Below are 56497 nucleotides of genomic sequence, written 5' to 3' on the forward strand. Positions count from 1 at the left end.
CCGGTATTGCCACCGCAGCTATGGACTCGGTTCCCATGGTGGCGATCACCGGGAATGTGTCCACCAATCTGCTTGGGAAGGACAGTTTTCAGGAAGTGGATATCGCCGGGATAACCATGCCCGTGGTTAAGCACAATTGGATAGTAAAGGATGTAAACGCCCTTGCAGAAACGGTGCGGGAGGCTTTTATCGTAGCACAGTCCGGCAGGCCGGGTCCGGTGCTTATCGATATCCCAAAGGATATTACCGCCGCGCCGGGAGAATGGATTCCCCTGAGAGCCAACGGGAAGGGGCCGATAAAAAATATCGAGTCCATCTCTGCGAATAGGCTGGCGGCGGGTATCACTTCTGAAGGAGAAGATAATGTTCTGAGCGCACGGGCCCGCCGGCTGGTAACAAGAAACCGGCGTCCTACTTTTACTGATGAGGATATAGATAGGGCAGTATCGCTGCTCCGGGAAGCCAGGCGGCCGATGATCTACGCCGGGGGAGGGGTAATTATCTCCGACGCCTCCGGGGAGCTCCTCCAGCTTGTGGAGCGGCTTAATGCTCCGGTGGCCTTAAGCCTCATGGGGGTAGGGGCCTTCCCCAGGGAGCACCGGCTTTATACGGGGCTCATCGGTATGCACGGAACCGTGGCCTCCAACAAGGCGGTGCAGAAGTCGGATCTTCTTATCGCTGTGGGGGCCCGCTTTTCCGACCGGGTTACCAGCAGTGCGGATCATTTTGCCAAGGGCGCAAAGGTTCTCCATTTTGATATTGATCCGGCCGAGGTAAACAAAAATGTAGAGGCCCATGCGTGGGTTGTGGGGGACATAAAAAAAATAATAACAAAACTGTTGAAGGATCTTCCTCAGCATATAAAAACCGATTGGGAAGGGAATATAGAAAAGTGGAAGGAAAAAATACCAAAGGCGCATCATAGCGGCAGCAGTATCCTTCACCCCCGGTTTATCATTGAGGAAACCGCCAAACGTCTGGGCCACGACGCCATTGTTGCCACCGACGTGGGGCAGCACCAGATTTGGACCGCCCAGTTCTATCCTTTTACCCAGCCCCGATCCTTCCTTACATCCGGAGGGCTTGGAACCATGGGCTTCGGCCTGGGAGCCGCCATTGGCGCAAAGGTGGCCAACCCTAAGCGGCCAACGGTGTTGTTCACCGGAGACGGTTCTTTCAGGATGAATTGCGGGGAGCTGGCAACCATCGGCAGTTATCATATTCCTATCCTCATTGTTATTATTAATAACACCGTACTTGGAATGGTCCGGCAATGGCAGACCCTTTTTTATGAGGAGCGGTATTCCGAGACTACCTTGGACAGGCCGCCGGATTTTGTAAAACTTGCGGATGCCTACGGGCTTAGGGGGTACCGTGCGGAAAACGAAAAGACCTTTGTTGAAGCCCTTGATTTTGCTATGAAGGATCTTAGTTCCGGGTGCGGCGCTTTGATAGATGCCCGCATTAATAGGGATGAAAAGGTTCTCCCCATGGTACCCGGCGGTAAGCCGATCGATGAGCAGATTTTGATATGAAGCCTATGCAAAAAATCGGATGTTTTATATGTTTCGTCCTGATACTGTTCCCGGGCTGTTCCGCACCGATTCCGTCCCGGTCTGAGTTTGTATTAGGTACGGTCTGTTCCATCAGCCTTTATGACCGCGGAAGGCAAAGTGTGTACCGGAAAATATTTGATCGCCTGCGGGAAATAGAAAATCTGATGAGCGCTAATATAGAGGATTCGGATCTGGGGCGGATTAACCGTGCCGCCGGTATTGAAGCTGTGGCGGCGCATCCGGATACCATTATGGTACTCAAACGTGCTATCCGCTTTGCGGAACTATCGGGCGGCGCCTTTGATCCCAGCATAGGTCCATTAGTAAAGCTGTGGGGCATTGGCTCTGACGCCGGGCGGATTCCTGAGGAACATGAAATAGCCGGGGTCCTCCCCCTGGTTAATTGGAAGGATATTGTTATTGACGAAGCCGCCTCCACAGTGTTTCTTAAGCAGCCGGGTATGGGCCTTGATCTGGGGGCTATTGCCAAGGGCTATGCTGCGGATGAAGCGGTAAGGATCATTCGGGCGGCCGGGATAAAACGGGCGCTCATCGACCTTGGGGGGAACATCCTCGCTTATGGCTCTAAGCGGGACCGCCGCCCTTGGCGGGTGGGGATTCAGAATCCCGTGGAGGGGAGGGGCGCCTATTTCGGTATAGCGGAGGTCGAAAACAAAACCGTGGTAACATCCGGCGTCTATGAGCGATTTTTCGAGTCCGATGGTAAGCGCTATCACCACATCCTTTCCACCCGGGACGGGTATCCGGTAGACCAGGGTCTCCTTTCGGTAACAATTATCGGCCATAGTTCTATGGACGCCGACGCCCTTTCCACGTCCCTCTTTGCCCTGGGTTATGAAAGGGGCAGTATCCTCCTGGAATCTCTGGATGATAATACGGTGGCCATCTTTGTTTTTGCGGATCTGAGCGTCCGGGGCACATCCGGAGCTTTTGAACAGTTTACCCTGACCGATGAGGATTTTAAGATAATGAGTAAGATTTTAAGATAAATGGTAGAAATTTGTGTATAATGGAGATATCTTTAATAGGTTCACTTGGAGGGAAGGATATGAAAAAAGGTAAGTGCCTGGGGTTATTCATCTCCCTTTTGCTTATTACCATGCTTGCGGCCTGTTCCGGACGGAATTCGGGAACTAAAACCGACGGGACCGGGGATATTACGGTGGTCTTTGTGCCAAAGGTTACGGGTAACGCTTTTTTTGAGTCCGCTAACGAGGGCGCCCAGAACTATGCCGCCAAAAACGGTTTTAAAATAAAATACGATGGGAGTCCCGAGGCGCTTATTGAAAAGCAGATTGCCATAATTGAGCAGGCCATTGCAGAGAAGGCCCGGGCCCTCTCTGTTTCCTCCCTGGACGCCAAAGCCCTGGATGGGGTGATGAAAAAAGCCATGGCCGCGGGCATCAAGGTAACAACCTGGGATTCGGATGTATCCGGCGACGCCCGTCAGATCATGGTTTCCCAGGGGACCCCGGATCAGCTGGGGAAAATGCTGGTGGAAATGGGGGCGAAAAGCCTGAACGGGCGGGGAATCAACCTGGACGGCCCGGTGTCCTATGTTTGGCATTATTCCCAGGCGACGGTAACGGATCAAAATTCCTGGCAGGCCGCGGGGGAACGGTACATCCGCGCCGCCTACCCAAGTTGGCAGAATGTAAACCCCGATAACTATTATAGTGGGCAGGACCCGGAAAAGGCCATCACCGTTGGGGAGGAGATCCTGAAAACTCACCCTGGCATCGATCTGATCATTTGTAACGATTCTACCTCCCTGCCGGGACAGGCCCAGGCAGCGAAAAACCTTGGTTTTAACGCAGGGAGTATAACTATCACCGGCTTTGCTTCACCAAACTCCATGCGGGCTTACTGCAAGGAAGGTATTCTGGAGCGATGGGGTCTTTGGGATTGTCAGATCCAGGGCGCCCTGGGCTGTTACTTAGCCTACTATCTGGCAACGGGAAAACAGCTGCGGGTGGGTGACCGGGTGGACGTGCCGGATATTGGTATCGTTGAGGTGATGCCTAATACGGTTCTGGATAGCGCGGCCTATACATCCGCAGATTCCGGGGTAGTACTCCTGCCGGCGCGTACGGAATTTACCATCAATAATGTAGATAACTATGATTTTTAGTTCTTCTGTCAGGGAGCTATGCTTCAATTTGTTTGTAAGCCTTCTCCTCGTTCTGGGTTTATCCGCCTGTTCAATAGGCAAACCCGGCGGAGACAAACTTCCGGATGGATATTTCACTGCGGCGGCTGCAGAATTTGACGCTCATGGTTGGAAGGAGTTCATCACAATTTATATTGATAATAACCGGATAGTAACCGTGGAGTACAATGCAAAGAACGCCAGTGGTTTTCTCAAGTCCTGGGATATGGAATACATGCGTCAGATGAACGCCGTAACGGGGAACTATCCCACCAAATACACCAGGGGGTATGCACAGGCCCTGCTAAACCGGCAGGACCCGAATAAAATTGATGCCATCGCCGGGGCTACGGATTCCTATAAATCCTTTAAGATTCTGGCCAGGGCAGTTATAGATCAGGCAAGGGCGGGGGATAAAAAAGTTGCCCAGGTCGAATTATCCGGCCGGTAGGGATAGGGGAATGAAACAGGAAAAAAGCATTACCACCAACATAGCCTTAACTGCGGTACTGGTAGTTATTATCCTTACCGTGAGCCTTGTATTAGTTATGGTCTATTTTATGAATTCTCTCACCGATACGATTCTGATCCGTGTGCTGCAAACCACCGCTAAAACGGCGGCGGAAAGCGTTGAGGGGAATCTGCATAACATGGCGGATCGCTTTTTTATGATCCGCAGTAACGCTATATTTTCCGAACAGTTTTCTTCCCGGCGTTCTGCGTTGGACCATGCCGCATCGGGCATTGAATTTGTATGGCTTGGTCTCTACCGGCCCGACGGCGTTCTCCAGGAGGGAAGTGAGAATTCTCCCCGCAGTATCTCCGGCCGGGCAATTTTTGATAAGATCCGTGAAACCCAGAACCTGGTAATTGATGATACATCCGTGGGCGCCAACGGCCTGGAAATCTCCATGGGCATTCCCCTCAACGGGGAGGTTGCGCCCTGGTATCTGGTGGGGAGTTACCGCTACGACGTTCTTGGGGATGTGCTGAACAATATTAATATCAATGCCCGGGGCGCCGCATTTATTATTAACGAAGAGGGAAATTTGGTTGCCCACCGGGATCTGGGCCGGGTCTTTAGCAAGGAACATATAACCCGCAGCCTTGGTTACGGTCAGGCAGTACAGGAAATTGTAGATCTGATGAAGCAGGGCCAGACCGGATCTGCCAGTATCGCCGGGGCCAATGAACGGATCTTCATAAGCTACGCCCCCATTAGGGGAACCCTTTGGTCCCTGGGCATCGAAGCTCCCCGTTTAGATTTTATAGCGCCCCTCAGGGTGGCAGTTATTGTAAGTGTTATCTTTTTGTTGGCGGCCATCGTTTTTTTCATCATAGTCTACAACGCCGCCCTCAGGCATATACTCACGACACCCCTTCGGCTTATTACGGAAAACGCCCGGGACCTTGCCCTGGGAAAATTTGACAATACCCTGCCCAAGGAAATTACCAAGCGGACCGACGAAATAGGCCGCCTGGGTTCCACCTTTATTTCTATGACCAAAACCATCCACTCGGCGATCCACGACATCCGCGGCCTTGCGGATACAGCCCGGGCGGGCTTTATGAATGACCGGGCGGACCCTTCCTCCTACCAGGGGGATTACCATCTCATCATCTCCGGAATAAATTCGATGCTGGACATCTTCTGCTCCCACCTCAACGCCATGCCCAATGCTCTGGCTTTGTTCGATGGTGAACGCAGATGTATCTACCTCAATCAAACCATGGAGGACATACTTAACCACCATCACTTCGATAAGAATGATCCCGCCCTGCTTTCCGCCATACTTGTAGCCGGCAAGGAGACCGGAACGGAATTTCTGGAAGCCCTGGCTTTTTCTCTCTTTACGGCGGGTACAAAAGTCGGGGATACCAGCCATGCCGAACTGGTCATCACCGACAGTGTTGGTGATGAACTGAGTTATAACATGACCCTGAGGCGCATCGGCAACGATCATGGCGCCGGGACGGACGCGCAATTCGGCTGTGTGATGATGATCCTTAGCGATGTTACCATGCTTGCCCGGGCGCGGATTGAAGCGGAGGCGGCCAGCAGCGCCAAGAGCAACTTCCTGGCTAACATGAGCCACGAAATGCGCACCCCCATGAATGCTATCATCGGCATGACATCCCTGGCAAAATCGTCCAACGAAATTGAGCGGAAAGATTATTGCCTCAATAAGATTGAAGGGGCCTCCATTCATCTCCTGGGGGTTATCAACGACGTTCTTGATATGTCTAAAATTGAAGCGAATAAATTTGATCTTTCTTATACGGATTTTAATTTTGAAAAAATGATCCAACGTGTAGTAAATGTAATCAATGCTAAAGTTGACGAGAGGCATCAGGACTTCAACGTACGCATGGACCCGAATATACCCCCATCGCTTATCGGAGATGCGCAGCGGTTAGCCCAGGTAATTACAAACCTTCTTTCCAACGCCGTAAAATTTACCCCGGAAGGGGGAACCATTAAACTTATCGCCTCCTTTATCAAGGAAGAGCAGGAAACCTGCACCATAAAGATTGAGGTAATCGATTCGGGGATAGGCATCAGCGAGGAACAGAAGGCCAAGCTCTTCGGCTCTTTCCAGCAGGCCGATTCAAGCATATCCCGGCGTTTTGGCGGAACCGGCCTGGGGCTTGCCATATCAAAACGGATCGTGGAGATGATGGGGGGCGGCATCTGGGTACATTCCAAGCCCGGTGAGGGTTCCACCTTCGGCTTTACATTCCAGGTTAAGCGGGGTGAGGAAATCCGGCAAAGCCTGTTGAAGGACGGAGTAAACCGGAACAACCTCCGCATCCTGGCGGTGGATGACGATCCGGATATCCGGGAGTCTTTTTCAGAATTTCTGCGTCAGTTTTCGCTTAAGGGGGATACCGCCGCCGGCGGAGAGGAGGCCATGGCTCTGATAGAGAAAAACGGCCCCTACGATCTGTACTTTGTGGATTGGAAGATGCCCGGTCTGGACGGCATCGAACTTTCCCGCCGGATCACGGCGGAAAATCCGGAAACATCGTCTCATAAGTCGGTAGTAATAATGATTTCCGCAGCGGAATGGACCTCCACTGAGGGGGAGGCGAAAAAAGCAGGGGTGGATCGTTTCCTTTCAAAGCCTCTGTTTCCTTCCACGGTTGCGGATATTATAAACGATTGTCTGGGCCAGGACAACGAGCATGTGGGTGAAAATTCCGCCATGGCGGATAGCTTCAAGGGATTCCGCCTCCTTTTGGCGGAGGATATTGATATCAACCGGGAGATCGTGATGGCCCTGCTGGAGCCGACGGAGCTTGAAATTGATTGCGCGGAAAATGGCGCCGAAGCCGTTGATATGTTCAAAAAAAATGCGGATAGCTACGATATGATATTTATGGATATCCAGATGCCCGAAATGGACGGCTACGAAGCTACCCGCCGTATCCGTGCCATGGATGAGGGCAGGGCAAAAAGTATTCCCATCGTGGCAATGACCGCGAATGTGTTCCGCCAGGATATCGAAAGATGCCTTGCCGCCGGTATGAACGATCATGTGGGAAAGCCCCTGGACTTTGACGAAGTATTAGCAAAACTGCGAAAATATCTACCTCAAGGATCTTCCGGCAAAGTCCTATGAAGCAGAAACAACCCTACACAATTATTCACGAAGACGATCATATTACGGCGGTAAACAAGGCTGCGGGTATTGCCGTAAGCGGAGATCGCTGGGACGAGTCCCGGGAACGGCTGGACAAACTGCTCGGAAGTTTTTATACGGGACCCATATTTATTGTACACCGCCTTGACCGGGACACATCGGGGATCATCGTCTTTGCCCGGGACGAAGACACCCACCGGTTTCTCTCCAAGGCCTTCGAATCCCGGGATGTGGAGAAAACCTACTGCGCCATAGTTCACGGACGGCCTCTGTGGGCGGAAACGGACTGTGATCTTGCGCTGGCTCCGGATGGAGACAAGCTGCACCGGACGGTTGTCGATAAACACCATGGGAAAAAATCCTTTACCCATTTCCGCCTTCTCCTTGCCGCCGGCGCCTATTCTGTTGTGGAAGCCCGCCCTGCCACCGGCCGTACCCATCAAATCCGGGTTCACCTGGCCAGCCTGGGCCATCCCGTGGTCTGCGACCCCCTCTACGGTTCCCGCAACAGCCCTAAGCCGGTATACCTATCGGGGTTCAAAAAAGGCTGGCGCGGCGACCCTCTGGACGAAAAGCCCCTCCTGGACCGCCTGGGCCTTCACGCCGCCGCTCTGAGCCTCCCGTACCCGCCCGGTGAAGACAACAAGCTCACCCTGCAGGCGCCGCTGCCCCGGGACATGGCGGCGTTGATTAAGCAGATGGAAAAAGCGGCGGGAACATCGATGAACCCCATAAATATTTATCCATAAAGAAAAAAGACTTGCCTTATGGAGACAACGAGGCGTATACAGGCCTATGCAGTTGGGTTTCTTTATACGTTTTTAATGTTTTCAACATATTCTATTGCAGTATTTACATCTTCCAAATTTGTTTCCATTTTATGCGGATATCGTATATCATTTGCAAACCTATTTAAGAAATTACATTTCGTTTTTATATTTTCAAAATTTTTATCCTTCTCAATACAAATACTATTCAGATAAACCAGATTATGAGTCCGTTCAGGTACAATATCATTGAAAATCAAAAAGCCCTTTAAATATTTTTCAACCGCTTGTGCACAAAGATAACAGATAATTTCATTATGCCTTCTAACAGATCCGTTCAATATATTTGCTGAGTCAAAATCATCATCAGCCATTATAAACCATTCGTTCACGTCCTTAATGTTCATAATAAATCATTTTCCCTTTTTGATAAATTGTTTTTTCAAGAATGTTTTCTTTTATCCTTTCATTAAAAATAGTTTCCCTGTTTAATAATAGATCAATAAAAAATATTTTTTTATCGCCTAAATCGCCTATTATTTTTGCATAAATTTCAGATATATTAACAATATTATCAGGTATTACAATATAAATATCAACATCACTCTTTTCTGTTGGCATTCCATACGCATAGGATCCAAAAAGATATATATATTTTGCCGGTACAAATTTGAGGACAGATTCTTTAATTACATTTGTCATTTCTACAATATTAGCCATAAGACTTACCTATTATTTTGGTATAATCCAAGAATTTATCTATGTCAAGTGTATGATTCTTCATATTTGATAATTATTTTGAGAAAAAATAGTTACTCTTTCTAAGGTTTATTTCTACCAACAAATTGTCCATTCCCTAATAAAAAGTCTATTACCTTCTATCGTTGCGCCTTGGCGACATCACAGATCCGCCGGGCCATTTTTTCCAGTGATACCTGCTCCTGCACATGCCCCAGTTCAAAGGCCACCCGGGGCATACCGTAGACCACCGCCGATGTTTCATCCTGGCCCAGGGTCATTCCGCCTTCCTTGTAGATGGTCCCTAACTGCGCCGCGCCGTCCCGGCCCATGCCGGTCATGATTACCCCCAGGGCGTGGTTTTGATATACCAACGCTACCGATGCGAAGAGCACATCCGCAGAGGGACGGTGTCCGCTTACCAGGGGCGCGTCGGAAAGGTGGGCAACTACTGCGCCGTTACGGCGTTCAACTTCCAGGTGCTTATTTCCCTGGGCAATGAGGATGCGTCCGGGGAGTATGGCGTCCCCATCTTCGGCTTCCTTTACATCCAGGGGACAGAGCCGGTCGAGACTCTTGGCGAATTCGTTGGTAAAGCCCTGGGGCATATGCTGGACCACTACAATGGGTACCTTGAGGTCCTTATCCAGGTTTGCAAAAACTATCCGCAGGGCATCGGGCCCGCCGGTGGAGATGCCTATGGCGACAATTTCTGTCTTTGCGGGTTTGCGTACCGGAACCAGCGGCTTAGCTGAGCCGGAGACCCCCAGGATGGAGCTTATCGAGCCGGGTTTGGCGCTGGTCAGGGGGGTAATGGTTTTCGCGGTGAAGTCAATGGCGGGGACCACCTTCCTGCCCTGGCTGCGCCGGTATTGGCCGCCATAGCCCAGGAGCATCCCCACCAGGGTATCCTTTACGGTGTGGATATCTTCGGAAACCGAGCCCGAAGGTTTCTGGATAAAGTCACTGGCCCCGAGTGAGAGGGCCTCCATGGTGATCTCAGCGCCCCGGGCGGCAATGGAGGAAAGAATGACCACCGGGATGGTGATCCCCAATTTTTTCCGCTCCTTGAGGAATTCGATGCCGTTCATTTCCGGCATTTCCAGGTCCAGAACAATAATATCCGGATTAACCCGGGGTATTTTTTGCAGGGCGAAGACCCCGTTCATGGCTTTTTCGGCGATGACCAGCCCCGGTGTGGCCTCAATCATCCTGCCAATGAGGTTACGCATCAGCGCCGAATCATCAACAATTAATACCGCAACATCTTCAGCCACAATCTACTCCTATAAAAAGGCCCGCATCGTCCCTAGATCCATTTCCTGTATAGGGTTGCCCACTGGGTCTTTACAAATTCAAATTTGGTATTCATCCCAAAGAGGGATTCCGAATGACCGATAAAGAGGAAGGCCTTGGATGCCATGGAATCCCAGAACCGGTTTACAACCCCGGCTTGGGTAACCTCATCAAAATAGATGATTACGTTCCGGCAGAATATGATGTCCAAATTGCGCTGACCCGAATCGTTTTTTAGATTGTGATAGTCAAAACGTATTTTAGACATGATTTCCGCCTTGACCTTATAGCCCCCGGCAACCTTGTCAAAATACTTTTTCAGGTAATTTTCGGGGATGCCCTCTATCCGGCTGTCGGCGTAAAACCCTTCCTTACCGGTCATGAGGCATTTTAGGCTGATATCGCTGGCGACTATCTCAAATTTCCAGGGCGGCGGCAGGATTTCAGTTAAAAGCATGGCGATAGTATAGGGTTCTTCTCCGGTAGAACAGCCGGCGCTCCAGATTTTGATGGTAGTATTCCCCGTAGCCTTTTTTATATTCATCAATTCCGGGATAACATGATGTTCCAGGGCGTCAAAATGGGCTTGATTGCGGAAGAACCGGGTTAGATTGGTGGTAACCGAGTCGAGAAAGCCCTTGAGTGCTTCCTTATCCTTGGAAATGGTACTGAAATAGGACGTCAAAGTTACCCCAGGAGCATTCCTGAGCCGTTCTTTGAGCCTACCTTCCAAGATTGAGCGGTTTGTTTTCGTAAAGTTGATACCGCTCTCATTATAAATAAGATCACGATACCGCTCAAAATCGGCATCCGTTAAAACAACCTCATCTGCCATATACATTATAGTAAGGGTTGTATGAAATAGTGTCAATTATTCATTTAGTAATATACGAGAAAACTGCCTAGTATCTTTATTGATGGCGGGGATTTTAGCGGCAGCGTTGACTAATGCGTACCGCATCGGGATAATAGTTTTACATGAATAAGTATATTTTTGTCACCGGAGGCGTGTGTTCAAGCCTTGGGAAGGGGGTTGCGGCCTCCTCCCTTGGAGCCTTGCTTGAAGGACGGGGGCTTAATGTCCGGATGATCAAGTGCGATCCCTATATCAACGTGGACGCCGGGACCATGAGCCCCTACCAGCACGGGGAAGTCTATGTAACCGACGACGGCGGGGAGACGGACCTGGATCTGGGGAATTACGCCCGTTTTACCTCCGGGCCCCTTTCCCGGGCCAATTCCATCACCACCGGTCAAGTTTATGAGTCGGTGATCCGCAAGGAGCGGGAAGGCCGCTACCTGGGGCGCTGTGTTCAGGTTATCCCCCATATCACCGACGAGATAAAGAGCCGGATTTTGGCGGTTTCCAAGGAAGACGCCGATACTGATGTGGTAATCGTGGAGATCGGCGGTACCGTGGGGGATATTGAGTCCATCCCTTTTCTGGAAGCAGCCCGGCAGCTTATTCATGAAATGGGCCGGGCCAACGCCCTTTCGGTACATCTTACCCTGATCCCCGAGGTGGGGGAGGGGGAACTGAAGACCAAACCCACGCAGCACTCCGTAAAGGCCATGCAGGAGCAGGGGATTCAGCCGGAGGTGCTGATCTGCCGGGCGCCGGTATTGCTGGACGAGGCCACCCGCAGGAAGATAGCTCTTTTTACCAACGTAGAAAGCGATGCGGTATTTACTTCCTATAATGTGGACACTACAATTTATGAGGTACCCCTGATCTTTTTCGATCAGAAGCTGGATCAGGTGGTGCTCAAGAAGCTGGGGGTCGAAAGCAGGCACGCCAACCTGAAACCCTGGTACTCCATGATGGAGCGTTTTGAGGCCCGGAGCGGAAAGGTCCGGATCGGTATTGTGGGCAAGTACATGGACCTCCACGATTCCTATAAGTCGGTGTTTGAAGCCCTATTCCATGCGGGCCTGGAGAACCGGATTGAGGTGGAACTGGTTAAGATAGACTCCTCTCTATTAGAAGAAAGCGAGGATGCCGATGCACTTTTGGGTCCCTCCGCAGCAGGAGGGGGGGTAGACGGCATACTGGTACCCGGGGGCTTTGGCCAGCGGGGTATTAACGGCATGGTTAAGGCCGCCGCTTGGGCCCGGACCCACAAGCTTCCCTACTTCGGTATATGCCTGGGGATGCAGATCATGGTGATAGACTGGGCGCGGAATGTCCTGGGCTGGGAAGATGCGGATTCCACGGAATTCAACCAGGATACTAAGCATCCGGTGGTGAGCCTTCTGGAGGATCAGGTGGATGTAAAGAACTACGGCGGTACCATGCGGCTTGGGAAATGGGCGTCCGTACCGGAACCTAATTCCAAGTTTTTCGAGGCCTACAAGGAGAAGATCGTCTCCGAACGCCATCGGCACCGCTATGAGTTTGCCAACAACTTCCGCAAGGCGATGATCGATTCGGGGCTCGCGCTTACGGGCTTTACCGAAGACAAGAGCTTGGTTGAAGCGGTTGAGTGGTCGGATCACCCCTGGGGCCTGGGTGTCCAGTTTCATCCGGAGTTTAAGTCCAAGCCCACCGCTGCCAGCCCACTGTTCCGGGATTTTATTGCCGCGGTGAAAAAAGTTAAAGAGACCAAAGAATGAAGAATAGCCGCAGAGGACACAGAGGGAAGAACGCAGAGGACACAGAGGGAAGAAAAGAAAAAAAGGGGGAGCGGCACACCCGTTTTACTGCGTTCTCTTCTTTCTGTATTTTTATTCTTCTTGTCTCCTGTACCTTCGATTATGGTGACGAAGTCTCCGAAAATGAGGATCTTCCGGATATTGTCATGGGGAACGTGGAGTATGTCCGGGTTCGGGATGGGGATCCGGTGGTGCGTTTTCGCGCTCAATTAGCGGAACGATACGAAAACCGGCAAACCATGGAACTGCAAAATTTTTCCTTTGAACAGTTTTATGCCCATGGGGATGAGATAAATGCCACCGGTAGGGCGGGGAACGCATTGGTGGAGCTTGAGTCGGGGAATATACAGCTGGGGAATAGTATTATTATTTCAGTGGATTCCGAAGATATCACCATAGAAACGGAAAATCTTTCCTGGGAGGATGAAAAACGGATCCTCGCCGGCAGGGATGAGGATACGGTGGTGGATATACAGCGCTCCGATGGTACCCTTTTTTCCGGCCGGGGCTTCACTGCCGATGCCCGGAGCAGAACCTGGGTATTTAACGGCGGGGTAGAAGGAATCTATATCGATACAGAAGACGATGATGACGAGGAAGCCGAAGCCGAGGAAGTCTCAGAAGAGCTTGGAGAGGAAGTTCCCGCAGAACTGATGGAAGAGGGCGGCGATACTGCCGGAGAGATCCTGTGAGTATAAAACTTGTTACTCTGGCCCTGGTTACAGCGGCAATCATCCTTCCTGTGGGGGCCGATACTTTTTCCTTTAAGGCTGACCGTATGTCCGGGGGCCGGGCTGCGGGGAAAGAGATTACCATGCTTACGGGAAACGCCGAAGTACGATCCGACAATCTGGTCCTCAAGGCCAACCGGATAGAGCTTCAGGGGGATGATAATCAATTTGTTGACTGTTCCGGCGATGTCTGGGGCATGGAGGAGGAAAAGAACATCCTCTTTCAGACCGATCGCCTGCGCTACGACCGGAAACTCAAAATAGCCCGGCTGGAGGGCAATTCCACCCTGGAGGATAAGGAGAACGAGATCGTCGCCAAAGGCCGCTTTATCGAGTATGATGACAAAAAGGAGATTTCGGTATTCCAAATCTCTGTACGGCTCTTTAAGGATGAACTGGTATGCCGGTCTGAATATGCGGTGTATCGCCGGCAGGCAAAATTACTGGATCTTACGGGATTCCCCGTGGTCTTTAAGAAAAGTGATGAATTCAGAGCCGATAGGATCCGGGTAGACCTTGATACGGATGATGTGACCATGGAAGGTTCTGTTTCCGGCTCGATTAAGGAAAAAGAAAAAGAGAAAACCGAAGAACCGGCGCCGGTATCGGGTGAGGAATAGCGCCCCATGGGTACCGAAACCGCACATGTTTTAAACGTTACGGATCTTCATAAAAAATTCGGCGCCAAGGAAGTGGTCCGGGGGGTCAACTTTTCCATGCATAACGGAGAAGTGGCGGGGTTGCTGGGGCCGAACGGCGCCGGAAAGACCACCATATTTTATATGATCGTGGGTTTCTATAAACCTACCAAGGGAACCGTAACGTTAAATGGGGATGATATTACCGAAAAACCCATGTACCGCCGGGCCCGCTTGGGAGTTGCCTACCTTCCCCAGGAGGCCTCCATCTTTCGCAAGCTCACGGTGGAGCAGAATATCAGGGCCATCCTGGAAAGCCGTAAGGATATCAATAGGGAACAAAAGAAAGCCCGCTTGGAAGCCCTGCTGGATGAGTTCGGCATTGCCCGTATTCGTTCCCAGTTTGGTTATACCCTTTCCGGCGGCGAACGGCGGCGTACCGAAATCGCCCGGGCCCTGGCGACGGAGCCTAAGTTTCTGCTCCTGGACGAACCCTTCGCGGGTATCGATCCTATAGCGGTTTACGAAATCAAGCAGATAATCCGCCGTCTGGCGGAAAAGGGTATAGGGATCCTCATTACGGACCACAATGTCCGGGACACCCTGGAAATAACCACCGAGGCCTTTATCATAGCCGATGGTACCATAGTTGCCCAGGGGGACCGGGAAGTGATTCTGGCCAATGAGATGGTACGGGAAGTCTACCTGGGCAGCGAATTCAAAATGTAACGCCGGTCAACCTTGACAGACGGTAAAACTAGGGACACAATCAATTATTCTAATTCTGCATGTATCAAGAGAGGTTGTTATGGATCAGAATTACCCTGAAGTAAAACTTGGATTAATCGCAGTATCCAGGGATTGTTTTGTGCGTTCCCTTTCCGAGAATCGTCGGAAAGCCCTTGTCGAAGCCTGTGTAAAACGCGGCATTTCGGTATACGAAGCGAAAACCACCGTTGAAAATGAAAAGGATGTCCTTAAGGCGGTGGATGAAGTAAAAAATTCCGGTTGTAATGCCCTTATCGTATTTTTGGGGAATTTTGGCCCTGAAACTCCGGAAACCCTCATTGCCCGGTTTTTCTCCGGGCCGGTGATGTACGCCGCCGCCGCTGAAGATACCGGTAAAGACCTTACCAATGGCCGGGGCGACGCCTACTGCGGAATGCTCAACTGTTCCTACAACCTGGGGCTGCGGAAGCTCAAGGCGGTGATTCCCGAATATCCCGTGGGTACGCCGGATGATATCGCCCTTATGGCGGCGGATTTTGTTCCCGTTGCCCGGGCCCTCCTGGGCCTTGCTTCCCTGAAGATCATCAGTTTTGGCCCCCGGCCCCAGGATTTCTTTGCCTGTAACGCTCCCATCAAGGGGCTCTACGATATTGGGGTGGAGATCGAAGAAAATTCCGAGCTTGACCTTCTGGTAGCCTACCGGGCGCATAAGGACGATGCGCGCATACCCACCGTGGTCAAGTCCATGGCGGATGAGCTTGGCGCGGGCAACCGGTATCCGGATATACTTCCCCGGCTTGCCCAGTTTGAGCTTACCCTGCTGGACTGGGCGGAGGAGCACCGGGGTTCCCGGAGCTATGTATCCTTCGCTAATAAATGCTGGCCCGCTTTCCCCACGGAATTTGGTTTTGAGCCCTGTTATGTCAATTCCCGGCTGACCGCCCGGGGTATCCCCGTGAGCTGCGAGGTAGATATCTACGGTTCCCTCAGCGAATACATAGGCGCCTGCATCAGCCATGATGCGGTTACCCTGCTGGATATCAACAATACCGTCCCCCGGGATCTGTATGAAGGGGCTATTAAGGGGAAGTATCCCTACGGGCTCAACGATGTGTTCATGGGCTTCCACTGCGGTAATACTCCCCGCTGTAAGCTCCGGAACGAAGACAATACCGCCCTTAAGTTCCAGCTGATCCAGAACCGGCTGCTGGAAAAGGGCGGGGAACCCGACGTTACCAGAGGGACCCTGGAGGGGGACATCGCCGCGGGGGATATCACCTTCTACCGGCTGCACGCCAACGCCGACGGCGCTCTTCAGGCCTATATAGCCCAGGGGGAGGTCCTTCCACCGGCTACCAATTCCTTTGGCGGCATCGGCGTATTCGCTATCCCCGATATGGGACGGTTTTTCCGCCATGTACTCATCGAAAAACGCTTCCCCCACCATGGGGCGGTGGCTTTTGGCAGGTACGGCAAGGCCCTTTTCACGGTTTTTGACTATCTTGGGGTACCGGAGATACACTATAACCAGCCCAAAGGGTTGTTATATCCCCGGGAAAACCCCTTCGCCTAAAACCGGTAACGGGTCTTTTCACGATTTTTACCTTCCCCTTGACAAATTCGGTCTTCCGGGTGTATCATAAGGCGTACTTTAATACTCATCGGTAAGGGGTCAACAATGCCTTGGATAATTTGGCTTATCCTCCCTCTTGCCGGGTTAACCTTAGGCTGGACTATAAGATGGCTGTATGCCAGATTTCAACTTACGGCATCGGAGCAACGCGCCGAACGTATAAAACAGGATGCGATAAAGGAAGCTGACGCTAAAAAGAAGGAGATTCTTCTTGAAGCAAAAGAACAAGTTATCCGCGATCGGAACCAGCAGGAAAGGGAGACTCGGGAACGCAGGGGTGAACTGCAGCGATACGAAAAACGTGTCTTGCAGAAAGAAGAAACTGTAGATAAGAAGACAGCTCAGATAGAGAAAACCGAACAGCTTCTGGCTGATATGGAACAGTCCCTACAAGTCCGGGGCGAAGCTCTGGAGAAGGAAGAAGAGCGGTACCGGGCGGAACTGGAACGAATTTCCGGGCTTACCGTGGACGAAGCGAAGGCCCTCATCATCCGGGATATGGAAAATGAGGCCAGGCATGATGCCCAGGGGCTTATCAACAAGATTGAGCAGGAGGCCAACCTTTCCGCGGAAAAGAAAGCCCGGGATGTGTTAGTTGCCGCTATTCAACGGCTGGCTACGGATGTTACCGGCGAGGTGACTGTAGCCACCGTCACCCTTCCCAACGACGAGATGAAGGGCCGGATCATAGGGCGGGAAGGGCGGAACATCCGTACCCTGGAAACCCTGACCGGGGTAGATATCATCATCGATGATACTCCGGAAGCGGTGGTTATTTCCTGTTTTGACCCGGTACGCCGGGAAATTGCTAAAATTGCCCTGGAACGGCTCATCACCGACGGACGGATCCATCCTGCCCGTATTGAAGAAATTGTTACCAAGGTTACCAAGGATATATCCCAGAAGATCTTCGAAGAGGGCGAGAAGGTGCTTTTCGACCTGGGGATCCACAATATCAACCAGGAAGCTATCCGCGCCCTGGGGCGGCTCTATTTCCGCACCAGCTACGGCCAGAATGTACTCTCCCACTCCAAGGAAGTGGCGGTTATTGCGGGCATCTTAGCCGCGGAGATCGGCGCCAACCGGGAACTGGCCAAGCGGGGGGCGCTGCTCCACGATATCGGTAAGGGGATTGAGAGCGATTCGGACCTGAACCACGCGGAGATCGGCATGGACATGGCCCGGAAGATGGGGGAGGACCCGCGGATTATCAACGCCGTAGGGAGCCACCACAACGATATAGAACCATCCTGCATCGAATCGGTGCTGGTCCAGATTGCCGACGCAATTTCTGCGGCCCGGCCCGGCGCCCGGCGGGAAACCCTGGACAATTACGTTAAGCGGCTGGAAAACCTGGAAAATATCGCCACGGGCTTTACCGGGGTGGAAAAGGCCTTTGCCATACAGGCAGGGCGGGAACTGCGGATCATCGTCAACAACGAGGCGGTGAACGACGAGCAGTCCAGGGATCTGGCTAAACAGATTGCCAAGAAGATTGAAAACGATCTGCGTTATCCCGGAAGGATACGGGTAACGATTATCCGGGAAACCAGGATCACCGAATACGCAAGATAGGACTTAATCTCCATTTAGTACCGAAGATACTAAATGGAGATTAATTGAATCCTCCTCGAAAATTTCCGTAAAAAGAATAAATTTTCCCGAAATACTAAAGCATATTTCCCTCTCATGTCATCTCCACTATAAGGAGTATGAAAATGAGTATAAATACTGATTCCAGTAAGACCATCGAAGAGACCAGCGGGAAAAAACGGGTCCAGCTTACCCCCGAAGACAAGCCCCTGGACATTACCCGCGATCCGGTTTTTAAGGCCGTGCTGACCCGTGAAACCCCAGCCTCCCGCCATGCCCTGCGCTTCCTCGTCTCGGCTGCCATAAACCAGCAGGTAACTGTTATTTCCGTTATCGTCAACGAGCCCCCGGTCAACGATATCCGGAATCGCCAGATCCGTTACGATATTTCCGTCAGATTTAACAACGGTAATTTAGGCAATATCGAGATGACCGTGCACCCCAATACGAATAAGCACCTACGGCAGGAGTTTTTTCTTGCCCGGCTCTTTACCACCCAGAATATCAAGGGCACGGATTACGACTACACCGACCTCCGTCCCGCCTACCAAATTTCCTTCCTGGGAACGAACTTCTATGAGGACAATGCTCTGGTCCACCGGTTCGAATATTATGACAAGGAAAATAACTTGTCATTCAACGGCCTGACCTCTATAATTGATATAGAACTGATAAAAGCGGAACAGTTCCTGACAAAACCGGTTTCTGAAATGACGCCTATAGAACGGTGGTCGGTATTTTTCCGGTATGTCCAGGACCCAATGCGGCGGAATTTGATCAACGAAATACTAAATTACGATGAAGGAGTAGCCATGGTGACAACGGAACTCTTAACGGTAAGCGAAGACGATATAATGCGGGCGCGGCTCGAGAGCGAGCTCAAGAACGAGCTGGATTGGCAGGACGGTATTGTAAGCGCGAAACGGGCCGGATATAAGCAAGCTGCGATAGAATATGACGGGATACTCCGGAAAAAAGATACAGAAATCCGGAAAAAAGACGAGGAAATCCAGGCTTTGGAACAAGCAGAACAGGAACGACAGCGGCAAGCGGTCAAAAACCTGCGGGGCTTAGGTCTAAGCGATGAACAAATCGCCGCAGCTCTTAATCTTTGTTTGGTTGCCGGGTAGAGTTTAGCTTAGAGGGCGAAGTATCTTCCTTCTGAGAGGAGATCTGAGATTCAATACAGATGTTCCTGTAGCCAATGATGAATTAATTCTGCGATAACATCGCTGTTTTTCTCCAGCATCATCATATGACCGTTACCATGGATGCCCTTTTCCGCAAGAGGTACAAAATCAACGGATACTCCCGCCTGTTTGAGGAATGCCGCAGTCAGATGATCAAACGGAGAATGATAGGAGGCTTCGCCGGTGATTAAAATCACCGGGATACCCTCAAGATTTACTAACTTGCCCGCCGGTTCCGGTTGAAGCCATGCTGTGGTATCATTCACATCCGGAGGGCAGAACTTATCTTCCCTGCGCCATTCCGGCATCCGCAGTTCAGGGTGATAAGCCAGGGGAATATCCGCGATGCCATAGGGACGCTGTTTGCCGCTGGAAATACTTATGCCTCCGAAAGGAGGACCCGAAGGTTCCAGGGCGGCTATTGCCTTTACGTGTTCAGGGTATAAATCCGCAATTGCCCAGCCATAGGGTCCGGCCATGGAATGGGTGATTAGCACCGCCGGCCCTGTACGTTTTAGCAGAGCTGCGCCTGCATCCTGTACCAGTTTCTGTTGATAAGCCGGCGTTACATATTCAACCTGGGCGGAACAAAGTTCATCGTAGTTTTTATCATAACCCCGCTCATCCCGTTCTTCCGCCCCAGGCCACTGGGTGTGCAGACCGGCGGCAGGCCAATCGCCCTTATGGTCCGCAAAATAACAATGGGTCAAATCCGCCGACATACGGATCAGCGGACCATCCATATCTGGGTGATAGGCGGATCTGCCCCGGGCCGGTACATCCACTACAAAAACTGTATATCCCATGCGGAGAAATACATCAAGCCAGCCCATACGCCCATCCGGGGTCCCCATCCAGTTAACGCCGGTTTGGCCCCCGCCGTGGAACAGAATAAGCGGATACGGCTCGCTGCTTACAGAAGGGATATAAACTTCTACATACATTTGGCCATATTTAAAATGGCGGATACTATCATCTTCGTGGTACTTTCCACCGGTATAAAAGAAGCCCCGCGCACCAAGATGTTTCTGGCTATATACGGGAATATCGCCAGGCAGATGATACGGGGCTATCTGCATTAATTAAGCCTTCTTCTTTTTAAAGATCGACATGATAAAATCACCAAAGAAAGTCCAAATAAGAATGGCCAGGATAACGATAAATACAATAAGGGTAAAAGGATCCCCGATGAAAATCGCGTAAGAACCTCTGGAAATCTGCAGCGCCCGATGAAAGTTGTTCTCCGCAATGGGACCAAGAACCATACCAAGGATAAGGCATTGTATGGGCCATTTATTTTTAAAGAGAACATACCCAATCAGACCAAAAATCATGGTGATTACTATGTCCAGCACTTCCTTCCGGACTGCAAAGGCGCCGGCAAAACAGAGTATCAGGACTACAGATACCAGCAAGGCGTTAGGGGTCTTGGTAACCAGTGCAAACTGTTTAGCCAACACGGATCCTAAGATGAAGAAGACAACCTGCGCGAATATCATTCCCAAGAAGACGGTGTAAACCAGGGTGCCGCCGGAAGAGAAGAAGGAAAGGCCCGGCCGCAGTCCGTGAAGCGAAAGCGCCGCAAGGAAAATGGCCGAGGTAGCGCCGCCGGGGATGCCGAGTGAAAGAGCGGGTATCAATTCTCCGCTGACACAGGCGTTACAGGCGGCTTGAGGAGCAATTACTCCGCGCACATTTCCTGTCCCGAAGGTTTTCGCCTCCTCTTCGCCGGCTAATTTCTGTTCAACTATGTAGCCCATAAAGCTCGCAATAGAAATGCCGATTCCGGGCATAATGCCTACCAATACTCCCAATATGCTGGAACGTACAGTGGTGAACCAGTGTTTTACGTTTGTCAGGAGTCCTTCAACAAGGCCATTTCCCAGTTTATAATCCCCGGAGATCGTACTGTTATCTTCGGACATCATTATTACCTGGGACATGGCAAACAAGCCAATGGTGGCGGACACAAAGGGGATGCCATCCATGAGAAAGTCGCTGCCAAAGTTAAAACGGCGGGAGCCGGTTATAACATCCGTTCCTATGGTAGTTATGATGAGGCCGAGGCAGCCGAGGATCAAACCCTTAGCGGTATCACCCTTGCCCACGGTGGCTACCAGGGAGAGGCCCAGAAGGGCCATCATGAAGAACTGGGCCGGACCGATGAGGAGTGCAATGTTTGACAGTTTAGGAGCAATGAAGATAAGCGAAAATACTCCGATTAGCCCGCCAACCAGGGAGGCGCCCGCAAGGGCTCCGAGGGCATAAGATGCCCTTCCCTTCTTTGTCAACGGGTAACCATCAAAGGTCAGGGCCACCGCTCCGGGACCTCCGGGAACATTTATCAGGATCGATGTTATGCCTTCACCGTAGGCGGTGGAGGCATAAACCGCGGAAAGCAGAATCAGTGCCGAATCCGCAGGCAGTCCAAAGGTAAATGGCAGGAAAAGAGCGCAGGCAAAGGTGGGACCCAAGCCCGGAAGTATCCCGATTACCAATCCCGCAACGGACCCGAAGATAAGGTAAAAAAGGTTAATTAGAGAAAAAAGATTTGCAAATGCTTGACCAATAAATTCCATATTCATTTAGGTTTCTCCTTTTCTATCCGAACATTTGAAATACAAGTCCGACTGGCAAAGAAATATGAAAAAGATAGGTAAAGGAAAAGTAAATTGCCAGGGAACTGATAATTGCCACCGGTATGACGACAATATATTTCTTGTAGTGGAGGATGGATGGTATTACCAGCATTATTATTATAGATGAAACCGCAAAGCCCAGAATAAGGAATAGTATAAAATATACAACCGCCACAATCAGGGTAATATAAATGGGCAACCCCTTCTTCCCGCCGGACTTGGTCATTTCTTTCCAGTCTTTTTCTTTTTTCTCTGCGGATTCATCACCGGCGGCTTTTTTAGCAAGGGCTTTTTCTTTAAAAAGGCCAAGAATAAAAACCAGGGCGCAAAGTATAATACCCGAAGTACAGACGAGCTTAGGCATCAGGCCCGCCGTTCTTGTGAGCCCTAAACTCTGCTGTAATATAATGCCAAAAAACAAAACCAATACAATTAAAAAAATTCTATCGACTAAAAACTGTTTCTGTTTCATGGAAGCTCCTTCATTAACAAGTCCGTAGTAAGCGCCGTGGCACAAGCCACGGCGTAGTAAGATACAACGGTCTTTTACTTGGACAGGGCCTGAATATCCGGCGCTACAATGATCGCTTGTTTATAGATATTACCTGCCAGGTTTTTAAAATCCGCCGGACCTAAATAGACCACCGATGAACCAAGGGATTCCGACTGGGCAATAAATTCAGGATTTTTGCAGACCCGCTCACCGGCCGCGGCCAGGAATTTTACGGTTTCCGCATCCATTCCCGGAGGCGCGATGAGGCCGACGCATACATCCATCACGGCGTTTGGATAACCCATTTCTTTAGCGGTAGGAGCATCGGGGAAAGCGGGATGCCGATCAGCGCCAACCACCGCTATAACCCGTATCCTCTTTTCATCACTAAGCTGTTTCAGGGCTACCACATTTCCAACCCCGCAGTCCGTATGGTTCCCCGCAACCGCCACTGCAGCTTCACTGCCGCCGTCGAAAGAAACGTACTCGAATTTTATGCCGGCAGCTTTTTCAAGGAGGATAAGGGCCATATGCCCGTTTGTGCCAATCCCTGATCCTGCGCAGGTAAGTTCCTTAGCCTTAGCCGCCGAAACCAGATCGTTGATGGTCTGATAGGGCGAATTATAGGGTACGAAAATGCCGTTGTAATCCGCGCCGGTAATGGTGTTGATGTAGGTGTATTCCAGGGATTTGAATTCACCGCCCTTGGTGAGTTCCCCCAGAACCGCCGATGGGAAGGGAGTAATTTCCAGGGTTGTTCCGTCGGGCTTTGCCTTAAAGGTTGTATTATGGGATCTGTTACCGCCGCCGCCTTCCAGATTTTCAATAATAACCGTAGCTTCTACTTCCCTTGAAAAGTAGGTTTGAAAGGTACGGGCCACAATATCCGTACTGCTTCCAGCCCTGTGGGGAATATTAATGGCAATGGTTTTCCCCTTTACGGGATTAACCGCCGCTGCCGGCGCCGCTGTCCCTCCGGTACTTCCGGTATTCTTGTTTTTCCCGCCGCAGGCAATTAAACCTACAACAGCCGCTAATAAAACCGCGAGCTTCAGCACATTCTGAAACTTTTTCATAAACCGATCTCCTCCTCGCATTATCTGCGAAAAAACATTATTTAGCTGCAAGAGCTTTTATATCGTCAACTACAATTAATGCCTGGCCGTAAATTGTTTCTCCCAAGGCTTTAAATTCTGCTGGGCCGAGATAAGAAACCGTTGAACCGATGGATTTAGCTTGGGCGACAAATTCAGGGTTGGTACAAACTACTTTAGAAGCATCCGCTATGAACTGTACCAGGGCGGGATCCATTTTCGGCGGAGCAATAAGCCCCATACATACATTCATCACTGAATTATCATATCCTAATTCCTTTGCCGTTGGGGCATCCGGAAATTCGGGCTGCCTCTCAGATCCAAACACTGACAATACGCGTATCTTTTTATCCTCCGCAAGCTGTTTGCACACCACTACATTTCCCATACCGCAATCCGTATGCCGCCCTGCCACTGCAACCGCCACCTCGCTTCCTCCGTCAAAGGTGACATATTCGAATTTTATGCCCGCCGCCTTTTCAAAGAGGATAAGATTCATATGACTGTTAGTGCCGATTCCCGGGCCGGCGCAGATTATATCCTTTGTTTTTGCCGCAGCGATCAGATCTTCCAAGGTCTTGTAGGGGGAATCATAGGGTACAAATATATTATTGTAGTCTCCCCCGGCGATGGTATTGATATAGGAATATTCCAGGGACTTAAATTCGCCACCCTTGGTAAGTTCTCCCAGAGCGATTGATGGAAAAAGGCTTATCTCAAGGGTTAAGCCGTCCGGAGCGGCCTTGTAAGTTGCATTATGCGACTTATTACCGCCGCCGCCTTCAAGGTTTTCAATAATTACCGTGGCGCCCAATTCCTTTGCAAAATAGGGCTGAAATGTACGGGCCACTATATCCGTCGTACTTCCCGCTTTATGGGGAATATTGATAGTTATAGTTTTCCCTTTAAGGGAAATCACACCGCCTGAACTAGTGTCTGCGGCAGTTTTTTTACTTCCACCGCAGGCAATAAAGCTCAGAATTACCAACGATAAAACCGTCTTACAAAAAACAGATAGAAACTTTTTCATACACGATCTCCTTAAAAAAATTAATTAAGATAATCCTCAATACGCAGTTTGTTCAGCATATCAATGGGTACTTCACAAACTTCAGGGAAGGGTTCTCCGAAGGGCTTGGTGGCGTCAATGCCCATCTTCGCCGTTACCGGCCGTTTTGAATCCACCGTAGGATCAAGGCTTGCTCCTCTGGCGCCGGGGATGATGAAAGTGCTTTTGTCCGGTTGTGTCCTGGTTGCCACGGCCCACAAAACTTCACTGTCATTAAATATGTCCACATCCTCATCAACTGCTATCACATACTTAATATGCTGGTCGCAGACAAATGCCGCCATAATCGCGTCTCTGGCTTCGCCGGCTACTTGCTGTTTTAACGAGAAGTAACAAATGTACCGTCCGACGCCTGCGGGGGTCATGTGTACCGCTTGTATTCCCGGGGCAACCTGGCGGACTTTGTCAAAGATAACCGCTTCCTTGGGTATGGCGCCGATAAGAAAATGTTCCGCATGGCCTACGAAGAGGGATTGGAAGTAGGCGTCCTTCCGCATAGTAATGGCAGTGATACGGGTAAGAGGATCTTCGTGGGAAAAAATCTGCCCTCCCCGTATATCCTTGTAATACCGGGTATGCTCTCCCAGGGGACCTTCCACCGCTTTTTTATCGTGCAGCACATACCCCTCTATGACTATTTCCGCATCCGCGGGGACCAGAAAGTCCTCTCCCAGAGTTTCGGAGGGAACCAGCCGTAATGCTTCTCCCATGGCGCCGGAAATTATCTCGTACTCATCGGTACCATAACCGCCTTCCCACTGGCTGCCCAGGAAAAAGGACGGATGGTGGCCTATCACTATGGCAAAGGGCGCCTCTATTCCTTCGTTTATGTACTCCCGGATTATCATGCCTGAATGATGATGTGGTTCCGCATGAACAGCGGTGGTACGCGGCCCCTGCACATGAAAACGAATCATGGCTGCGTTGAAATTACCGGTCTTGCGGCTCTTGGTAATCATGGAGCCGCCGGATATAAATGGTCCGCCGTCCTTTAAGTGATGGGTCGGTATGGGCATCTTATACAGATCGACGTCATCACCCAGCAGCACCCGTTCTTTAACCGGCGCCGCATTTTTATGGACCAGTTCAGGCTTCCGGGACCCTGCATAAAGTTCCTTAAGCCTGAGGGAAAGCTCATTCTTAAATTTTGCGGGATCAAGGCCCGCCGCTATGGCGAGTTTCCGCCGGGATGAAAAGGCGTTCATCACCAGGGGCATAGAACTTGGTTTTTGATACAGATCCAATGGATTTTCAAAGAGGGCCATGGGTTTTCTGCCCTCCATCTCCAGCTTTCGGAGCAGCGTGGTTGCTTCAAATTTTGGATCGACCTGTTTCTTAATCCTGACGAATTCGTCGCCACCGTATTTCTCCATTTCCTTCAAAAATATTCTAAAATCCTTAGGCATCTTTTCCTCCTCAAAAAAAAATTATTTTCCTGTCTCTATGTATTCTTTTTTATAGTGCGCCACCGCGCCGTGTTCCAAAATTGTACGAATAAGGTTGCCCGGAGCAGTAAAGTTAAGCTTTTTGCCCGTATCAGTATTGATCACGATCCCCTTATCAATATCTATTTCCAGGGTATCCCCATCCGACACAAAAGAAGAAATACCTTCCACAGAAAAAGCGGGGAGGCAGTTGTTTATCGCATTACGGTAGAAGGTCCTGGCCAAATGGTCACTGAGAACCGCTCCTATTCCCGCATATTTTAAGGCAGTAGCCGCCTGCTCCCTGGCCGACCCGCATCCAAAATTAGATTCCGCCACTATGATGTCACCCTTTGTTATTTTTTTTGCGAACTCCGGGTCCGCGTCTTCCATTACATGCTTGGCCACTTCATCATGCTGAAAATAGACCATATATCTGGCCGGATAAATCACTTCGGTATCAATGTTTTTGCCGAATTTATGCACCTTTCCGCGTATCATTTAAGACGCCTCCTTTGGGCTATACCTTCGGGGATCCACGATTTCTCCGTGTATGGCTGCCAACGCAACCGTCATCGGAGAAGCGAGGTAAATATTTGCCTCTACTGAACCCATCCTCCCCAGAAAATTGCGGTTACTTGATGAAATACAATTCTCTCCGGAAGCAAGCAATCCAAGATGCCCACCAAGACAAATGCCGCATCCGGGATTGGTCAAAAGGGCTCCCGCCTCAATGAAGGTTTCCCAAAGTCCTTCTTTTATTGCCTGTTCCATCACCTCTACCGATGCGGGTGTGATAATCATCCGTACCCCATCGGCAACTTTTCTCCCCTTCATGGCGGATGCGGCAATGCGAAGATCTTCGATACGTCCGTTGGTACAGGATCCAAGAAAAGCCTGATCAATTTTCGTGCCCGTATAATTCGCAACCGGCGCGCCATTCTGCGGATTATGGGGAAGGCTGAGCATGGGCGGAATATTCCCCAAATCAACGGATACTGTCTTTTCATAAACAGCATCCCTGTCGGGAAGGACAAAATCATGACGTTTACCGGTAACTTTTTGCAGATAAGCGGCGGTGATTTCATCGGGAACTACGAAGCAGGCTTTTACACCCATCTCGTATGCCAGGTTGCAGATACAGATACGATCATCCATTGAAAGTTCCGCCGTCCCGGGCCCGCAAAATTCGGCGGCATAGTATATGATACTGTTATCTTCAAATTCATGGAGAATATGGAGGATAAGATCCTTTGCATAGACCCCTTTATTAAAGTGCCCTCCAAGAACAAATTGTATTGTTTTGGGTATCTCAAACCACAAATGCCCGCAGGCCATTGCAATGGCCACATCGGTAACACCGAAGCCCGCCCCGAATGCGCCGAGGGCGCCGTAGCTAGTGGCATGGGCATCCGGAGCGGCCACGATCTGGCCGGGTAATATGTATCCCTTTTCTATCATCACCTGGTGGCATATACCGCCGCGCCCCTGTCCGTAGTAGGCCAATCCGTTCTTTTTTGCAAACTCCTCGGTGATCCGCAGATTCTCCGCCGCCTGTACCGTAGGGGCGGGCACAAAATGATCCGGTATCACCACGCAGGTTACCCCGGGATGTATTTTGCCGCCGGATAATTCTTCAAGGGGCTTCCGCACTCCGGGGACACCGATATCATGCAGCATTACTGCATCTACCGCAGCTTCAACCACATCCCCCGGCGAAACCGATTTGATTCCCGATTTAGCGGACAGTATTTTTTCCGCCATAGTCATAATAATGCCTCCTTTATCCGGTGGGCAGCTTCGCTTACCCCTATGGAAAGATCAAAATTGTCCTTTACCGCACGCTCAAGCCGGAGAGATCCCGCTGTATATCCCGAATTTGCAAGAATCTGCGCCCCGCAGAGTAAATAGGGATAGAAGAAACGGGTCAACTGTTTTTCCTCCGGGGGGATTATATGACTGACCGGCATGTATACAGCGGCATCATCGGATATATTACAAGCTGCGCAGAGATTTCCGCAGAGGGCGCTTCCAACATCGGAGAGTATATCCCCAAAAAGATTGGTGGTCAGGATAATATCGTAGTTCTCAGGATGTAGAACCAGTCCATTGGCCGTATTATCAACGTAGTCATCGCCGGCTGTTATCGAAGGATACTCGGCGGCGGTTTCGTAGAAACAGTCCAGGAAGAGCTTGCAGGTTAAATGCAGCACATTGCTCTTGTGGGCTGCGGTGATAGATTTTCGGTTATTCCTGAGGGCATATTCAAAGGCGTATTTCGCTATCCTAAGGCAGGCAGCCCGGCTTACAACCCTGACAGATAAGGCGACATCCCGGGTTGGCATGAACTCCGGGGTTCCCAGATAACTATTTCTGTCCGCAAGAAAACCCTCGGTACTTTCCCGGATAAATACGATATCAAAATTCTTCGCCCCCTCCAGTGATTTTACCGGCCTTATATCCGCATAAAGAGAAAGCGCTTTCCTCAGTTTACCCACCGGAGACCCCAGGGATATTCCGGTTTTGTCTATGAGGCCCAGCAAGGCGGCGTCGTTTTGTTTTATGGCCTCAATTGCATCCGGCGGCAGCACATCCCCGGATTCACGGTGGGCGGCTTTACCGAATTTAGCTTCGGTAAAGGACACCCTCCCGCCGGTGAGGCTATCTAAAATTCCGCTCAGGGCATCGAATATTTCCCTGACCCGGGAGTCATCAATAATAAAGGCCAGCCTGATCTTATTGTCTGTCATATCGAATAGTAGTCCTCGGTTACCAAATCCGGGTGAGCCATAGCCATTGCTTCAAAGTGTTCCCGTTCATTCTCACGCTCATGCATAGAGATAGCCCCGGCGGAGCAGACCTGGCTGCAGAGAGAACAGCCGGCGCATCGTTTTTTCACAATCCCTGCGCATTTAGCCACCGAGATTGCATCGTACCAGCAGCTTTTCTTGCAGCGGCCGCATCCCACGCACCTTGAAGGATCAACCTTGGCGTAAAGGGATTTAACATCCTTGGCGAGCTGGGTATTAGTATAGATCTTGCGCATGGCAATTTCTTTTATATCCTCAACACCCTTATAACTCTTACGGGCAAAATAGCTTTCCATCCCTTCAATTAGTTTCTTTACATAATCAAGCCCGCGGATCATCACCGGAGAACAGTACTGTACCGCGTCAGACCCGGCCATTAGAAATTCAATGCCGTCCTGCCAGGTTATAGCGCCCCGGCCGCCCATTACCGCCAGCTTGGAGCATTCCTGTTTAACCTCCGCCGCGAAGCGCATGGCCATGGCCTTAAAGGCTCCTGCAGTACCGGGACCGGGGCCGTAAATTTCGGGCAGCCCGGTCTCGATATCAACCCGGAGCATCTTATTATTGGCGAACATGGTTACACCATCTGCGCCGGCATTCTCAAAAAGTTTGGCCATTTCCACAAATCCGGAACCATCCGGACTTAGTTTTACAAACACCGGTATCTTGACCAGCTGCTTTATCGCCTCAACTATTTTGGCCCCCTCTTCGGGGTGTTTGGTATAATAAATGCCAACCCGATTATCATCGGGGCTTTTTGCCAGCCCCTCGGGCGGGAAGGGGCAGCAGAAATTAATTTCCAGGGCATGGCAGCCCGCAGCTTCATAGGCCGTAGCTATTTGGGTCCATTCATCGGTGAAGCGGGCGGAATAACTGCCAATCAATTTGCAATTCTTGGAATGCGCATAAGGGGCGGCTTGTTCAATGATTTTTACAAAATTCATTGGTGTAAAGGAGGAATTGTGTTCCCGATGCAACCAGAAATAATCATCCGGTTCATAGTAGTGATCCGAAGGATCGGTCTTATAACCCACCAGCTTGTACAGCGGCCGGGGGAAATGCTGGAGGTACCATACGGTGGAGGCGGTCTTGGTAACCACCGCCCCAAAACCGGCGTCGACGCATCGTTTTATATGTTCCACGGTTCCCGCCAGGGGACCGCCTCCGGCAACGATAGGATTCTTCAAGGTTAAAGACGCAAGCTTGGTACTTAAAACATTGGTATTTTGAAGATCAGTTTCCATATTATCCTTCCTATTTTTTGGTTTGCAGGCTGTGATAACCCACAGATTCACGGGCGGCCTTCAAGCTTGCCCCGGAACGGACAGCGGCTTCTATACGGCCTTCTTTTTCCGCAATACTTTCGGCAATCCCTATTAACTTTTCCTCAAGCTCCGCAGGTACGCAGATAACCCCCGTATCATCTGCAATGATGATATCTCCGGGCTTTACCTGTACCCCGCTTATGGAAACAGGTTTGCCTGTATAATCCACAAATACCCGATCTTTGCCCGTGACCATATAGCAGCCCTTGGAATATAAGGGATAACCAAGCTTCCGCACCGTAGGAATATCACGGCAGACCCCGTCAATAACGGTTCCCGCCACCTTATTCCTGTCCGCCACAATGGTCATCAGATCTCCCCATACGGTACAGTAATCCCGTCCGCCGTTGTCGATCACCACCACATCTCCGGCTGCTATATCGTCAAGGTAATCACCTACGGTCCCCTTCACTTCCCCGCAGGGAGTATAGTGAACCGTAAAGGCCCGGCCGCAGATCACGGTCCCCGGGTTTACCGGTTTCAACCCGAGCAGACCGCAGGGCTTGCCTATTGAATCCATGGCATCGGATACGCTTGTGGTATCAAGTTTTGAAAATCGTTCAACTATGCTTTTGTCCATATTAAATTCCCCGTATTTCCTTTATTTTCTTATCAAACCCGTAAATCTCCAAGGTAGTCTTACCACCCTTAATTTCCCGGGTTATAATATCTTCCTTGTCTGAAATGGCCTGAGCCTTTCCCAGTACTTCCTGAGCCTTTTCTTTCGCGATAACCACCACGCCATCCCGGTCCCCCACTATCATATCCCCGGGATTTACCTGTACCCCGCCGCATACAATAGGTGTATTCAGATCCGTAAGAACGTTCTTCAAGGTTCCGCCGGGGTTAAGGCCCCTGCAGAAAAGTGGGAACCCCAGGGCCTCAATGTCGGCGCCATCCCGTACCGTACCGTCAATAACAATACCCGCAAGGTTTTGCATCATACAGGCGGTGACCACAATTTCTCCAATAGGGCCGGCCCTGGTGTATCCCTTCATATCAATGACCAGGACCGATCCGGCGGGGGCGGCATAGATAGCTTCATGGATAGCGATATTATCCCCGGGCATACAGGGTACGGTAAAAGCAGGTCCCGCCAGCTTCGATTTTGGATCGATGGGTTTGATATGGTAATCCATATTGCCGCTCTTGCCATTAGCATCACAGACATTGCCGGTTGGCAGTTTTAAAAATCCTTCAATTAGTTTTTTTGCTTCCATTTATTCATCCTCACTTGGTCAGCATTTTTTCGTAGTTATAGGCGGTATCTACTTCAAGCATACTTTTCCCGCTTCGAATATCCCGCACCATGTCCTCTTCTTTCTGAAACAGTTCTTCCGCCTTAGCGATAACTTCATCCACCCTTTCCGCCGGAACAATAACAACCCCGCTGCGGTCCGCCAGTACATAATCCCCCGGGCGCACCTGTATGCCGCAGAACTGGATCATTATATTAGTGGCCTCTTCCATGATCCGTCCTCGGGCAGTAGCAGTAACGGCGCCGCGGGCATAAACAGAAAAGCCTATTTCCACATAGTCATCTATATCACGGCAGGCGCCGTCGATGACCACCCCGGCCAGGCCCTTACAGGAAGCGCCGTTCGCCAGGATACCGCCAAAACAGGAAGTATCGATCCTGCCGCCGTTATCAATGACAATGATATCGCCCTTCTCCGCAGCCTCAATGGCCTTAACACCAAGATGGGTCTTGCCTTTTGTAAGTCCCGCTGCGGTCAGTTTAACCGTCACGGCCCGGCCGGCTATCTTTTTTACCCCTTCGTACATCGGCTTTACTCCGAATGCGCCGTTTTTAAGGCTAAAAACATCCAGGGCGTCTGAGACATTGGTGGTGGACAGCCGCTGCAACCTTTCTATTAAAGTACTCATCACGAAGCCTCTCCTCTGGTAATGGTGATAACCCCGTTATCCGCATCGACTTCCACAAAGTCATCGTCCTTGATGGTGCTTATGGGGTCCTGTTCCAATCTGTCCAGAACGGGAATTTCCGCAATAATGCAGCCCACGGCGGTTACCTGCTCTATCTTGCGGTTGATCATTGCGCAGGGGCCGACCCCGTTAGAGGCGGCTTCATAAATAAGATAGGACCCCCCAGTAGAGCCCTTGCCTGTGGGGAATACCAGCACCTTTCCGGCTATGGATTTGCCGTAGAGGGGATGCCCAACTTCGGTGATAATCCCGGTTTTGACATCAACTCCGCCCAAATAGCAGATGGGCTCATCAGTTACCAAGGCTTTACCTGAAGCCTTGCCACGCACTACCTGGCGTCCTTTTATTTCAAATTTCACAGGGTTCCTCCTTTTTGTAACTTGTACACAATCTTGTATACTGATTGCATACAATTTGGTATATTATATTGCATACACATTGTATACAATTTTAGTTAAATTTTTCCGCTTACCGCAGCGTTCAAACATTTTTCCAGATCACCATAATAAGTCGGAATTGCGATCTGTCCGGGTCCATAATGGGCCAGCTTGGCCGAGTTAGTCACCATGGATTTGAGACCGTTAGCTTTGATCAGATCCTGCATAGGCGAAAGGATGGGACAGGTATCCAGTACTATCTTTCCCCCCGCTTCTTTAATGATATCCAGGTATCCGCTCCGCTGGGCTATGGCTTTAATTGCCACGGAAACCATGATCCAGAAATGGATACCAGATTTAACCTTCTTACCCTTCATAAATCCGGCTATTTCCTCCAGTTCCTCCATAGATGCATGGGGACAGCCTATGGCTACTAAAGAAATATCCTCCCCATGGTGCTTATTCAGCTTTTCTCTGGTTTCGTTCAGTGCCTTCTGATCAAAGACCATTTCACTTTGCGCTTTACCCCCCAGGAAGGCCGCGTCTAAGGTAGGCGCTTCGGGGGTTAACCCTACAATATGGAACAGGGCCACCGAACCTGAGGAAGCCAGGGCGGCGCTGAGCATCTTTAACTGATCCACCGAGGCTTCGGAGATACCCGTAAAAACCGGAACTCCGCTTTCCACGATCTTGCCCGTCCAGTAACCAAGGCTGCCGAAGTCGGTACTTGTTTTAAGCGGCGTGTCCACATGGATCAGGAACTGTCCGGCACGGTTTTCATCAAGGTGATACCCATAATCTGCAGCTAAGCCGGTGATTGCAGACGCCAAAGCCGAGGGGCCGCCCTCCCGGTTGGTCCGCGCGCCTACCACGGAGTTGATAAAGGCGATGGCCGAAGATTCACCCCAGGCTATATGCTGTCCTTTACGGGGCAGACTGCCGCCCAGATAGGGGGTACAGGAATGGAGGGCCGTAGCGCCCATCTTCTGGTAAGCGCCGGTAAGCCGGCACTGCAGATCGTAGGTGGCCCGTTTATACCCCAGGGATTCCCATGACTCCATGTCTAAGGCTCCCGTATTAAGGGTGGTGGGGACCCGAAATACACCGGTCTCGGCCATCTTCTCCACGAATTTTACCCCCGCTTCGCCGGATACGACCACGGATGAACCCGGCATATGCACACTGGAAATGGGGATCAGCCTTTCAGCGCCGTAGATTTTGCCTAGTTGGACAATGATCTCCATGGCCTTCTGTAGTGGAAATCCGTTTTTACCGTCATACCAAGCCTGCTGTTCTTCAGTAAGATACATTTTACATCTCCTTTTTCGAATAAATTTTACTGTAATCAATAAAACATATACTTTTCACAAACACTTATTACGCTCTCCCTGACATTATTAATATGGGTTTCCAAAGCCTTCTCCGCCTTTCCCAGATCATGCTCCTTGATCATTTGTAGTATTTCCGTATGCTCTTGCCGGGAATATTTAAGACGATCAGGCTTCATGGCCGCAATAGAGCGAAACCGTTCAATCTGGGAGTTCAGGTTCTCCAAAAAACGGACCAAACGGCGGTTTCCGCTATTGTGGGTAATCAAATCGTGGAGATGACGGTCCGCATTATAGAACTGCTCCGGCGAACAATTATCGTTTAGGTCCCTGAATATCTTTTCCGTAACCGCTATCTCTTCCCCGGTGATCTTATCTATGGCTGTCCGTAAGGCCAGAAGTTCCAGAGCCACCCGGAGATCAAATATTTCCTTTAAGTCCCCATTGTTCAATTCCGCTACATAATAACCACGGACCGGATGGGAACTGATCATCCCTTCCGCTTCCAATAGCTTCATGGCTTCCCGGACCGGGGTACGACTTATTTCAAGTTTATTGGAAATAGTCTGTTCCACCAGAGCCGAGCCGGGCGCCAGTTCATGCTGTAAAATAGCTTTGCGGAGATAGTTATATGCCGTTTCCTGACGTGTTACCTTCATATCCTCAACCAGTAAGAAATCGGAACAGGATTGTATACAATATGTATTCAATAGGTATATCATGGCCTTTATGATTCTGTCAACAAAAAAAATCAAAAAAAGAGTATAATAGGGGGATATTATGAAACGATACTTACTGTGTATAACCGGTGCGAGCGGCGTCATTTATGGACTTCGAACCCTGAGGGCTCTGATTGAGGGGGGGCATGAAATTCACTGCATCGTATCCCCCTGGGGGGAACGGGTGATCGAAACCGAAACCCGGCGGAACTTCAATTCCTGGGCGGAGGAATTGGGTCTGGGGCGGGAATATATTTATTCCCCGGACGATCTTGCGGCTCCTCCGGCCAGCGGCTCCTTTAAGCTGGACGGTACCCTGATTGTTCCCTGTTCCATGAGTTCCATAGGAACCATAGCGGCGGGCATTTCCCGTAACCTGATACACCGGGCGGCCTTGACGGCCCTTAAGGAAGCGCGGCCTCTGGTACTGACCCCCCGGGAGACTCCCCTTTCCTTGATCGATCTGCGGAATCTTACCGCTTTGGCCGAAGCCGGAGCCGCGATTGTCCCGGCGGCGCCGGCTTTTTACCGGGAGCCAAAAACCATAGAGGATTTGACGGATTTTATGGCGGGGAAAATACTCGATCGCCTGGGACTGGAGCATACCCTGTTTAAACGCTGGGGAACCTAACGGACATACCGGCGGGCGCCTTTCGTCTCTTCCGTCTTCTGGATTCTTCCATTAAAAGTATGTATACTTTAGTGGAAAAAAGTGGAGTTTTGGGGTTATCATGGAATTTTCGTTTTTTAAATGGTTTACATCACTGTTTACCGGTGGGAATGATCCCGCACGGGCCAAGAAACGGCTGTTGAAACGGATGGCCAAGAGTTTGGCCGCTAATAAGTACGGGAAGTTCTACCGGCTAAAGACTGAAGAGGCGTCCCCCGAACTGGCCCAGTTCTTTTTTGATGTTTATAAGATCACCGCTACGGCCCAGCCTTTTCTTCAGAATGCGGCCCAGTCAACCCAATTGAAGGTGGCGGTGATCTACAATTTCCTGGATAAGCGGCAGCGGGATATACTGGAGCAGCTTTCCCCGGAAAACATTGAGCTCAGGGCCCAGACAACGCCCCCAAAGGAACTTTACCGCCAGATGCAGGGTGAATTCGACAGCCTGGCATCGGGCTTTGATACGGAGCTGATCCGTTCCATTGACGCATGTTACAGCCTAATCATGATCTTGGCCAAATTTGTCAATTACGATTTTTATTTTCTGCTGAAAAAATTCGACAGCCAGTTAGGTGAACGCAGCTTTAGTAAGAAACCGCTGTTCAATCCCGTCCGGGGCATAGGGGTTTCTGATGAAATTAAAGATTTCCTTGAACTTTCAGGCGGCCTTGATCCGGACCGGAATTGGGATGATGTCCTGAGGATACTGGGTGAGTGCAAAGGGGTGGAGGTACTTAATCAAAAACTCTGGAACAGCCTGCTGCTCCGGATACGGGATGTTAAACGTTCGGGTATCCTGGAAATGATGATCCGGTTTATCGATACGGACCCGCACTGGGGATGGGAGCCCAATGTTCCCAAGGCGGATATCACCGCCGCCTACCTGGAAACGATCCGGATCGAAATTTTTGAGCATCTTACCCGGATCACCACCGCTAAACGGGATGCCCTGATTATTGAGTGCGCCAAGGCGGTTTTTGGGGACCATGAAGTGAACCGGCTCAAGAACTATACCGAGCGGGGCGGTGAAATTTACAAGAAAAAAAATTTTGCCGGTTTTATCTATGCCCGGGGGCTCAATTATTTAGTAGTTTTTCTCCTGGATGAAAAGCCGCAGTTTCAGTATTTCTACGATCTTATCCTGATCCGCGGTCAGTGGGTGTCCCCCGTTTTGTCCATGCCCTTGTCGGAATCGGTGCGGTTGCTCTTAAGCTTTCCCGACAGGATTAACCATCTGGACGAATCCCTTTCCGACTTTGGCATGTACGGCAACAAACTTAAAAATTCGCTCATGAGGGTTGAAAAGGAAAAAAGCCAGACACGGGTTATCAGTACAAACTTGGAAACCCTGAACGGCGATGCGAAGCAGATCATCAACGATGCTATTTTCAACCTCTCTGTTTTAGCAGACGGCTTCGCGGGAATTCTTGATGATTACCGGAAAAATCCATCGGCACTTATTTTGAACTGGGAAGAATTGGATTCTTTTTCCGTTGACCCCCTGGAAGACCGGATCTCCGGAATATATAGCAAGCTGGGTAATATGCTGCAATTGCTGCGGCTCTTTGTTCAGACTTCCAACGAGTCCGAGTAGGCGCTCTGGATTAAGCGGCGTTTAGCGTTTATACTATCCCTATGCCGGTATTAAAACTTGTCATGATTGGCGATGTGGTGGGAGAAAGCGGGATTGCTGTCCTGGAAAAGCTGCTGCCTGCCCTTATCGAGAAAGAGGGCGTGGATTTTGTGGTGGTCAACGGGGAAAACGCCGCCGCCGGCTTCGGCATAACCGAAGCGGAGAAAACGCGTATTCTCAATGCCGGGGCGGACCTGATCACCACCGGGAACCATGTCTGGGAGAAGCGGGAATTCTGGCCGGTCCTGGACCAGGATGAACGGATCCTCCGGCCGGCGAATTATCCCGGGAAGCCGGCGGGCCGGGGCTGGAGGGTGATCAGAAAAAATGATGTCCCCTGGCTGGTGATAAATCTCCAGGGCCGTGAACAGATGACCCCCATAGACTGTCCTTTTAAAGCCTTTGATTCGATTATTGACAGTCAGGGGGCTTTGGTTACCGAATTCCTTCCCCTGTTGACCACCGAGGGTCTAACGCCGGACATTTTGCAGAAATTCGGGGCGGTGGTGGTGGTTGATTTCCACGCGGAATCCACAAAGGAAAAGGAAGCCCTGGGCTTTTACCTGGATGGCAGGGCCAGTGTTGTGGCGGGTACCCATACCCATGTGCAAACCGCGGACGAGCGGGTACTAAAGCAGGGAACCGCCTACATCACCGACCTGGGGATGACCGGCGTAACAGGCGGAGTTATCGGCATGGACACCAAGGTTTGCCTGGACCGTGCCCGGACCCAGGTACTGTACCGCATGAACTGCGCCGATCCTTCCCCCGGACAGGCGCCGGAACTTCAGGGTATACTTGCAGAGATTGACCGTGAAACAGGCAAAGCAATTTCGATCCGTCGGCTCCGGGACTCTTGAGACCAGTAGGTATCGACTAGAATGAATTCCGGCTCAGGGGGCTTCCTATATTGATTCCTTCTCCAAGAAAATTTACAACGTTGCCTTCAATGAGGATTTGCACATCGGAGATGTTGGGGAATTCCGTGGCGGTCCAGACGATCTGCCAGAGCTGACCCATATAACCCTCCACACCATTGGTGCCAAACTGAAACTCCTCACTAAAATTAATATACGCAGTGGATCCCCGCACTTCGGCCCGAAGAAGTTTGGTACCCGGGGGAATCAGGGATCTGAGATCCCGGCGCTGTTCTTCCGCCGTGGGGCCCTGGAGGAGGAGCCGGAGTGTATCCGTCAGGGGAGAAGCGGATTTTACAGAGCGGGTAACCGCTTTCCGCAGGAGGGCGCCGTCCCCATCGACCTGGATGAAGTAGAGGGTCTGATTCCGGCTTGGCACGGTGGGGCTTACGGGCGGTGCGGCAGGCTTGGGTTCCGGAACGGCTTGAGGGGTCTGTTCCACCGTATCGGCGGCAGGGGGTTCTTCCGTTGGAACTAGCTCCGGGGCAGCCGGAAGTTTCGGGGCAGCCGGAAGTTCCGTAACATCGGTTTTCGGGGATTTTTCTTCGGTTTCAGTTTTATTGAAGAGACGCTCAAGGAGGCCTGTTTTTTCCACGCTGGACCGGATAAGCTGCAGGTTCACAAAAAAAAGGCTGATCACAATAATAAAAAAAAGGGTCCAGAATACAAAGGACGCGCTTTTTTTGGGCGGAGGCGGAGAATTGGTTTTTCTGTTTTTTGGGGCTGCCACAATTCAATAATAGAGGAAATGATTCCCGGGGTCAATGAGACTAATTCATCTCAGGATCAACCACGGAACTCACGGACGACACGGACAAAGACGATAATGTACTATGAAAGAACTCCATGAGTCGACCCTGCGTATTCTGGCGGCCATTAGGGCGGTACCAGAAGGCCGGGTTTCCAGTTACCGGGATATTGCCCTGGCGGCGGGACTGCCCAACGGCGCCCGGCAGGTAGCCCGGATACTCCATTCCATGGCCCGGGGGGAAAATCTCCCCTGGCACCGGATCATCAAAGCCGATGGCCGCATCGCCCTGAGCGAAGGAAACGGCCGGGAGATCCAGATAGGCCTGCTCCGCTCCGAGGGGGTGAGGGTGAGCAAGGCCGGGGTGGTGGATATGGGACGCTACGGTATTCAGCGCAGCTTGTAGCTCAGTATGGCTGCGGCCCGGTAGAAGGTCAGGAGGGGGGTTTCGGTTTTGAGATGCCGGTCCTGGTAAAACACATCCTTGGCCAGGTCATCCTCATGGCCCTCAGTATAACTGCGGCGGGTATAGAGCTGGACTATCAGGGCGACGCTGAATTTTTCGGTGATAGTAAAATTAAAGAGGGGCCCGAAGGTCCAGCGGCCCAAATCGTCCCCCCAATCTTTTCGGTGCGGGGTGTCGTAGAGGTAGAGCTCCATCTCCGCCATGAGACCCACGGTATTGAGGAAGATCGGCATCTGATAGCCCAGAAGGTAATTGCCGTAGTAGTTTAAGCCGTTACGGTTCTGGCCGTCGTCGTTTTCAAAATACCAGGAATCGCTGCTTGATGAGGCCGCGGTATTGCCCTTGTAGCGGGCCTCGTGGTAGGTGCGGAACACCACATGGTTCCAGTCGCCCGGAACCAGGGCGGCCAGATCGAACTGGAAAACAGCCCCGCCATAGGCGCTCCAGAGGAGGCCGTCAAAAGGGCTGCCAATGACTTCGGGCTTTGTGGTATCGCCTACCCGGCGGTTAATCCCTATGCCGTAAATATCGTTACCAAAAAGCTTAATATTCCAGCCCGAACCGGCTTTGGCCCCCGCCACGGCCTGGAGAAAAGCGATGGGAGTAAACACCGCCTCAGCGGTTCCGTTTACCGAAACCGGGGAAAGCTCGGCGCTAAGGGCCAGGCTGAGATTGTTGCCCTCCGTAAGGGGACCTTCGCCCCGCAGCAAGGGGAAGATAAAATTCTGGGTAATTCCCACTTTGATCTCCGGCCTGGTTGATGTCTGAAGCGTTAAGCCCGTAGTACTCCGGCTCTCCGAATCCGCATTGAGGGGAAGGGCCGCAAGCAGGAGAACCGGGATAAAAAGGGATATGAGCCGCTTTTTCATCATTTTACCGCTTCAAAACCCGCCTGGATGGCCGCCACGTTCATGGGCACAAACTTGTGCTTATCCGCGGAGAAAAAGTTTTTCAGGATGGGCTCTATCTCGTTAATGGAAAGCGCCCCGGTAAGCTTGGCCATGACGCCCAGGGCTACCATATTGGCGATACGGCTGTGGCCGATTTTTTCCGCTATACCCTGGAGGTCGATGCTGGTTACCTTGAGGTCCGTACGCTTCGGCGCCTCCTTAACCAAGGATGAATTGATCAGCAGTATGCCCCCTTGTTTGAGGACTCCCTCGCAAAGGGGAAGAGATTCCGGGTTCATCACCAGGGCGGAATCGGGGACGGTGACCAAGGGGCTGGCGATTTCTTCATCCGAAACGATCACCCCGGCTCTTGCGATACCGCCCCGTTTTTCCGCGCCGTAGAAGGGGAAGAAGGTGACGTTTTTTCCTTCTTTCATGGCGCAGTACACCCAGATCTGTCCCAGGGAGACAATACCCTGGCCGCCGAAACCGGCGAATAATGATTTTTCGGTCATTTGGCGCCTCCTTTGGCGTCCAGGGTGTTCTTAACTTCACCCAGGGGGTAAAAGGGGATCATGTTTTCTTCCAGCCATTCCATTGCCGGTATGGGTTCCAGGCCCCAGTTGGTGGGACAGGGGGAGAGGACCTCAACCATGGTAAATCCTACCCCCGCAAGCTGGGCCTCCAGAGCCTTGCGGATATATTGTTTGGTTTTCCGGGTGTTGGCGGGGGTATTCACCGCGCCGCGGGCTATGTAACGGGTCCCCTCAAGCTGGGCTAAAAGTTCCGAGACTTTTATGGGGTAGCCCATACCCGCAGCGTCCGGGTCCCGGCCCAGGGGGGCGGTGGCGGCCTTCTGACCTATCAGGGTGGTGGGGGCCATCTGCCCGCCGGTCATGCCGTAAATAGCGTTGTTAACAAAAATGGTGGTGAACTTTTCCGCCCGGTTTGCGGCGTGGATCATCTCCGCAGTGCCGATGGCGGCCATGTCGCCGTCCCCCTGGTAACAGATAACCAGATGATCCGGCAGGACCCGCTTGATACCCGTGGCAGCCGCGGGGGTACGTCCGTGGGCCGGCTGTACCGTATCGAAGTCAAAGTACAGATCCGCCCAGATAGCGCAGCCCACAGGATTGGTGATGATGGTCCGGTCCCGCAGGCCCATCTCGTCCACCAGTTCGGTGATGATACGGTGGATAACCCCGTGGCCGCAGCCGGCGCAATATTTTGTAGAAATGTTGTATAAACTTTTAGGATGTCCGTAGAGCTGTTTCATGATGCCCCCCCCAGTATCGCCTTTACTTTTTCGAAGACCTCTTCCTCCGTGGGGATAACCCCGCCGGAGTGGGCCAGTAGATGCACCGGAGCCCGGGGCGCCGATGGGTCCGCCTCATAAACCGAAAGCTTCACATCTTCTATCAACTGGCCTTCGCTCATCTCTACGGTGAGCAGGGGCTTGCCCGTGGAAGCCACTTTGGCCAGAGCCTTGTAGGGGAAAGGCCAAAGGGTAATAGGCCGGAACAGTCCTACTTTAATCCCCTCCTTTTCGGCAAGCTTCTTGGCGCCCAGGGCGATCCGGGCGGAGGTTCCGTAGGCAACCAGGGTAATATCCGGCCCCTCGCCGGTAAATTCGTTGCAGGCAGTACGGTAGCCCACCGCTTCAAAACGAAGTTCCTTTGCCTTTATTTCTTCATAACGGATCAGGCGTTTTTTATTCCGCGCTTCCAGCTCCGCCGGGTCCAGGAAGATCGAGGTGATATGCACCGCAGGTCCGCCGGCCCCACCTTCCCGCTCCGGTAGATGCCCGGCGGTCCAGTTCCGCTTGGGTAGATCCTTCAGGGAACGATCCGGGGGCAGAACCACCCCCTCCATCATCTGGCCGATCATACCATCCGCCAGGACGATAACGGGGATGCGGTATTGATCCGCTAAATCAAAGGCCAGATAAGTCAGATCCGCACATTCCTGGACGCTTTTGGGGGCCAGTACGATGTTGTAGTAATCCCCATGGCCGCCGCCCCGGGTGGACTGGAAGTAATCGCTCTGGGCGGGGGCTATGGAACCCAACCCCGGGCCGCCCCGGACCACGTTAGCCAGCACCAGGGGGATATCCGCCCCGGCGGCATAGGACATGCCTTCCTGCTTTAAGCTGACGCCTGGGCTGGAAGAGCTGGTCATAGCCCGGGCTCCGGCGGTGGAAGCGCCGTAGACCATATTAATCGCCGCGACCTCACTTTCCGCCTGGATAAAAATCCGGTTCTTTTCGAGCATATTTTTTGCCATATAGGCGGCAATCTCGCTCTGGGGGGTAATGGGGTAGCCGAAATAGGCGGTACACCCCGCCCGGATTGCCGCTTCGGCAATGGCGTCATTCCCCTTCATTAGTTGAATGCCCTCGTCGCTCATGCGGATACCCCCTCTAAATCGAAAATCTCGATGCATACATCGGGACAAACCTCAAAACAATTCCCGCAGGCTATACACTTGTCCGGATTGGCCGGAAAAGAGGGGTAAATCCCCGAAGCGTTAGGCCCCGTATCTTTTTCCAGCACCTTTACCGGACAAGCCCGGATACACAACAAACACCCTTTACACAATTCCCGGTCAATAACGACCTTCCCCTTCCTCGCCATAGGGCCTCCTCTCTTAGTGCCGCAATGATTCCAGTTATTGTATAGAAAAGGGGAAATTATCGCAAGGGAGCTGAAAAAATATCCGGAACCGACCAAGGAGATCCGGCGCTAAACCAATTTGTCACAGAATTTCTGGAACGATCCTACAGTTTGAATTCAAGCAGCGCAAAAGCCTCGCCTGTTTCGGAACGGTACACCCTTTCCAGGACTTTATAAACAATTTTTTCTGTTGTTTCTGTTTGCAGCTTTGAGTCTATTCTGGTTTTGTCATCAGTGGTTATTTCAAGCGTTTCGCTTTGTACCCTGATTTTAATTTGTGCGGAAATTTCTGCGGCGGCAGCGGCCTCAGCCAGATCCAGGGCTACTTTTTCATTTTCAAAACGGCTGTACCCTGATGCATAGATAAAGTCCTGTTTTGAAGGCGGCTGTATGTACCACCCAGGGTATGCTGAAATATCAGCGGCGGGCCGCTTTTTTATTTCTACAGCCTTGGCTTTGATAAGGGTATCAACACCCTGTGGAATTGCATCATTGGGTACTTCGCTGTTATATAGCTGTACCTTGCCGTATGCCTGAACATCGGGTACGCTTTCGGTATCAACAAGTCCCGAGCTTACGACGGAAATTTCCATGCTGATTCCCTCTCCGGGAATTATACGGCCGGCAGTAGAAACAGTGTTTCCAAAATTTGTTCCCCCATACCCTCCAAGTTCCATCACCACGATCATTTCCAATGAAAAATCAAGGGTGCCGTCAGGGTGGATCAACATGGGCCAGGGAGTTACTGAAACTTCTTCGTCATCATCGTAACGCCAGGTATAAAAACCATCCTGTGCCCGTGCGACCTGTTTTCGCCCTGTTCCGTTATCGGTAAGCAAAAACAGTCCATCGAATTCCTTGCCTGCCCTTATTTCGTTGGTAATGGCGGTAAGTTTTCCCGTAACCGTGGTATGGGTCAGGCCGCCCGGTTGATCAATCATGCCTGTCCAGTAAAAAGAACCGTCCGCTTTAAGCAGCCCCTTCACCGTTGCATTTTCCGGACTATGTATATTTCCTGTACTGTCCACTGAAAGGGCTGTTTCCAGCACAGGATCATAAACAACCCCGTCCTCACACCAGGCGATAGTACCCCTCTGTTTTTTTATGACTTCCGATTTAAGCGTTATCCCTGCCTGCGCATAGGTGTATTCGCTTTCTAAATTTTTCAATAATTGATCAAAATCATAGAGATACCAGCCATCTGCCGGGGGAAGAAAGATTTTTTGCTTTTCTTCTACCACTACCGCTGGGGGAAGAAAGGTTTGTTGCTTTTCTTCTACCGCCGCTTTGGCTGGGGAAGATGTACAAAAACACAATAAAATACCGGCGGTTAACGCAATAAGAACTACAGCTGTTTTACGCATCATTTGGCAAATACCTCGGAACTGAACTTATTTTCAATTTTACGAACCCTGCCCGCATCCAAAGCCGGACAGTTTGTAAGAGCTTTCCTGCGAATAAACGGGGAGCAAAATCACCCAGGCTAAAACGAAACAAAATAGGGATTTCATTTTTTTCCTCGGTCTTCACTATATCACAGGCAAAATAAGATTACAACGGCTGTTATGTTCAGGACCAGGGCATATAAAAAGAATGGACCTGCCCCGGTCTCCCTTACGGTGATGAGCCCCCGAGCAGCCCGGTTTTCCAGTGCCAGACCGGAAAGTTCCGAAAAGTTATGGACGTTTTTTATGTCAATCGCCATTATCGTACCTGAGGTTTAGGTTTTTTTAAATACTTAACTAAATCCAACCCTTTAAAATGTTGATCCTGTGTCCATAAAAAACAATTGTAGTTCCGCGCCGTAGCATAGATAATACTATCCGCCATGGGAAGTTTATATTCCCTGCTCAGCTTGGCAGCAAACAGAGCCAGTTCAATATTCAGATCGACCACCTTGCCCTGCTGCATGTGAGCGATAGCCAGCATTGCGGCGGCTTCATCCTTTTCGATTAAAAGCTTTTTATAAACCTCATATAGACAAATAGTCGGCACATAAAGGGAGTTTGTATCTTTTATAATACCGGATACTGGTGTTCCCTTGATGGTTCCGGCAAAATATTCCAGCCACAGGGATGAATCTACTATCATATTCTGTCATTATCTCTTTCTATGACGGTATCAATCCCCTTAAAAATCCCCTCCAGTTGTTCAATCGGCTGTAATGGTATCATTTCTATCTTGCCCCCATAAGAAATTATTTCAAATGAGGTCCCTGCTTTTAAGCCTATGCTTTCCCTTATAGCCTTAGGGATGACAACCTGAAATTTACTGGAAAGAGTGACTGTATTCATCGATAGGCTCCTCGTATTACGATAATACTATCCAAACCTATTGTCAAATGGTCTCTCCCACAAAAACACCAAAGTTGCTGTCATTGTCGCGGGGTCTGATATGAGCTTTCAAAAATCAGCCCTTAAATTTTGATATTTCCCCGAGCAGCCCGGTTTTCCAGTGCCAGACCGGAACGGAAAGCTCCGATGAAAATGGGTTGCTCCGCTCAAAGTCCGGGAGCCAGCTATTGTCGGGAACCAGCTCCTGGCAGAAGCCGTCCTCTATATCCAGGTCCGTGAGCCATTGGAGAAGCTGGTCGTACTCGTCCTGGTTCACGTAGCGGCTGGGGATGTCCGGATTACCGCCCACCGGGGTGTACTGGGTCATCAGGGAGAGGAGGGCGCGGCCCCGGCAGTGGCGGGCAAACCATTGGAGAACCGCCTTGGTGGATTCGGCGTAGCCCGGAAGAACCAGGTGGCGGATTATCACGCCGGAAACCAGCACCGTTCCCTTCCAGCGGAGTTCCCCGCGGTAGTCCAGCATCCGCAATATGGCCTGTTCCGCGGCTTCCGGGTAGTTGGGGGCCTTGAAGAACCGGCCCGCCAGACCGGACTCCAGGGTTTTCAGGTCCGGGAGGTAGACATCGATCAGATCTTCCAGGCTTTCCAGGGCGTTGAGGCTTTCGTAGGCCGAGGAATTCCAGAGTAGGGGGATACTGAGGCCCTTTGTACGGGCGTCCCGGAGATAGGCGGCCAGGGCGGGGGCGCAGTGGCTGCCCGTAACCAGGTTGATGTTTTCCGCTCCCCGGTCCTGGAGGGCCAGGCATATGGCGGTAAACTCCGGCTGATCCACCGTCCGGCCCATTCCGGCCTGGGAAATCTGGGTGTTCTGGCAGAAAACACAGCCTAAGGTGCAGCCGGTAAGGAAGATTGTCCCCGAACCACCCCTCCCGGTGATGGGCGGCTCCTCCCCGCGGTGGATAGATGCGGCGGCGATACGGAGTTCCGCAGTCTCCGCGCAAAAGCCCCGTTTCCCCGCGCTGCGATCCGCCCCGCAGAGCCGGGGGCAGAGGGTACAGCGGCCATAGATCGGCTCAGCCATATGCAACCATTTTGATGTTTCGGGGTCTAAATGTTGACGGGTTAAATTTGAAAGAGTATAGTAATAATAATACCGTTATGGATTGAAGGGAGACGTTTTTTTTATGGACAGAGGATCCTCCGCCGCAGAAGTTATTATCGTAATTATCCCCATTGTAGGGATCATCATGGGGTCGGTGGTGGTGTTTTTCTATCTTCTCTGGAATCATAAACGTAAAATGCTGCTTATCAAAGCCGGCGAGAATCCCCGGACCGATTTTGATCTCCTTTCATTCAGCTTGCTTGCAGGGCTTCTCTTGGTATCCGTGGGAATAAGCTTAACCGTATTCCTCGCCATAGCCAAGGGGGCCGGTGACGGTCTTCTGGGTGGAATTATACCCCTTTCGATCGGCGTCGGCCTGTTAGTTTTTTACGGGATACAACGGCGCGATAAAAACTCATGACCCTTGACGCCAACGATGAAAGTGTTGGTGAAGGCTCCGGGGACGATCAGCTAATCGTTGATCAGATTGTCTCGGGCCGGAAAGAGTTGTTTCGTATCCTGGTACAGCGCCATGAGCGGGCGGTTTATGGGATGGGCTTAAGTTTTTTTCGGAATTCCGATGATGCTGCGGACTTTACCCAGGAAGTGTTTCTGAAAAGTTTCCGCAGCCTGGGCAGCTTCCAGGGACGGTCCCGGTTTTCAACCTGGCTCTACCGCATTGCCTACAATACCGCGGTGAACAGTATGCGGCGGCAGAAGGAGTACCGCAGCCTCGCCGGGGAAGCCGGAGCAGAGGACTATGACGAGGCAGACCGGAACTTCCGGCGAAGCTCCCCAACCCCGGAGCAGCTTTTGCTCCGTGCCGCCGCCGCAGAAGCGGTGCGGGAAGCCCTGAAGGATCTGCCCGAGCGGTACCGGATCTGTGTGGACCTGTTTTTTTTCTATGACCGGTCCTATCAGGAGATTGAAGTTATTACCGGGTATCCGGTGAATACTATTAAGTCCCATGTATTCCGGGCAAAAAAACTGCTCCGGGAAAAGCTTGAGGTGATTGCGGAAGGAGGAATTGAATGAACTGCAACGATGTGATGGACAAGGTATATGAATTCGAGGGAAACTCTTCGCTGCCGCTTTTTACCCGCCTGCAAATATGGCTCCACACCCTCCGCTGTCCCTGCTGCGCGGGGAACTCCGTTGCAAGTTGTGCCGAAAAAATAGAAAAACTAACGGCTGCCCGGAGTCTTATGAAGGAAAATTTCTTTCCCCCCGCCCCGGGGCTGGAAGATCGGATCATGCAGAGCATAGCCCTGGAAGAACTTGATGAGGAATATCCCGAAATAGCGGGGGTATCCTTCCGGAGCTGGGTAGTTACGGGCCTTGTCATCCTGGTCTCCCTGTCCACATCTTTTCTGGGGATGGACTTTATCAAGGTAGCCGATAACTGGGGCTCATCGTTCCTGCTCCCCATCGGGATCACCGTCGGAGCCATCGTAAGCGCCTACGGGGCGCTCTTTATCGGCAGCCACCTGAAGGAACTAAGCGATAGGTTTAATCTACACTGATAGATTTTTCCCGCTTAATCTTCCGAACAGATCCGGTTCCGGCCGGTGTTTTTCGCGGTATACAGGCGCTTGTCCGCCGCAGAGAGAAACTCCTGCACCGTGGCTTTATCGTCCGGGACTGCGGACACGGCGCCTATGCTGATGGTTACGGTGGTAATGGTTTTGCCGTCCGCCGTGGGGATGCGGACAGCTTCCACCCCGGAGCGGATCTTCTCCGCAATAATCAGGGCGGCGGCAAGGTCCGTATCCGGGAGGAGTATGCCGAATTCTTCGCCACCCAGCCGGGCCACAAGGTCGGTGGTGCGCATGGCCGCGGCGCTGAAAATTTTGGCTATGCTCTTTAACAGGACATCCCCCTGGGGATGCCCGTAGGTATCGTTATAGGTTTTGAATTTATCCACATCCATCATCAGGAAGGAGACGGGATTCTTTTCCCGCGCCGCCCGCCGCCACTCCAGGGCCATACGGTCGTCAAAACAACGCCGGTTGGGGACATTGGTGAGCCCGTCTATAAGCCCCAGCTGTTCGATGGTACGGATCTGGTGGACTATCTGGATATGGGTTCGTACCCGGGCAAGGACGATGGGATTCTTGAAGGGCTTAGTGATATAGTCCACCGCCCCCAGGAGGAAGCCCCGTTCCTCATCGGTTTCGCCGCTAAGCCCGGTAATGATTATCACCGGGATCTTCATGGTTTCCGGGGTCTTTTTAAAGGTAGTCAATACATCAAAGCCGTTGAGGTCGGGCATAACAATATCCAGCAGGATAAGGTCCGGCTGGTCCGCAACGGCCCGCTCCAGCCCTTCCTTACCGGTTTTGGCGGTAAAGACCGTGTACTCCGGCGACAGAATCCTGTTTAGCACCATCAGATTCGACTTTTCGTCATCAATAACCAAAATACGGAATTCCTGAGTAGGCTCCATATTACAACACCCCCTCAACATGAATTATATTATCCTAAGATTGCATTATTTATATCCCTGGTCAAGATGACTCCAAAAATTTCAAAATATTGACATAGTTTCTGCTGAAAGGTAAACTGGGTATCAAGATGGGTTCCCATCTTAAAGGTGGTGTGATGAACAATGCGTTAAACCTCGATGACTATATCAGAAAAGTCCCCGATTTCCCCAAAAAAGGGGTGCTTTTTTATGACATAACCAGTATCCTCACGGAGCCCAAGGCCTTTAGGTACTGTATCGAATCTATGGCGGAGATTTACCAGGGGAAGCGTATCGATGCCATAGCTGCCATCGAAGCCCGGGGCTTTGTGTTTGCCGCCCCCTTCGCCTTCCACATGGGGATCCCCCTGTTCCTGATTCGGAAAAAGGGCAAACTGCCCGGAAAAACGCTGACCAAAAAATACAGCCTGGAATACGCCGAAGCGGAAATCGAGATACATTACGACGATGTGCCCAAGGGTAAACAGGTGCTCCTCATGGACGACCTTATCGCCACGGGAGGGACCTTAAACGCCGCCCGGAGCCTGATCACCGACTGCGGCGCCGTGGTCCCGGAGATTTTCGGCGTGGTGGGCCTGCCCTTCCTGCACTACGAAAAAGCCCTGGCGCCGACTCCCATTACGACACTGATCACCTACGATTCGGAATAGTTATCTTAGAGGGGAATTGCCTTCCAATCGCACCTTCCAGCCCTACGCATCCTGCTTCGGGCTTCCAGGCGGGGTGTTCGCTTACGGCGCCATCCTGGCGCCTTTTCCTCCCCTGGTCGGCGCTTACACCCACTCACCCCTTCGGGGTTCGTCATCCTGTTTGCTCATTCCAGGCCGGCCTTCAGCCCTGACGGCGCCATACGTCCCTACGGGCCGTTTGTCGATAGGAAAAGATTTACGCGCCGCCATTCGGCGGCACGGCGCCATCCATGGCGCCTTTTCCTCCCTTTGGTCGGCGGGCTGAAGGCTTCAATTCCCCTAGGGGAACTTATCGTAAATAAAAATTTTATTTTAGCCCCTAGGGGAATTGAACCCCTCTTTTAAGATTGAGAATCTCATGTCCTAACCGATAGACGAAGGGGCCTTTTGGAAGGTTGTTACACTTTATATTTATGGGAAAACCCGGGGGTTTGTCAAGGCCATAGAAATGGTAAAGGTATGGCCATGGAAAGTTCTTTTATATCGGTAAAGTCTTTAATGTTCCATAATTTCCTTAAATCAGGGCGTATGGTGCATTGGGAAGGGGAGTACCGAATCTATGCTTGATCTTCCCGTCAGGGCCATAACCAGGCGGTCCAGCCCCAGGGCTACCCCGGAACATGGGGGAAATCCGGAGGATTTCCCCTTGGAGAAGCCGAAGGCTTCTCCAGGCCGAGTCGGGAGGTCGAGTCGGGTTGGGGGCGTATTGGGGCTGGGCTTTGGGAGGAAGTTTTGCCAGTAGTCTCCGTCGATGCGGTGGGGTACCAGGGCGTTTTGGTTTTTCAGCGCGCCTTCCCGTTCAAAGTAGCGGCGTACTTCCTCGGGGTCCGTCTCCTCGGAATAACAGTTCGCCAGTTCTATTCCCCGTACATAGAGTTCCCATCGCTCCACGGTTCTGTGATCCGGGCTCTTTTGCGCCAGGCAGGGGACAAAGGCGGGGTAATCGGTTATGACCACGGCCTTGTCCTTGGGCAGGGCCGGTTCCACGGTGTGTATGAAAATCAGGTCGTAGAGGGCCGGCGTATCCAGTTCCGTCGGCGGGTTCAGCCCCAGTTTCCGGGCCTCAGCGGCGAGGATTCCTTTTTCGGCGGCGTCGAAGAGGCTGAACCCGGCCCAGCGGCTAAAGGCTTCCTCCATGGTGATCCGCAGGAAGGGCGGGTGAAGATCGGCGGAATCCCCAAGCAGGCTTGCGAAAAGATCCTCCGTGAGAGTGAGGCTGTCAAGGTAATTGGCGTCCATGGTGTAGTATTCCAGCATGGTGAATTCCGGGCTGTGGAGTCGGCCCGTAGATTCTCCGTTCCGGAAGCACTTGCAGATCTGGTAGACGCTGGCCCGGTGCCGGGCGATGATCCTTTTCATCCAGATTTCCGGGGATGGGATGAGCCAGTAGGGCTGCGTTTCCCGGGTTTTGCTGTTTGGCGGCGCCAGATAGGCGGTTTCAAAGACCTCCAGACAGGTTTCGGGGATTAAGTCCGGGGCAAGGAGGGGGGTATCCAGTTCCAGGTAGCTCCGTTTATCAAAAAAAGCCCGGATTTCCCGGAAAATCCGGGCTCGCTCCTGCAAAAGTTCAAGGTCCATGGCTTATTGTAGCATAGGAGGGACTCTGAGATTAGGGGGGATGGAGTTTTGGAAGAAAATCAGTAAAGTTTCAAACATGATTGAAACTTTACTGTAATATAAATAAACATTCCAATATAATTGACATTATTATGAATGTATACTATAATTTCAAGTATGGTGGAAACTTTATGGGATTATATGCCCCGAAATCTCTATTTTGAGCGGATTAAGCCTTTCATCGGCTCCCACATAATCAAAATTTTGTCGGGGCAGCGGCGATCGGGGAAAAGCTATATTCTCTATCAGCTTATGGACGAGATACGGAAGGCCGATCCTAAGGCCAATATCATCTATATCAACACCGAATTTGCGGAGTTCCGGCAGGTAAAGACCGATGGGGAGCTCTATGATTTTGTCGTGTCCCGGTTGTCAACGGACCGGAAGAATTTTGTGTTCATAGATGAAATTCAGGATATAGCGGATTTTGAAAAGGCGGTGCGATCCCTCTATGCGGAGGAACGCTGCGACATTTATTGTGCCGGCAGCAATGCCCACCTTTTGTCCGGTGAGTTTGCCACCTATCTCGCCGGGCGCTACATTCAGTTTCAGATCCATCCCCTGGGGTATAGGGAATTCTTAAGTTTTTACGGCCTTGAGAATTCCCCGGAGGCGTTGCGGAAATATCTCCGCATAGGGGGGATGCCCTTCCTCGCCTCCCTGCCCGCGGGGGAAGAACATCTGGCGCGTGAGTATTTGAAAAATGTGTACGAGTCAATAGTACTGCGGGATGTGCTTATCCGGGAAAATATCCGCAATATCCGTTTTCTGGAAAACCTTGCGGAATATCTGGCGGATACTATTGGGAGCCTGTTTTCCGCGAACAACATCAGCAACTATTTAAAGCATCAACAGGTTAAGATTCCGGTGCAAACGGTAATTAGTTACCTTGCGGCATTGGAGAAATCCTGCATCATCCATAAGGTTCCCCGCGCCAAGGTTGGGGGCATGAAAATTTTTGAGATTGGCGAAAAATACTATTTTGAGGATCTTGGTCTGCGGAATGTCCTGGCAAAAAATCCCCCCGCCATGGATATGGGAAGATTGTTGGAAAACGCAGTATATCTGTTTTTGATACAGCGGAACTTCACCGTATATGTGGGAAAGGACGGCAATAAGGAAATAGACTTTATCGCCGAAAAAGACGGGACTAAACTGTATGTGCAGGTAAGTCTGCGCATCGACAATGAAGAAGTCCACCGGCGGGAGTTTGGAAACCTTGAGGGCATCCCGGACAACTTTCCCAAATATGTGGTGACCCTGGAAGACGAGCTGCCCGCGGTGACACCCACGGGGATCATCTGTATGGGGGTGAGGGAGTTTTTGATGCTGGAGCTATAGGGCGGCGCCGGAGGCCCATTGACGGCTTCTTTACGCCAGCCGTAACACCGCGTCCTTCCACTTATGTCCCCGGTCAAATTCGTTAAGGAACATCCCGAAACTGGCGCAGCCCGGGGAGAGAACCACCACGTCTCCCGCCGCCGCTGTTTCCAGGGCGGAGTATACCGCACCGTCTACCGAGTCCCAGGGACCCCGGTAGGGAATGGCCGCTTGGTCCAGAAGGCGCCGCAGTTTTTCGCTGCCCGTTCCCGCCAGCAGTATTACTGCCTTAGCTTTGACAGCCGCTTTTACCAGACAGCTGAAGTCCAGGTTCTTGTCCGTGCCGCCGCTTACTAATACTACCGGCCGGTCGAAGGCTTCCACCGCGGCGGCGGCGGCTTCGGGGATGGTGGCGGCAGTATCGTTGTAGAAACGGATACCCCGGCTTTCGTGGAAAAACTCCAGCCGGTGCTCTAAACCCGGGAAACTCCCCAGGCTTTCCCGGATAAAGTCCGCCGGCAAGCCCAGGTCCAGCAAGGCGAGACCCGCGGCGAGGAGGTTTTTCTTTTGGTGTGAACCGGGAACTAAAACTTTTTCCGGGACAAGCTCGACAATTTCCCCGGAAGCTGATCGCACCAGGCCTCTGCGGGTGGTTTTTTCCACCCAGCCCCCAGCCGTCCCTTCCGGCAAGGGCCTTTCTGCGTAAACCATGGGCCGGCCCGGAGTTTCGGCGAGGAAGCTTTGCCCCCAGCTGTCATCGGCGGCGATGGTGGCGTCCGTTTTGTCCTGGCCCTGGTAGATGACCCGTTTATCCGCCACATAGGCTTCCATAGCGCCATAGCGGTCCAGGTGGTCCGGCATGATGGCGGTAAGTACGGCTGCTCTGGGCTTCAAAAGGCGCCTGCCGCCGAGGTCTCCAAGCTGCCAACTGGACAGCTCTAACACCACATCGTCCTCCGCAGTAAGGGTGTCCAGAAAGGTGAGGGGTGAAACAGTGATGTTACCGCCCAGATACGCCTTGCCGGGAAGTAGGCTATGTTTCCGGGCCTGGTCCAGAACCCAGTGGATGGCCGATGAAGTACTGGATTTACCCTTGGAACCGGTAACGGCGATGAGGCGGGCAGGGGAAGCGGCCAGGAACAGGGAGATGTCCGTCTCAATGCGCACGGACCTTTGGAGGTAGGGGGAATTGGGGGGGACCCCGGGGTTCTTAATCACCAGATCGGCGTTTTCAAAATCTTCTATACTATGATGCCCCAAAACATAGCGGGCGGAGATGCCGGCGGCTTTGAGCTTTTCTATTGATGGGGCCAACGTTTTTTCGTCCCGCAGATCCGTTACGGTAAGCTTCGCCCCATGAGCTGCCAGATGCCGGGCGGATTCCAGGCCGCCTCCGTGGAGGCCCAAACCCATTATCAGGACATTCATCCCCGTATATTCCACCGGAAACTCCTTTTCCTTGACCATTGCCCCCAGAGGGACTTCATAGTATAGTATCCCACATGACGCCCCTTGAAATAGACACTCCGCGGCCTATTTTGGACGAATTCGGCAAACCGGTGAATTTCGGTTGGGCCCGATCTTCTCTTTTCAAATATGATAAGGGTTTACTTAGTCCTCCCTACTGGCGCGTTACCGAATCGGAACGGTATATCATTTTTTCCAATACCCATCTGCTGGTTTTTGAGATCCTGGACGGTGGTTGTCTTGGGTATATCAGCATATCCGTAGTATCCCTAAAGGATAAAAAACGATCCACCCAGCCTTTCATCATCCCTTTCCCCCTGGGGGTTTTTAATTTGCCGCCGAACAGCGAAACCGGTTCGGCCCGGATACAGCGGAAAAAGTTTTCCATCGCTTTTTCCGCCATGGAAGGAGGCAGCCGGATTATCAAGGTTGATATTCCCCGGTTTGGGCATCACCGGAGTTTGCGGGGGGTGGTGGTACTAACTCCGCCTCCGGAGGCCCAGTCCATCGTTACCTGTTCCCCCTGGCGGGGGGAAAAAAACGCATTCTGGTATTCCCGGCGTTCCCCCTGGTATGTAGCCGAAGGGGTGATGCAGTTCAGTAGTACGGAGATGGTATTTGTCAAGGATAAAGCCTGGGGCATCTTCGACTGGAACCGTGGGGTTAGGCCCCGTGCGGATACCCGTATCTGGGCCTCCGCCTGCGGCTTAAGCGAAGCCCGGCAATTGAGTTTTAACGTTGGGTACAGTACCGCCGATTCCGGGGCGGGGACGGAAAATGCCTTCTTTCTGGATGGAAAGATGCATAAATTGGATCAGGTGACCTTTCATGTCCCCTCTTCGGACTGGCTTGAGCCTTGGCATTTCACCAGCAACGATGAACGTCTTGAAATGAGCTTTAAGCCCCATCAGGAACGGTCCGATCGGAGTACCATGTTTCTTCATTCCCTCCGCCGCCGGCAGGTTTACGGGTATTTTTCCGGAAAGGTGGTTCTTGATGATGGTTCAAAACTTGAATTCCATGATATTACCGGCTTTGCGGAACGCCGGAGGACCCGTTTTTAAATTTTTTACAAGATCCATGACTGCGGTCATGACGAGCTGCTGCTTTGCGGCGAATGAGTGCCTCGGACCGGCGTTCACCACGTATACTGTGAGTATTATTATTGGATTTGCCCTTGCCATCGTGCTGTTTGCCCTGTTTATCCCCCTTATCTGTACCCTTCCTTTTTTGCTATTTTTTTAGTATCCTCTGTGTATGATGTCGAACCCCCTGTATATCCGTAACTTTTGTATTATCGCCCATATTGATCACGGTAAATCCACCCTGGCGGATAGGCTTATCCAAAAAGCCCACCTGGTGGAGGATCGGGATTTTCAGGATCAGATCCTGGACAACATGGATATTGAGCGGGAACGGGGGATTACTATCAAAAGCCAGGCGGTAACCATCCCCTATACCGCTAAGGATGGCCGCGAGTACGAGCTTAACCTGGTAGATACCCCCGGGCATGTGGATTTTACCTACGAGGTATCCCGGGCTATCAACTCCTGCGAGGGGGCCCTGCTGCTGGTGGACGCCACCCAGGGCGTACAGGCCCAGACCCTGTCCAATATGTATCTGGCCCTGGAGCACAGCTTAGAGATCCTGCCGGTGATCAACAAGATCGACATGATTGCCGCGGATATACCGGGTACAAAAAAACAGATCGAACATGACCTGGGGCTCAGCGCCGAAGACGCGCTCCTGGTTTCCGCCCGGCAGGGAACCGGGGTGGATGAACTTTTCGAAGCCATCGTGGAGCGGGTCCCCGCCCCAAGCGGAGACCCCGCAGCGCCGCTGCGTGCCCTTATCTTTGACTGCCACTACGATCCCTATCGCGGGGTAGTGGTCCACCTGCGTCTCTTTGATGGAACCCTTAAGCGGGGCATGAAGATTCGGTTCATGTACAACAATTCCGAGTACGAGGTGGAAAACCTTGGGGTCTTCAAGATCGCCCTGGTGGAACAGGAAGAGCTAAGCGCCGGAGCGGTGGGCTACATCATCGCCGGGGTAAAGACCGTAAGCGATGTCAGGGTAGGGGATACCGTAACCGGCGCGGAGCATCCCTGCGCAGGGCCCCTCCCCGGTTTCCGGGAAGTAAAGCCCGTGGTATTTTCTTCGATATATCCCGTGGACTCCAACGATTACGAGGAACTCAAAACCAGCCTGGAAAAACTCAAGCTTAACGACGCTTCACTTATCTACGAAAAGGATTCCTCCGCCGCCCTGGGTTTCGGTTTCCGCTGCGGTTTCTTAGGGCTCCTCCACCTGGAGGTGATCCAGGAACGGCTGGAACGGGAATTCGATCAGTCGGTTATTTTTACTGCGCCTTCGGTAAAGTACCGGGTCCGCATACGCGGCAGTATCGGCCACCCCGGGGAGGAGCTTATGGTGGATAACCCCACGGAATACCCCGATGAGGGCCGCATCGAAGGGACGGAGGAACCCTACATACGGGCCGCCATCATCACCCCCACATCCTTTCTGGGAAACATCATGACCCTCTGTATGGAGAAGCGTGGGGTGCAAACCAACATGACCTACCTGGACGAAAAGCGGGTAGAGATGGTTTACGACATGCCCCTTTCGGAGGTACTCTTCGATTTCTACGACCGCCTTAAGAGCATCAGCCGGGGCTACGCCTCCTTCGATTACGATATAACCGATTACAAGCCCACAGAATTAGTGAAGCTGGACATACTGCTCAACGGCAAGGGGGTGGACGCCCTGTCTCAACTGGTCTTTAAGGGTAACGCCTACGACAGGGCCAAGGTGGTCTGCGAACGGCTTCGGGACGAAATAACCCGGCAGCAGTTCAAGATAGCCATCCAGGGTTCCATCGGCAGCCAGATCATCGCCCGGGAAACGGTGAACGCCCTGCGCAAGGACGTATTGGCAAAATGCTACGGCGGGGACATTTCCC

60 protein-coding genes and 1 tRNA gene (2 of these 61 running past the window's edge) are annotated in these 56497 nt (G+C 51.6%); 26 read left to right on the forward strand and 35 right to left on the reverse strand.

The window, feature by feature from the left end; all coding sequences use genetic code 11:
- The 6 genes in view from ilvB to LQZ19_RS11970 are tightly spaced (at most 59 nt apart) and all read left to right on the forward strand, a layout consistent with a single transcriptional unit that may run on beyond the window.
- A protein-coding gene (ilvB, locus tag LQZ19_RS11945) for a biosynthetic-type acetolactate synthase large subunit (RefSeq protein WP_411047893.1) crosses the window boundary here: on the forward strand, positions 1 to 1535 show its 3' portion. The gene continues 250 nt to the left of window position 1, outside the view; the window shows 1535 of its 1785 coding nt (coding positions 251–1785); its start codon lies beyond the left edge, outside the window; the stop codon is at positions 1533 to 1535.
- Complete coding sequence (locus LQZ19_RS11950; RefSeq protein WP_411047894.1) at positions 1532 to 2566, forward strand: FAD:protein FMN transferase; 1035 nt, start codon at positions 1532 to 1534, stop codon at positions 2564 to 2566. The genes ilvB and LQZ19_RS11950 overlap by 4 nt, the downstream gene beginning before the upstream one ends.
- 59 nt (positions 2567 to 2625) lie before the next feature.
- On the forward strand, positions 2626 to 3708 hold the full coding sequence (locus LQZ19_RS11955) for a substrate-binding domain-containing protein (protein ID WP_411047895.1): 1083 nt from the start codon (positions 2626 to 2628) through the stop codon (positions 3706 to 3708).
- 28 nt (positions 3709 to 3736) lie between these two features.
- Complete coding sequence (locus tag LQZ19_RS11960) at positions 3737 to 4177, forward strand: FMN-binding protein (RefSeq protein WP_411047896.1); 441 nt, start codon at positions 3737 to 3739, stop codon at positions 4175 to 4177.
- Between the two features lie 10 nt (positions 4178 to 4187).
- Entirely contained in the window at positions 4188 to 7349 is a 3162-nt protein-coding gene (locus tag LQZ19_RS11965; protein WP_411047897.1) for a response regulator, read from the forward strand.
- A complete protein-coding gene (locus tag LQZ19_RS11970) occupies positions 7346 to 8119 on the forward strand; it encodes an RluA family pseudouridine synthase (protein WP_411047898.1) in 774 nt (257 codons plus the stop codon). Before LQZ19_RS11965 ends, LQZ19_RS11970 begins: the two co-directional genes overlap by 4 nt.
- A 62-nt stretch (positions 8120 to 8181) precedes the next feature.
- On the opposite strand, the gene LQZ19_RS11975 is transcribed toward LQZ19_RS11970, so the two are convergent.
- The 4 genes from LQZ19_RS11975 to LQZ19_RS11990 form a co-directional block, all read right to left on the reverse strand.
- Complete coding sequence (locus LQZ19_RS11975; RefSeq protein ID WP_411047899.1) at positions 8182 to 8544, reverse strand: HEPN domain-containing protein; 363 nt, start codon at positions 8542 to 8544, stop codon at positions 8182 to 8184.
- Positions 8534 to 8857 (reverse strand): nucleotidyltransferase family protein, encoded by a 324-nt coding sequence (locus LQZ19_RS11980; RefSeq protein ID WP_411047900.1) that lies wholly within the window; start codon positions 8855 to 8857, stop codon positions 8534 to 8536. The genes LQZ19_RS11975 and LQZ19_RS11980 overlap by 11 nt, the downstream gene beginning before the upstream one ends.
- A 158-nt stretch (positions 8858 to 9015) precedes the next feature.
- Positions 9016 to 10107 carry a chemotaxis-specific protein-glutamate methyltransferase CheB gene (gene cheB, locus LQZ19_RS11985; protein WP_411047964.1) on the reverse strand — a complete coding sequence of 364 codons (1092 nt, stop codon included), beginning with the start codon at positions 10105 to 10107 and terminating at the stop codon, positions 9016 to 9018.
- A 77-nt stretch (positions 10108 to 10184) separates the two neighbouring features.
- Positions 10185 to 11006: a CheR family methyltransferase gene (locus LQZ19_RS11990; RefSeq protein ID WP_411047901.1), complete on the reverse strand. Its 822-nt coding sequence runs from the start codon at positions 11004 to 11006 to the stop codon at positions 10185 to 10187.
- Between the two features lie 143 nt (positions 11007 to 11149).
- On the opposite strand from LQZ19_RS11990, the gene pyrG reads away from it, so the two are divergent.
- From pyrG to LQZ19_RS12025, 7 genes are all read left to right on the forward strand, one after another.
- Positions 11150 to 12784, forward strand: a complete 1635-nt coding sequence (gene pyrG / locus LQZ19_RS11995; protein ID WP_411047902.1) for a CTP synthase — start codon at positions 11150 to 11152, stop codon at positions 12782 to 12784.
- A complete protein-coding gene (gene lptC, locus LQZ19_RS12000) occupies positions 12781 to 13515 on the forward strand; it encodes an LPS export ABC transporter periplasmic protein LptC (RefSeq protein ID WP_411047903.1) in 735 nt (244 codons plus the stop codon). Before pyrG ends, lptC begins: the two co-directional genes overlap by 4 nt.
- A complete protein-coding gene (locus tag LQZ19_RS12005) occupies positions 13512 to 14174 on the forward strand; it encodes an LptA/OstA family protein (RefSeq protein WP_411047904.1) in 663 nt (220 codons plus the stop codon). The genes lptC and LQZ19_RS12005 overlap by 4 nt, the downstream gene beginning before the upstream one ends.
- Before the next feature lie 6 nt (positions 14175 to 14180).
- Entirely contained in the window at positions 14181 to 14921 is a 741-nt protein-coding gene (gene lptB / locus LQZ19_RS12010) for an LPS export ABC transporter ATP-binding protein (RefSeq protein ID WP_411047905.1), read from the forward strand.
- Between the two features lie 79 nt (positions 14922 to 15000).
- Complete coding sequence (locus LQZ19_RS12015) at positions 15001 to 16494, forward strand: L-fucose/L-arabinose isomerase family protein (protein ID WP_411047906.1); 1494 nt, start codon at positions 15001 to 15003, stop codon at positions 16492 to 16494.
- A gap of 105 nt (positions 16495 to 16599) precedes the next feature.
- Positions 16600 to 18129 carry a ribonuclease Y gene (gene rny, locus LQZ19_RS12020; protein WP_411047907.1) on the forward strand — a complete coding sequence of 510 codons (1530 nt, stop codon included), beginning with the start codon at positions 16600 to 16602 and terminating at the stop codon, positions 18127 to 18129.
- A 143-nt stretch (positions 18130 to 18272) separates the two neighbouring features.
- A complete protein-coding gene (locus LQZ19_RS12025) occupies positions 18273 to 19277 on the forward strand; it encodes a PD-(D/E)XK nuclease family transposase (protein WP_411047908.1) in 1005 nt (334 codons plus the stop codon).
- A 50-nt stretch (positions 19278 to 19327) separates the two neighbouring features.
- Here the strand turns inward: LQZ19_RS12025 and LQZ19_RS12030 are convergent, their stop codons facing one another.
- Positions 19328 to 20281 (reverse strand): alpha/beta hydrolase, encoded by a 954-nt coding sequence (locus tag LQZ19_RS12030; RefSeq protein WP_411047909.1) that lies wholly within the window; start codon positions 20279 to 20281, stop codon positions 19328 to 19330.
- On the opposite strand from LQZ19_RS12030, the gene LQZ19_RS12035 reads away from it, so the two are divergent.
- Positions 20282 to 20419 carry a hypothetical protein gene (locus LQZ19_RS12035; RefSeq protein WP_411047910.1) on the forward strand — a complete coding sequence of 46 codons (138 nt, stop codon included), beginning with the start codon at positions 20282 to 20284 and terminating at the stop codon, positions 20417 to 20419.
- On the opposite strand, the gene LQZ19_RS12040 is transcribed toward LQZ19_RS12035, so the two are convergent.
- The 15 genes from LQZ19_RS12040 to LQZ19_RS12110 all read right to left on the reverse strand — a co-directional run bounded on the left by LQZ19_RS12040 (position 20420) and on the right by LQZ19_RS12110 (position 34502).
- Positions 20420 to 21922, reverse strand: a complete 1503-nt coding sequence (locus LQZ19_RS12040) for a tripartite tricarboxylate transporter permease (protein WP_411047911.1) — start codon at positions 21920 to 21922, stop codon at positions 20420 to 20422.
- 16 nt (positions 21923 to 21938) lie between these two features.
- Positions 21939 to 22448, reverse strand: coding sequence for a tripartite tricarboxylate transporter TctB family protein (locus LQZ19_RS12045; protein ID WP_411047912.1), 510 nt, complete (start codon positions 22446 to 22448; stop codon positions 21939 to 21941).
- Positions 22449 to 22522: 74 nt separating this feature from the next.
- A complete protein-coding gene (locus LQZ19_RS12050) occupies positions 22523 to 23545 on the reverse strand; it encodes a tripartite tricarboxylate transporter substrate binding protein (RefSeq protein ID WP_411047913.1) in 1023 nt (340 codons plus the stop codon).
- Between the two features lie 37 nt (positions 23546 to 23582).
- Complete coding sequence (locus tag LQZ19_RS12055) at positions 23583 to 24593, reverse strand: Bug family tripartite tricarboxylate transporter substrate binding protein (protein ID WP_411047914.1); 1011 nt, start codon at positions 24591 to 24593, stop codon at positions 23583 to 23585.
- A gap of 20 nt (positions 24594 to 24613) precedes the next feature.
- Positions 24614 to 26038: a UbiD family decarboxylase gene (locus LQZ19_RS12060; RefSeq protein WP_411047915.1), complete on the reverse strand. Its 1425-nt coding sequence runs from the start codon at positions 26036 to 26038 to the stop codon at positions 24614 to 24616.
- 21 nt (positions 26039 to 26059) lie between these two features.
- Positions 26060 to 26557, reverse strand: coding sequence for a LeuD/DmdB family oxidoreductase small subunit (locus LQZ19_RS12065; RefSeq protein WP_411047916.1), 498 nt, complete (start codon positions 26555 to 26557; stop codon positions 26060 to 26062).
- Positions 26558 to 27826, reverse strand: coding sequence for a 3-isopropylmalate dehydratase large subunit (locus tag LQZ19_RS12070; protein WP_411047917.1), 1269 nt, complete (start codon positions 27824 to 27826; stop codon positions 26558 to 26560). It abuts the gene before it with no gap.
- Complete coding sequence (locus LQZ19_RS12075) at positions 27823 to 28806, reverse strand: isocitrate/isopropylmalate family dehydrogenase (RefSeq protein ID WP_411047918.1); 984 nt, start codon at positions 28804 to 28806, stop codon at positions 27823 to 27825. The genes LQZ19_RS12070 and LQZ19_RS12075 overlap by 4 nt, the downstream gene beginning before the upstream one ends.
- Positions 28803 to 30110 (reverse strand): 4Fe-4S dicluster-binding protein, encoded by a 1308-nt coding sequence (locus tag LQZ19_RS12080; RefSeq protein WP_411047919.1) that lies wholly within the window; start codon positions 30108 to 30110, stop codon positions 28803 to 28805. The genes LQZ19_RS12075 and LQZ19_RS12080 overlap by 4 nt, the downstream gene beginning before the upstream one ends.
- A 10-nt stretch (positions 30111 to 30120) precedes the next feature.
- Entirely contained in the window at positions 30121 to 30771 is a 651-nt protein-coding gene (locus LQZ19_RS12085) for an RraA family protein (protein WP_411047920.1), read from the reverse strand.
- Position 30772: 1 nt separating this feature from the next.
- Complete coding sequence (locus LQZ19_RS12090; RefSeq protein ID WP_411047921.1) at positions 30773 to 31411, reverse strand: RraA family protein; 639 nt, start codon at positions 31409 to 31411, stop codon at positions 30773 to 30775.
- A 10-nt stretch (positions 31412 to 31421) separates the two neighbouring features.
- On the reverse strand, positions 31422 to 32078 hold the full coding sequence (locus LQZ19_RS12095; RefSeq protein WP_411047922.1) for an RraA family protein: 657 nt from the start codon (positions 32076 to 32078) through the stop codon (positions 31422 to 31424).
- Positions 32078 to 32497: an aconitase X swivel domain-containing protein gene (locus LQZ19_RS12100; RefSeq protein ID WP_411047923.1), complete on the reverse strand. Its 420-nt coding sequence runs from the start codon at positions 32495 to 32497 to the stop codon at positions 32078 to 32080. The genes LQZ19_RS12095 and LQZ19_RS12100 overlap by 1 nt, the downstream gene beginning before the upstream one ends.
- A 95-nt stretch (positions 32498 to 32592) precedes the next feature.
- On the reverse strand, positions 32593 to 33825 hold the full coding sequence (locus tag LQZ19_RS12105; RefSeq protein ID WP_411047924.1) for an aconitase X: 1233 nt from the start codon (positions 33823 to 33825) through the stop codon (positions 32593 to 32595).
- A gap of 35 nt (positions 33826 to 33860) precedes the next feature.
- Positions 33861 to 34502: a GntR family transcriptional regulator gene (locus tag LQZ19_RS12110; protein WP_411047925.1), complete on the reverse strand. Its 642-nt coding sequence runs from the start codon at positions 34500 to 34502 to the stop codon at positions 33861 to 33863.
- A 121-nt stretch (positions 34503 to 34623) separates the two neighbouring features.
- Between LQZ19_RS12110 and LQZ19_RS12115 the strand changes: the two genes are divergently transcribed.
- The 3 genes from LQZ19_RS12115 to LQZ19_RS12125 all read left to right on the forward strand — a co-directional run bounded on the left by LQZ19_RS12115 (position 34624) and on the right by LQZ19_RS12125 (position 37725).
- Complete coding sequence (locus tag LQZ19_RS12115; RefSeq protein WP_411047926.1) at positions 34624 to 35193, forward strand: UbiX family flavin prenyltransferase; 570 nt, start codon at positions 34624 to 34626, stop codon at positions 35191 to 35193.
- A gap of 100 nt (positions 35194 to 35293) precedes the next feature.
- Positions 35294 to 36826 carry a DUF5312 family protein gene (locus LQZ19_RS12120; RefSeq protein ID WP_411047927.1) on the forward strand — a complete coding sequence of 511 codons (1533 nt, stop codon included), beginning with the start codon at positions 35294 to 35296 and terminating at the stop codon, positions 36824 to 36826.
- Between the two features lie 41 nt (positions 36827 to 36867).
- The gene (locus LQZ19_RS12125) at positions 36868 to 37725 is read left to right on the forward strand and encodes a TIGR00282 family metallophosphoesterase (protein ID WP_411047928.1); all 858 of its coding nucleotides are present in this window, start codon (positions 36868 to 36870) and stop codon (positions 37723 to 37725) included.
- A gap of 16 nt (positions 37726 to 37741) precedes the next feature.
- Here LQZ19_RS12125 and LQZ19_RS12130 read toward each other — a convergent pair whose 3' ends face one another.
- Positions 37742 to 38512, reverse strand: a complete 771-nt coding sequence (locus LQZ19_RS12130; RefSeq protein ID WP_411047929.1) for a GerMN domain-containing protein — start codon at positions 38510 to 38512, stop codon at positions 37742 to 37744.
- Positions 38513 to 38615: 103 nt separating this feature from the next.
- Here LQZ19_RS12130 and LQZ19_RS12135 point away from each other — a divergent pair, with 103 nt between their 5' ends.
- On the forward strand, positions 38616 to 38936 hold the full coding sequence (locus tag LQZ19_RS12135; protein ID WP_411047930.1) for an MGMT family protein: 321 nt from the start codon (positions 38616 to 38618) through the stop codon (positions 38934 to 38936).
- On the opposite strand, the gene LQZ19_RS12140 is transcribed toward LQZ19_RS12135, so the two are convergent.
- The 10 genes from LQZ19_RS12140 to LQZ19_RS12185 form a co-directional block, all read right to left on the reverse strand.
- On the reverse strand, positions 38921 to 39868 hold the full coding sequence (locus LQZ19_RS12140) for a hypothetical protein (protein WP_411047931.1): 948 nt from the start codon (positions 39866 to 39868) through the stop codon (positions 38921 to 38923). The two genes, LQZ19_RS12135 and LQZ19_RS12140, sit on opposite strands and share 16 nt — an antisense overlap.
- Positions 39865 to 40401 carry a 2-oxoacid:ferredoxin oxidoreductase subunit gamma family protein gene (locus LQZ19_RS12145; protein WP_411047932.1) on the reverse strand — a complete coding sequence of 179 codons (537 nt, stop codon included), beginning with the start codon at positions 40399 to 40401 and terminating at the stop codon, positions 39865 to 39867. The genes LQZ19_RS12140 and LQZ19_RS12145 overlap by 4 nt, the downstream gene beginning before the upstream one ends.
- The gene (locus tag LQZ19_RS12150; protein ID WP_411047933.1) at positions 40398 to 41162 is read right to left on the reverse strand and encodes a thiamine pyrophosphate-dependent enzyme; all 765 of its coding nucleotides are present in this window, start codon (positions 41160 to 41162) and stop codon (positions 40398 to 40400) included. Before LQZ19_RS12150 ends, LQZ19_RS12145 begins: the two co-directional genes overlap by 4 nt.
- Positions 41159 to 42292: a 3-methyl-2-oxobutanoate dehydrogenase subunit VorB gene (gene vorB / locus LQZ19_RS12155; RefSeq protein ID WP_411047934.1), complete on the reverse strand. Its 1134-nt coding sequence runs from the start codon at positions 42290 to 42292 to the stop codon at positions 41159 to 41161. Before vorB ends, LQZ19_RS12150 begins: the two co-directional genes overlap by 4 nt.
- Positions 42289 to 42519 (reverse strand): 4Fe-4S dicluster domain-containing protein, encoded by a 231-nt coding sequence (locus LQZ19_RS12160; RefSeq protein ID WP_411047935.1) that lies wholly within the window; start codon positions 42517 to 42519, stop codon positions 42289 to 42291. The genes vorB and LQZ19_RS12160 overlap by 4 nt, the downstream gene beginning before the upstream one ends.
- A 143-nt stretch (positions 42520 to 42662) precedes the next feature.
- Positions 42663 to 43925: a hypothetical protein gene (locus tag LQZ19_RS12165; RefSeq protein ID WP_411047936.1), complete on the reverse strand. Its 1263-nt coding sequence runs from the start codon at positions 43923 to 43925 to the stop codon at positions 42663 to 42665.
- Between the two features lie 167 nt (positions 43926 to 44092).
- Complete coding sequence (locus tag LQZ19_RS12170; RefSeq protein ID WP_411047937.1) at positions 44093 to 44263, reverse strand: hypothetical protein; 171 nt, start codon at positions 44261 to 44263, stop codon at positions 44093 to 44095.
- Entirely contained in the window at positions 44263 to 44649 is a 387-nt protein-coding gene (locus LQZ19_RS12175; protein WP_411047938.1) for a type II toxin-antitoxin system VapC family toxin, read from the reverse strand. Before LQZ19_RS12175 ends, LQZ19_RS12170 begins: the two co-directional genes overlap by 1 nt.
- The gene (locus LQZ19_RS12180) at positions 44646 to 44852 is read right to left on the reverse strand and encodes an AbrB/MazE/SpoVT family DNA-binding domain-containing protein (protein ID WP_411047939.1); all 207 of its coding nucleotides are present in this window, start codon (positions 44850 to 44852) and stop codon (positions 44646 to 44648) included. Before LQZ19_RS12180 ends, LQZ19_RS12175 begins: the two co-directional genes overlap by 4 nt.
- Before the next feature lie 115 nt (positions 44853 to 44967).
- Positions 44968 to 45933, reverse strand: coding sequence for a radical SAM protein (locus LQZ19_RS12185; protein ID WP_411047940.1), 966 nt, complete (start codon positions 45931 to 45933; stop codon positions 44968 to 44970).
- A 103-nt stretch (positions 45934 to 46036) separates the two neighbouring features.
- Here LQZ19_RS12185 and LQZ19_RS12190 point away from each other — a divergent pair, with 103 nt between their 5' ends.
- Genes LQZ19_RS12190 through LQZ19_RS12200 form a run of 3 tightly spaced genes read left to right on the forward strand, consistent with a single transcriptional unit; the run spans position 46037 to position 47477 of the window.
- Positions 46037 to 46375 carry a DUF6249 domain-containing protein gene (locus LQZ19_RS12190; RefSeq protein WP_411047941.1) on the forward strand — a complete coding sequence of 113 codons (339 nt, stop codon included), beginning with the start codon at positions 46037 to 46039 and terminating at the stop codon, positions 46373 to 46375.
- Complete coding sequence (locus LQZ19_RS12195; protein WP_411047942.1) at positions 46372 to 46989, forward strand: RNA polymerase sigma factor; 618 nt, start codon at positions 46372 to 46374, stop codon at positions 46987 to 46989. Before LQZ19_RS12190 ends, LQZ19_RS12195 begins: the two co-directional genes overlap by 4 nt.
- A complete protein-coding gene (locus LQZ19_RS12200) occupies positions 46986 to 47477 on the forward strand; it encodes a peptidoglycan-binding protein (protein ID WP_411047943.1) in 492 nt (163 codons plus the stop codon). Before LQZ19_RS12195 ends, LQZ19_RS12200 begins: the two co-directional genes overlap by 4 nt.
- 14 nt (positions 47478 to 47491) lie before the next feature.
- Here the strand turns inward: LQZ19_RS12200 and LQZ19_RS12205 are convergent, their stop codons facing one another.
- Entirely contained in the window at positions 47492 to 48400 is a 909-nt protein-coding gene (locus LQZ19_RS12205; protein WP_411047944.1) for a diguanylate cyclase domain-containing protein, read from the reverse strand.
- Between the two features lie 155 nt (positions 48401 to 48555).
- Here LQZ19_RS12205 and LQZ19_RS12210 point away from each other — a divergent pair, with 155 nt between their 5' ends.
- Together LQZ19_RS12210 and LQZ19_RS12215 are read left to right on the forward strand one after the other, a co-directional pair.
- On the forward strand, positions 48556 to 49089 hold the full coding sequence (locus LQZ19_RS12210; RefSeq protein ID WP_411047965.1) for an adenine phosphoribosyltransferase: 534 nt from the start codon (positions 48556 to 48558) through the stop codon (positions 49087 to 49089).
- A gap of 16 nt (positions 49090 to 49105) precedes the next feature.
- Entirely contained in the window at positions 49106 to 49393 is a 288-nt protein-coding gene (locus tag LQZ19_RS12215) for a hypothetical protein (protein WP_411047945.1), read from the forward strand.
- 48 nt (positions 49394 to 49441) lie between these two features.
- Here LQZ19_RS12215 and LQZ19_RS12220 read toward each other — a convergent pair.
- Positions 49442 to 49513: transfer RNA gene (locus LQZ19_RS12220), tRNA-Glu, on the reverse strand.
- Between the two features lie 134 nt (positions 49514 to 49647).
- Positions 49648 to 50706 carry an EF-P lysine aminoacylase GenX gene (locus LQZ19_RS12225; protein ID WP_411047946.1) on the reverse strand — a complete coding sequence of 353 codons (1059 nt, stop codon included), beginning with the start codon at positions 50704 to 50706 and terminating at the stop codon, positions 49648 to 49650.
- Between the two features lie 156 nt (positions 50707 to 50862).
- Between LQZ19_RS12225 and LQZ19_RS12230 the strand changes: the two genes are divergently transcribed.
- Positions 50863 to 52086, forward strand: coding sequence for an ATP-binding protein (locus LQZ19_RS12230; protein WP_411047947.1), 1224 nt, complete (start codon positions 50863 to 50865; stop codon positions 52084 to 52086).
- A gap of 30 nt (positions 52087 to 52116) precedes the next feature.
- On the opposite strand, the gene murD is transcribed toward LQZ19_RS12230, so the two are convergent.
- On the reverse strand, positions 52117 to 53532 hold the full coding sequence (gene murD / locus LQZ19_RS12235; protein WP_411047948.1) for a UDP-N-acetylmuramoyl-L-alanine--D-glutamate ligase: 1416 nt from the start codon (positions 53530 to 53532) through the stop codon (positions 52117 to 52119).
- A gap of 35 nt (positions 53533 to 53567) precedes the next feature.
- Here murD and LQZ19_RS12240 point away from each other — a divergent pair, with 35 nt between their 5' ends.
- Complete coding sequence (locus LQZ19_RS12240) at positions 53568 to 54596, forward strand: DUF2804 domain-containing protein (RefSeq protein ID WP_411047949.1); 1029 nt, start codon at positions 53568 to 53570, stop codon at positions 54594 to 54596.
- 196 nt (positions 54597 to 54792) lie between these two features.
- On the forward strand, positions 54793 to 56497 hold the 5' portion of the coding sequence (gene lepA, locus LQZ19_RS12245) for a translation elongation factor 4 (RefSeq protein WP_411047966.1). It continues 116 nt past the right edge of the window; only the first 1705 of its 1821 coding nucleotides appear in the window; the start codon lies at positions 54793 to 54795; the stop codon falls past the right edge of the window.

This window comes from Treponema primitia, from assembly GCF_046533075.1.
Taxonomy (GTDB): domain Bacteria; phylum Spirochaetota; class Spirochaetia; order Treponematales; family Breznakiellaceae; genus Termitinema; species Termitinema primitia_B.

Coding starts and splice junctions, on each gene's coding strand:
- LQZ19_RS11950 (WP_411047894.1), top strand. CDS start 1,532: ATGAAGCCTATGCAAAAAATCGGATGTTTTATATGTTTCGTCCTGATA.
- LQZ19_RS11955 (WP_411047895.1), top strand. CDS start 2,626: ATGAAAAAAGGTAAGTGCCTGGGGTTATTCATCTCCCTTTTGCTTATT.
- LQZ19_RS11965 (WP_411047897.1), top strand. CDS start 4,188: ATGAAACAGGAAAAAAGCATTACCACCAACATAGCCTTAACTGCGGTA.
- LQZ19_RS11970 (WP_411047898.1), top strand. CDS start 7,346: ATGAAGCAGAAACAACCCTACACAATTATTCACGAAGACGATCATATT.
- LQZ19_RS11975 (WP_411047899.1), bottom strand. CDS start 8,544: ATGAACATTAAGGACGTGAACGAATGGTTTATAATGGCTGATGATGAT.
- LQZ19_RS11980 (WP_411047900.1), bottom strand. CDS start 8,857: ATGGCTAATATTGTAGAAATGACAAATGTAATTAAAGAATCTGTCCTC.
- cheB (WP_411047964.1), bottom strand. CDS start 10,107: ATGCGTAACCTCATTGGCAGGATGATTGAGGCCACACCGGGGCTGGTC.
- LQZ19_RS11990 (WP_411047901.1), bottom strand. CDS start 11,006: ATGGCAGATGAGGTTGTTTTAACGGATGCCGATTTTGAGCGGTATCGT.
- pyrG (WP_411047902.1), top strand. CDS start 11,150: ATGAATAAGTATATTTTTGTCACCGGAGGCGTGTGTTCAAGCCTTGGG.
- lptC (WP_411047903.1), top strand. CDS start 12,781: ATGAAGAATAGCCGCAGAGGACACAGAGGGAAGAACGCAGAGGACACA.
- lptB (WP_411047905.1), top strand. CDS start 14,181: ATGGGTACCGAAACCGCACATGTTTTAAACGTTACGGATCTTCATAAA.
- LQZ19_RS12015 (WP_411047906.1), top strand. CDS start 15,001: ATGGATCAGAATTACCCTGAAGTAAAACTTGGATTAATCGCAGTATCC.
- rny (WP_411047907.1), top strand. CDS start 16,600: ATGCCTTGGATAATTTGGCTTATCCTCCCTCTTGCCGGGTTAACCTTA.
- LQZ19_RS12025 (WP_411047908.1), top strand. CDS start 18,273: ATGAGTATAAATACTGATTCCAGTAAGACCATCGAAGAGACCAGCGGG.
- LQZ19_RS12030 (WP_411047909.1), bottom strand. CDS start 20,281: ATGTATGTAGAAGTTTATATCCCTTCTGTAAGCAGCGAGCCGTATCCG.
- LQZ19_RS12040 (WP_411047911.1), bottom strand. CDS start 21,922: ATGAATATGGAATTTATTGGTCAAGCATTTGCAAATCTTTTTTCTCTA.
- LQZ19_RS12045 (WP_411047912.1), bottom strand. CDS start 22,448: ATGAAACAGAAACAGTTTTTAGTCGATAGAATTTTTTTAATTGTATTG.
- LQZ19_RS12050 (WP_411047913.1), bottom strand. CDS start 23,545: ATGAAAAAGTTTCAGAATGTGCTGAAGCTCGCGGTTTTATTAGCGGCT.
- LQZ19_RS12055 (WP_411047914.1), bottom strand. CDS start 24,593: ATGAAAAAGTTTCTATCTGTTTTTTGTAAGACGGTTTTATCGTTGGTA.
- LQZ19_RS12060 (WP_411047915.1), bottom strand. CDS start 26,038: ATGCCTAAGGATTTTAGAATATTTTTGAAGGAAATGGAGAAATACGGT.
- LQZ19_RS12065 (WP_411047916.1), bottom strand. CDS start 26,557: ATGATACGCGGAAAGGTGCATAAATTCGGCAAAAACATTGATACCGAA.
- LQZ19_RS12070 (WP_411047917.1), bottom strand. CDS start 27,826: ATGACTATGGCGGAAAAAATACTGTCCGCTAAATCGGGAATCAAATCG.
- LQZ19_RS12075 (WP_411047918.1), bottom strand. CDS start 28,806: ATGACAGACAATAAGATCAGGCTGGCCTTTATTATTGATGACTCCCGG.
- LQZ19_RS12080 (WP_411047919.1), bottom strand. CDS start 30,110: ATGGAAACTGATCTTCAAAATACCAATGTTTTAAGTACCAAGCTTGCG.
- LQZ19_RS12085 (WP_411047920.1), bottom strand. CDS start 30,771: ATGGACAAAAGCATAGTTGAACGATTTTCAAAACTTGATACCACAAGC.
- LQZ19_RS12090 (WP_411047921.1), bottom strand. CDS start 31,411: ATGGAAGCAAAAAAACTAATTGAAGGATTTTTAAAACTGCCAACCGGC.
- LQZ19_RS12095 (WP_411047922.1), bottom strand. CDS start 32,078: ATGAGTACTTTAATAGAAAGGTTGCAGCGGCTGTCCACCACCAATGTC.
- LQZ19_RS12105 (WP_411047924.1), bottom strand. CDS start 33,825: ATGTATCTTACTGAAGAACAGCAGGCTTGGTATGACGGTAAAAACGGA.
- LQZ19_RS12110 (WP_411047925.1), bottom strand. CDS start 34,502: ATGAAGGTAACACGTCAGGAAACGGCATATAACTATCTCCGCAAAGCT.
- LQZ19_RS12115 (WP_411047926.1), top strand. CDS start 34,624: ATGAAACGATACTTACTGTGTATAACCGGTGCGAGCGGCGTCATTTAT.
- LQZ19_RS12120 (WP_411047927.1), top strand. CDS start 35,294: ATGGAATTTTCGTTTTTTAAATGGTTTACATCACTGTTTACCGGTGGG.
- LQZ19_RS12125 (WP_411047928.1), top strand. CDS start 36,868: ATGCCGGTATTAAAACTTGTCATGATTGGCGATGTGGTGGGAGAAAGC.
- LQZ19_RS12135 (WP_411047930.1), top strand. CDS start 38,616: ATGAAAGAACTCCATGAGTCGACCCTGCGTATTCTGGCGGCCATTAGG.
- LQZ19_RS12140 (WP_411047931.1), bottom strand. CDS start 39,868: ATGATGAAAAAGCGGCTCATATCCCTTTTTATCCCGGTTCTCCTGCTT.
- LQZ19_RS12145 (WP_411047932.1), bottom strand. CDS start 40,401: ATGACCGAAAAATCATTATTCGCCGGTTTCGGCGGCCAGGGTATTGTC.
- LQZ19_RS12150 (WP_411047933.1), bottom strand. CDS start 41,162: ATGAAACAGCTCTACGGACATCCTAAAAGTTTATACAACATTTCTACA.
- vorB (WP_411047934.1), bottom strand. CDS start 42,292: ATGAGCGACGAGGGCATTCAACTAATGAAGGGGAATGACGCCATTGCC.
- LQZ19_RS12160 (WP_411047935.1), bottom strand. CDS start 42,519: ATGGCGAGGAAGGGGAAGGTCGTTATTGACCGGGAATTGTGTAAAGGG.
- LQZ19_RS12165 (WP_411047936.1), bottom strand. CDS start 43,925: ATGATGCGTAAAACAGCTGTAGTTCTTATTGCGTTAACCGCCGGTATT.
- LQZ19_RS12170 (WP_411047937.1), bottom strand. CDS start 44,263: ATGGCGATTGACATAAAAAACGTCCATAACTTTTCGGAACTTTCCGGT.
- LQZ19_RS12175 (WP_411047938.1), bottom strand. CDS start 44,649: ATGATAGTAGATTCATCCCTGTGGCTGGAATATTTTGCCGGAACCATC.
- LQZ19_RS12180 (WP_411047939.1), bottom strand. CDS start 44,852: ATGAATACAGTCACTCTTTCCAGTAAATTTCAGGTTGTCATCCCTAAG.
- LQZ19_RS12185 (WP_411047940.1), bottom strand. CDS start 45,933: ATGGCTGAGCCGATCTATGGCCGCTGTACCCTCTGCCCCCGGCTCTGC.
- LQZ19_RS12190 (WP_411047941.1), top strand. CDS start 46,037: ATGGACAGAGGATCCTCCGCCGCAGAAGTTATTATCGTAATTATCCCC.
- LQZ19_RS12195 (WP_411047942.1), top strand. CDS start 46,372: ATGACCCTTGACGCCAACGATGAAAGTGTTGGTGAAGGCTCCGGGGAC.
- LQZ19_RS12200 (WP_411047943.1), top strand. CDS start 46,986: ATGAACTGCAACGATGTGATGGACAAGGTATATGAATTCGAGGGAAAC.
- LQZ19_RS12205 (WP_411047944.1), bottom strand. CDS start 48,400: ATGGAGCCTACTCAGGAATTCCGTATTTTGGTTATTGATGACGAAAAG.
- LQZ19_RS12210 (WP_411047965.1), top strand. CDS start 48,556: ATGAACAATGCGTTAAACCTCGATGACTATATCAGAAAAGTCCCCGAT.
- LQZ19_RS12225 (WP_411047946.1), bottom strand. CDS start 50,706: ATGGACCTTGAACTTTTGCAGGAGCGAGCCCGGATTTTCCGGGAAATC.
- LQZ19_RS12230 (WP_411047947.1), top strand. CDS start 50,863: ATGGTGGAAACTTTATGGGATTATATGCCCCGAAATCTCTATTTTGAG.
- murD (WP_411047948.1), bottom strand. CDS start 53,532: ATGGTCAAGGAAAAGGAGTTTCCGGTGGAATATACGGGGATGAATGTC.
- LQZ19_RS12240 (WP_411047949.1), top strand. CDS start 53,568: ATGACGCCCCTTGAAATAGACACTCCGCGGCCTATTTTGGACGAATTC.